This window comes from Ruegeria sp. CE9, assembly GCF_056537425.1.
This window is the reverse complement of sequence record NZ_JBQFRO010000002.1, coordinates 220,636-276,732: the sequence shown is the minus strand read 5'-3', so window position 1 is coordinate 276,732 and position 56,097 is coordinate 220,636. Positions and strand designations below refer to the sequence as shown.

General features: G+C 55.2%; 55 protein-coding genes and 2 tRNA genes (2 of these 57 cut by a window edge). 41 read left to right on the top strand and 16 right to left on the bottom strand.

Features of this window, described 5'->3' with window-relative positions; translation table 11 throughout:
- Nucleotides 1-903, bottom strand: the 5' portion of a protein-coding gene (locus ACR0B3_RS05925) for a Gfo/Idh/MocA family protein (RefSeq protein WP_480808255.1). Its footprint begins 129 nt before the window's first position; the window shows 903 of its 1,032 coding nt (coding positions 1-903); its start codon is at nt 901-903; its stop codon lies off the left edge, out of view.
- Nucleotides 900-1,988 carry an isocitrate/isopropylmalate dehydrogenase family protein gene (locus ACR0B3_RS05920; protein ID WP_480808254.1) on the bottom strand — a complete coding sequence of 363 codons (1,089 nt, stop codon included), beginning with the start codon at nt 1,986-1,988 and terminating at the stop codon, nt 900-902. The genes ACR0B3_RS05925 and ACR0B3_RS05920 overlap by 4 nt, the downstream gene beginning before the upstream one ends.
- A 135-nt stretch (nt 1,989-2,123) precedes the next feature.
- Here ACR0B3_RS05920 and ACR0B3_RS05915 point away from each other — a divergent pair, with 135 nt between their 5' ends.
- From ACR0B3_RS05915 to otnC, 7 genes are read left to right on the top strand one after another with little or no spacing between them, the layout of a single operon-like run.
- Entirely contained in the window at nt 2,124-3,131 is a 1,008-nt protein-coding gene (locus ACR0B3_RS05915) for a Bug family tripartite tricarboxylate transporter substrate binding protein (RefSeq protein WP_480808253.1), read from the top strand.
- A gap of 56 nt (nt 3,132-3,187) precedes the next feature.
- A complete protein-coding gene (locus ACR0B3_RS05910) occupies nt 3,188-3,937 on the top strand; it encodes a hypothetical protein (RefSeq protein ID WP_480808252.1) in 750 nt (249 codons plus the stop codon).
- Nucleotides 3,938-3,941: 4 nt separating this feature from the next.
- Nucleotides 3,942-5,453 carry a tripartite tricarboxylate transporter permease gene (locus ACR0B3_RS05905; RefSeq protein WP_480808251.1) on the top strand — a complete coding sequence of 504 codons (1,512 nt, stop codon included), beginning with the start codon at nt 3,942-3,944 and terminating at the stop codon, nt 5,451-5,453.
- Nucleotides 5,453-5,740, top strand: a complete 288-nt coding sequence (locus ACR0B3_RS05900) for a putative quinol monooxygenase (RefSeq protein WP_480808250.1) — start codon at nt 5,453-5,455, stop codon at nt 5,738-5,740. Before ACR0B3_RS05905 ends, ACR0B3_RS05900 begins: the two co-directional genes overlap by 1 nt.
- The gene (locus ACR0B3_RS05895) at nt 5,737-6,534 is read left to right on the top strand and encodes an N-acyl homoserine lactonase family protein (RefSeq protein WP_480808249.1); all 798 of its coding nucleotides are present in this window, start codon (nt 5,737-5,739) and stop codon (nt 6,532-6,534) included. The genes ACR0B3_RS05900 and ACR0B3_RS05895 overlap by 4 nt, the downstream gene beginning before the upstream one ends.
- Nucleotides 6,531-7,808 (top strand): 3-oxo-tetronate kinase, encoded by a 1,278-nt coding sequence (otnK, locus tag ACR0B3_RS05890; protein WP_480808248.1) that lies wholly within the window; start codon nt 6,531-6,533, stop codon nt 7,806-7,808. Before ACR0B3_RS05895 ends, otnK begins: the two co-directional genes overlap by 4 nt.
- The gene (gene otnC / locus ACR0B3_RS05885; protein ID WP_480808247.1) at nt 7,805-8,446 is read left to right on the top strand and encodes a 3-oxo-tetronate 4-phosphate decarboxylase; all 642 of its coding nucleotides are present in this window, start codon (nt 7,805-7,807) and stop codon (nt 8,444-8,446) included. Before otnK ends, otnC begins: the two co-directional genes overlap by 4 nt.
- Before the next feature lie 592 nt (nt 8,447-9,038).
- Here otnC and ACR0B3_RS05880 read toward each other — a convergent pair.
- Nucleotides 9,039-9,425 carry a hypothetical protein gene (locus ACR0B3_RS05880; protein ID WP_480808246.1) on the bottom strand — a complete coding sequence of 129 codons (387 nt, stop codon included), beginning with the start codon at nt 9,423-9,425 and terminating at the stop codon, nt 9,039-9,041.
- Between the two features lie 328 nt (nt 9,426-9,753).
- Between ACR0B3_RS05880 and ACR0B3_RS05875 the strand changes: the two genes are divergently transcribed.
- Nucleotides 9,754-9,942 (top strand): hypothetical protein, encoded by a 189-nt coding sequence (locus ACR0B3_RS05875; protein ID WP_170424798.1) that lies wholly within the window; start codon nt 9,754-9,756, stop codon nt 9,940-9,942.
- 254 nt (nt 9,943-10,196) lie between these two features.
- Here ACR0B3_RS05875 and ACR0B3_RS05870 read toward each other — a convergent pair whose 3' ends face one another.
- Nucleotides 10,197-11,318, bottom strand: a complete 1,122-nt coding sequence (locus tag ACR0B3_RS05870) for a hypothetical protein (RefSeq protein ID WP_480808245.1) — start codon at nt 11,316-11,318, stop codon at nt 10,197-10,199.
- Between the two features lie 197 nt (nt 11,319-11,515).
- On the opposite strand from ACR0B3_RS05870, the gene ACR0B3_RS05865 reads away from it, so the two are divergent.
- The 12 genes from ACR0B3_RS05865 (at nt 11,516) to ACR0B3_RS05810 (ending at nt 27,124) form a co-directional block, all read left to right on the top strand.
- Complete coding sequence (locus tag ACR0B3_RS05865) at nt 11,516-12,136, top strand: PepSY domain-containing protein (protein WP_480808244.1); 621 nt, start codon at nt 11,516-11,518, stop codon at nt 12,134-12,136.
- A gap of 38 nt (nt 12,137-12,174) precedes the next feature.
- On the top strand, nt 12,175-12,834 hold the full coding sequence (locus ACR0B3_RS05860; RefSeq protein ID WP_480808243.1) for a response regulator transcription factor: 660 nt from the start codon (nt 12,175-12,177) through the stop codon (nt 12,832-12,834).
- Nucleotides 12,834-14,162 carry an ATP-binding protein gene (locus ACR0B3_RS05855; RefSeq protein ID WP_480808242.1) on the top strand — a complete coding sequence of 443 codons (1,329 nt, stop codon included), beginning with the start codon at nt 12,834-12,836 and terminating at the stop codon, nt 14,160-14,162. The genes ACR0B3_RS05860 and ACR0B3_RS05855 overlap by 1 nt, the downstream gene beginning before the upstream one ends.
- A gap of 121 nt (nt 14,163-14,283) precedes the next feature.
- Complete coding sequence (locus ACR0B3_RS05850; protein WP_480808241.1) at nt 14,284-14,589, top strand: DUF6862 domain-containing protein; 306 nt, start codon at nt 14,284-14,286, stop codon at nt 14,587-14,589.
- A 427-nt stretch (nt 14,590-15,016) separates the two neighbouring features.
- A complete protein-coding gene (locus ACR0B3_RS05845; RefSeq protein ID WP_480808240.1) occupies nt 15,017-15,349 on the top strand; it encodes a hypothetical protein in 333 nt (110 codons plus the stop codon).
- 435 nt (nt 15,350-15,784) lie between these two features.
- On the top strand, nt 15,785-16,198 hold the full coding sequence (locus ACR0B3_RS05840; protein ID WP_480808239.1) for an Imm63 family immunity protein: 414 nt from the start codon (nt 15,785-15,787) through the stop codon (nt 16,196-16,198).
- A 610-nt stretch (nt 16,199-16,808) separates the two neighbouring features.
- Entirely contained in the window at nt 16,809-17,621 is an 813-nt protein-coding gene (locus ACR0B3_RS05835; protein WP_480808238.1) for a tetratricopeptide repeat protein, read from the top strand.
- A 52-nt stretch (nt 17,622-17,673) separates the two neighbouring features.
- Nucleotides 17,674-18,039, top strand: a complete 366-nt coding sequence (locus ACR0B3_RS05830) for a hypothetical protein (RefSeq protein WP_480808237.1) — start codon at nt 17,674-17,676, stop codon at nt 18,037-18,039.
- Complete coding sequence (locus ACR0B3_RS05825) at nt 18,036-18,557, top strand: invasion associated locus B family protein (protein ID WP_480808236.1); 522 nt, start codon at nt 18,036-18,038, stop codon at nt 18,555-18,557. Before ACR0B3_RS05830 ends, ACR0B3_RS05825 begins: the two co-directional genes overlap by 4 nt.
- Entirely contained in the window at nt 18,557-20,281 is a 1,725-nt protein-coding gene (locus tag ACR0B3_RS05820) for a ShlB/FhaC/HecB family hemolysin secretion/activation protein (protein ID WP_480808235.1), read from the top strand. Before ACR0B3_RS05825 ends, ACR0B3_RS05820 begins: the two co-directional genes overlap by 1 nt.
- Nucleotides 20,282-20,323: 42 nt before the next feature.
- Entirely contained in the window at nt 20,324-26,668 is a 6,345-nt protein-coding gene (locus ACR0B3_RS05815) for a two-partner secretion domain-containing protein (RefSeq protein ID WP_480808234.1), read from the top strand.
- Between the two features lie 12 nt (nt 26,669-26,680).
- Entirely contained in the window at nt 26,681-27,124 is a 444-nt protein-coding gene (locus tag ACR0B3_RS05810; protein ID WP_480808233.1) for an SMI1/KNR4 family protein, read from the top strand.
- A 562-nt stretch (nt 27,125-27,686) separates the two neighbouring features.
- Here the strand turns inward: ACR0B3_RS05810 and ACR0B3_RS05805 are convergent.
- Nucleotides 27,687-28,577 (bottom strand): AraC family transcriptional regulator, encoded by an 891-nt coding sequence (locus tag ACR0B3_RS05805; RefSeq protein ID WP_480808232.1) that lies wholly within the window; start codon nt 28,575-28,577, stop codon nt 27,687-27,689.
- A gap of 160 nt (nt 28,578-28,737) precedes the next feature.
- Here ACR0B3_RS05805 and ACR0B3_RS05800 point away from each other — a divergent pair, with 160 nt between their 5' ends.
- The gene (locus ACR0B3_RS05800) at nt 28,738-28,896 is read left to right on the top strand and encodes a hypothetical protein (protein WP_480808231.1); all 159 of its coding nucleotides are present in this window, start codon (nt 28,738-28,740) and stop codon (nt 28,894-28,896) included.
- 202 nt (nt 28,897-29,098) lie between these two features.
- On the opposite strand, the gene ACR0B3_RS05795 is transcribed toward ACR0B3_RS05800, so the two are convergent.
- Both ACR0B3_RS05795 and ACR0B3_RS05790 read right to left on the bottom strand, forming a co-directional pair.
- A tRNA-Ala gene (locus tag ACR0B3_RS05795) sits at nt 29,099-29,174 on the bottom strand.
- A 138-nt stretch (nt 29,175-29,312) separates the two neighbouring features.
- On the bottom strand, nt 29,313-29,636 hold the full coding sequence (locus ACR0B3_RS05790) for a TIGR02300 family protein (protein WP_170722370.1): 324 nt from the start codon (nt 29,634-29,636) through the stop codon (nt 29,313-29,315).
- Between the two features lie 100 nt (nt 29,637-29,736).
- Between ACR0B3_RS05790 and ACR0B3_RS05785 the strand changes: the two genes are divergently transcribed.
- From ACR0B3_RS05785 to ACR0B3_RS05775, 3 genes are all read left to right on the top strand, one after another.
- On the top strand, nt 29,737-30,426 hold the full coding sequence (locus tag ACR0B3_RS05785; RefSeq protein WP_480808230.1) for a M48 family metallopeptidase: 690 nt from the start codon (nt 29,737-29,739) through the stop codon (nt 30,424-30,426).
- Between the two features lie 30 nt (nt 30,427-30,456).
- Nucleotides 30,457-31,104 (top strand): GntR family transcriptional regulator, encoded by a 648-nt coding sequence (locus ACR0B3_RS05780; protein WP_170685172.1) that lies wholly within the window; start codon nt 30,457-30,459, stop codon nt 31,102-31,104.
- A 111-nt stretch (nt 31,105-31,215) separates the two neighbouring features.
- A complete protein-coding gene (locus ACR0B3_RS05775) occupies nt 31,216-32,346 on the top strand; it encodes a lytic murein transglycosylase (RefSeq protein WP_480808229.1) in 1,131 nt (376 codons plus the stop codon).
- A gap of 4 nt (nt 32,347-32,350) precedes the next feature.
- Here ACR0B3_RS05775 and ACR0B3_RS05770 read toward each other — a convergent pair whose 3' ends face one another.
- On the bottom strand, nt 32,351-33,313 hold the full coding sequence (locus tag ACR0B3_RS05770; protein WP_480808228.1) for an acetyl-CoA carboxylase carboxyltransferase subunit alpha: 963 nt from the start codon (nt 33,311-33,313) through the stop codon (nt 32,351-32,353).
- A gap of 121 nt (nt 33,314-33,434) precedes the next feature.
- Between ACR0B3_RS05770 and ACR0B3_RS05765 the strand changes: the two genes are divergently transcribed.
- A complete protein-coding gene (locus tag ACR0B3_RS05765) occupies nt 33,435-34,268 on the top strand; it encodes an AraC family transcriptional regulator (protein WP_480808227.1) in 834 nt (277 codons plus the stop codon).
- Between the two features lies 1 nt (nt 34,269).
- Here ACR0B3_RS05765 and ACR0B3_RS05760 read toward each other — a convergent pair whose 3' ends face one another.
- Nucleotides 34,270-34,866, bottom strand: coding sequence for a LysE family translocator (locus ACR0B3_RS05760; protein WP_480808226.1), 597 nt, complete (start codon nt 34,864-34,866; stop codon nt 34,270-34,272).
- 72 nt (nt 34,867-34,938) lie between these two features.
- On the opposite strand from ACR0B3_RS05760, the gene ACR0B3_RS05755 reads away from it, so the two are divergent.
- Nucleotides 34,939-35,391 (top strand): Lrp/AsnC family transcriptional regulator, encoded by a 453-nt coding sequence (locus tag ACR0B3_RS05755; RefSeq protein ID WP_480808225.1) that lies wholly within the window; start codon nt 34,939-34,941, stop codon nt 35,389-35,391.
- A 120-nt stretch (nt 35,392-35,511) separates the two neighbouring features.
- The gene (locus ACR0B3_RS05750; RefSeq protein ID WP_480808224.1) at nt 35,512-36,090 is read left to right on the top strand and encodes a PA14 domain-containing protein; all 579 of its coding nucleotides are present in this window, start codon (nt 35,512-35,514) and stop codon (nt 36,088-36,090) included.
- 40 nt (nt 36,091-36,130) lie between these two features.
- On the opposite strand, the gene ACR0B3_RS05745 is transcribed toward ACR0B3_RS05750, so the two are convergent.
- Nucleotides 36,131-37,093, bottom strand: coding sequence for an L-malyl-CoA/beta-methylmalyl-CoA lyase (locus ACR0B3_RS05745; RefSeq protein WP_480808223.1), 963 nt, complete (start codon nt 37,091-37,093; stop codon nt 36,131-36,133).
- A 296-nt stretch (nt 37,094-37,389) separates the two neighbouring features.
- Here ACR0B3_RS05745 and dgcN point away from each other — a divergent pair, with 296 nt between their 5' ends.
- The 3 genes from dgcN to ACR0B3_RS05730 all read left to right on the top strand — a co-directional run bounded on the left by dgcN (nt 37,390) and on the right by ACR0B3_RS05730 (nt 40,295).
- Nucleotides 37,390-38,391 carry an N-acetyltransferase DgcN gene (gene dgcN, locus ACR0B3_RS05740; RefSeq protein ID WP_170760152.1) on the top strand — a complete coding sequence of 334 codons (1,002 nt, stop codon included), beginning with the start codon at nt 37,390-37,392 and terminating at the stop codon, nt 38,389-38,391.
- A 67-nt stretch (nt 38,392-38,458) separates the two neighbouring features.
- Nucleotides 38,459-39,424 carry an N-acetyl-D-Glu racemase DgcA gene (gene dgcA, locus ACR0B3_RS05735; protein ID WP_480808222.1) on the top strand — a complete coding sequence of 322 codons (966 nt, stop codon included), beginning with the start codon at nt 38,459-38,461 and terminating at the stop codon, nt 39,422-39,424.
- 10 nt (nt 39,425-39,434) lie between these two features.
- On the top strand, nt 39,435-40,295 hold the full coding sequence (locus ACR0B3_RS05730; protein ID WP_480808221.1) for a D-amino-acid transaminase: 861 nt from the start codon (nt 39,435-39,437) through the stop codon (nt 40,293-40,295).
- Between the two features lie 45 nt (nt 40,296-40,340).
- Here ACR0B3_RS05730 and ACR0B3_RS05725 read toward each other — a convergent pair whose 3' ends face one another.
- The 3 genes from ACR0B3_RS05725 to ACR0B3_RS05715 all read right to left on the bottom strand — a co-directional run bounded on the left by ACR0B3_RS05725 (nt 40,341) and on the right by ACR0B3_RS05715 (nt 41,799).
- Complete coding sequence (locus ACR0B3_RS05725; protein ID WP_480808220.1) at nt 40,341-40,655, bottom strand: DUF1244 domain-containing protein; 315 nt, start codon at nt 40,653-40,655, stop codon at nt 40,341-40,343.
- Nucleotides 40,656-40,745: 90 nt separating this feature from the next.
- A complete protein-coding gene (locus ACR0B3_RS05720) occupies nt 40,746-40,985 on the bottom strand; it encodes a DUF6868 family protein (RefSeq protein WP_480808219.1) in 240 nt (79 codons plus the stop codon).
- A 76-nt stretch (nt 40,986-41,061) separates the two neighbouring features.
- On the bottom strand, nt 41,062-41,799 hold the full coding sequence (locus tag ACR0B3_RS05715; protein ID WP_480808218.1) for an N-formylglutamate amidohydrolase: 738 nt from the start codon (nt 41,797-41,799) through the stop codon (nt 41,062-41,064).
- Nucleotides 41,800-41,917: 118 nt separating this feature from the next.
- Between ACR0B3_RS05715 and pyk the strand changes: the two genes are divergently transcribed.
- The 5 genes from pyk to rplT all read left to right on the top strand — a co-directional run bounded on the left by pyk (nt 41,918) and on the right by rplT (nt 46,374).
- Entirely contained in the window at nt 41,918-43,363 is a 1,446-nt protein-coding gene (pyk, locus tag ACR0B3_RS05710) for a pyruvate kinase (RefSeq protein WP_170722349.1), read from the top strand.
- Nucleotides 43,364-43,607: 244 nt separating this feature from the next.
- On the top strand, nt 43,608-44,045 hold the full coding sequence (locus ACR0B3_RS05705; protein ID WP_170722347.1) for a universal stress protein: 438 nt from the start codon (nt 43,608-43,610) through the stop codon (nt 44,043-44,045).
- A 14-nt stretch (nt 44,046-44,059) separates the two neighbouring features.
- Nucleotides 44,060-45,610, top strand: coding sequence for an alanine/glycine:cation symporter family protein (locus tag ACR0B3_RS05700; protein ID WP_480808217.1), 1,551 nt, complete (start codon nt 44,060-44,062; stop codon nt 45,608-45,610).
- 183 nt (nt 45,611-45,793) lie between these two features.
- The gene (gene rpmI, locus ACR0B3_RS05695; protein ID WP_010443552.1) at nt 45,794-45,994 is read left to right on the top strand and encodes a 50S ribosomal protein L35; all 201 of its coding nucleotides are present in this window, start codon (nt 45,794-45,796) and stop codon (nt 45,992-45,994) included.
- 14 nt (nt 45,995-46,008) lie between these two features.
- Nucleotides 46,009-46,374, top strand: a complete 366-nt coding sequence (rplT, locus tag ACR0B3_RS05690) for a 50S ribosomal protein L20 (RefSeq protein ID WP_008756009.1) — start codon at nt 46,009-46,011, stop codon at nt 46,372-46,374.
- A gap of 230 nt (nt 46,375-46,604) precedes the next feature.
- On the opposite strand, the gene ACR0B3_RS05685 is transcribed toward rplT, so the two are convergent.
- A tRNA-Ser gene (locus tag ACR0B3_RS05685) sits at nt 46,605-46,694 on the bottom strand.
- 388 nt (nt 46,695-47,082) lie between these two features.
- On the opposite strand from ACR0B3_RS05685, the gene ACR0B3_RS05680 reads away from it, so the two are divergent.
- Nucleotides 47,083-47,955 carry a FecR family protein gene (locus tag ACR0B3_RS05680; RefSeq protein WP_480808216.1) on the top strand — a complete coding sequence of 291 codons (873 nt, stop codon included), beginning with the start codon at nt 47,083-47,085 and terminating at the stop codon, nt 47,953-47,955.
- Nucleotides 47,956-48,005: 50 nt separating this feature from the next.
- Nucleotides 48,006-50,237, top strand: coding sequence for a CHASE2 domain-containing protein (locus ACR0B3_RS05675; protein ID WP_480808215.1), 2,232 nt, complete (start codon nt 48,006-48,008; stop codon nt 50,235-50,237).
- Nucleotides 50,238-50,459: 222 nt separating this feature from the next.
- Here the strand turns inward: ACR0B3_RS05675 and hemC are convergent, their stop codons facing one another.
- Nucleotides 50,460-51,428: a hydroxymethylbilane synthase gene (gene hemC, locus ACR0B3_RS05670; RefSeq protein WP_480808214.1), complete on the bottom strand. Its 969-nt coding sequence runs from the start codon at nt 51,426-51,428 to the stop codon at nt 50,460-50,462.
- A 107-nt stretch (nt 51,429-51,535) separates the two neighbouring features.
- Between hemC and hemE the strand changes: the two genes are divergently transcribed.
- Nucleotides 51,536-52,570 (top strand): uroporphyrinogen decarboxylase, encoded by a 1,035-nt coding sequence (gene hemE, locus ACR0B3_RS05665; RefSeq protein ID WP_480808213.1) that lies wholly within the window; start codon nt 51,536-51,538, stop codon nt 52,568-52,570.
- A 57-nt stretch (nt 52,571-52,627) separates the two neighbouring features.
- Here the strand turns inward: hemE and ACR0B3_RS05660 are convergent, their stop codons facing one another.
- Complete coding sequence (locus ACR0B3_RS05660) at nt 52,628-53,722, bottom strand: CaiB/BaiF CoA transferase family protein (protein WP_480808212.1); 1,095 nt, start codon at nt 53,720-53,722, stop codon at nt 52,628-52,630.
- Between the two features lie 134 nt (nt 53,723-53,856).
- On the opposite strand from ACR0B3_RS05660, the gene ACR0B3_RS05655 reads away from it, so the two are divergent.
- From ACR0B3_RS05655 to ACR0B3_RS05645, 3 genes are all read left to right on the top strand, one after another.
- Nucleotides 53,857-54,372, top strand: a complete 516-nt coding sequence (locus tag ACR0B3_RS05655) for an SRPBCC family protein (RefSeq protein ID WP_480808211.1) — start codon at nt 53,857-53,859, stop codon at nt 54,370-54,372.
- A gap of 91 nt (nt 54,373-54,463) precedes the next feature.
- Nucleotides 54,464-55,393 carry an ABC transporter ATP-binding protein gene (locus ACR0B3_RS05650; RefSeq protein ID WP_170685198.1) on the top strand — a complete coding sequence of 310 codons (930 nt, stop codon included), beginning with the start codon at nt 54,464-54,466 and terminating at the stop codon, nt 55,391-55,393.
- Nucleotides 55,390-56,097, top strand: partial view of an ABC transporter permease gene (locus tag ACR0B3_RS05645; protein ID WP_170685199.1) — the 5' portion only. 54 nt of this gene lie beyond the right edge of the window; the window shows 708 of its 762 coding nt (coding positions 1-708); the start codon lies at nt 55,390-55,392; its stop codon lies beyond the right edge, outside the window. Before ACR0B3_RS05650 ends, ACR0B3_RS05645 begins: the two co-directional genes overlap by 4 nt.

Sequence of the window (56,097 nt, the reverse complement as noted above, 5' to 3'; positions counted from 1 at the left end):
GACGTGACTTTGCAAGGCGTGTACGCAGTCTCCTCCAAACCCATCATGATCGCTTGGAGGTAGAATCTGCTGTCGCTCCTGTTTTCCAAAACCGCGGAGTTCTACTGAGCCGTCGCCGTAAAGAACCAGTGATCCTTCTGTTCCTTCGATGAGAGCTTCGCCCATGGTCTGACGCGGGTTTTTGGCGCTGTGGTCAAGGCACCTGTTCCCATCGAACAGAGCTTTCAAACCGTTGGGGTGGTCAAACAGTATGAAACCCGCATCCTCGCCCGCGATAACGGGGTTAACTTGGCGCAGGTCCGCATAAACTGCGCTGGGCGCACCGAACAAAAATCGGAATGTGTCTACCCAGTGAACCGCTGTTTCATGCACTAGAAAACGTGGCATGTCCTGAAAGTACGGCTGCCGGTCAAGGTAGGCGTGCGGTCCCTGTCCGTCGCCGGGCCGAAGCCGGAAAGTTGCTTGTAGAGGTGTTCCAATTCGACCCCCGGTCATCGCTACCTTGATCGCACGATACCAGGGCTGGAAGCGAAAATTCTCATGCACGACAATGGTTGCGCCTACTGCTTCAGCCTCGGAGACGATCTTCTTAGCTTCATCCAATGACATGCAGAAAGGTTTTTGGCAGATCAGCCATTTTATTCCAGAGCGCAGTGCCGTTCGAATGACGTCGGCCTGTGCCACAGGTGGAAGGATGATGTCCACTAGATCTGGTTTTTCCGCCTCCAGCATTTTTGACAGATCATCGTAAGCGGCCAGTCCTGTTTCTTTCGCCTTGTTGATATCACGGTTGCAGGATGCAATCGGAACCGCTCCGGGCATTCGGGACCAGCTTTCGTAATGGAACCTGCTAAAGTACCCCGCACCCGCACAAGCGACTCTGATGGTTTGCTGAGTATTCATGCCCGCAATGCTTCCAATACCGATGAGGCTGCGTCCTGCGTTCCGGCGGTGCCACCTAGGTCACGTGTCAGGTTCTGTCCGTCCGCAGTCACCTTTTCCACGGCTTCACGCAATCGTTGGCCGTCGTTGGACAGGCCTGGGTGATCATGGGTCAAACCCAACCATTCAAGCATCATTGCTGCGGACAGGATCATCGCAAAAGGGTTAGCAATACCCTGTGCTGCAATGTCTGGAGCGGAACCATGGCAGGGTTGGAATACAGCGTGATTCAACCCAATATCCGCTGACGGAGCCAGTCCAAGACCGCCCATGAGACCTGCACCAAGGTCGGAGAGGATGTCTCCGAACATGTTCTCGGTCACCAAGACATCGAACTCCCAAGGTTTTTGGACCATCCACAGTGCGGTGGCATCAACATAAGCATGGTCTGCCTGCAAATCGGGATGGAGGGCGGCTTCTGCATCAAACATCGATCTGAAGAATGCAAAGGCGCGGAATACATTGGCTTTGTCGACACATGTAACCCGTCCCCGACCACGCCTAGAATCCTTTCGGTTCTGGGCGAGTTCAAACGCGAAACGGAACAGTTTTTCGGACACCTCACGAGTGATTAGCAGGGTCTCACGCGCATCGTGTTCGGTGACTTCTCCAGCACCTTGGGTGAAGAACAGCCCTTCTGTGCTTTCGCGTATCAAGACAAAGTCGATCTCCTTTCCGGGAGGCAGCGCCAAGGGGGTCAATTGTCCACTGCTTACCTTTACTGGCCGCACCCCAGCGAAAAGTCCCAGCTGCTTTCGCAGATCAATCTGCGGTGAAATCTCAGTTCCGTCCGAGTAGCGAACATCCGGCAAACCCATTGCAGACAGCAGAATTGCGTCGGCGTTGCGAGCCGTTTCTAGTGATCCCGCTGGAAACGATTCTCCAGTTTCTGCGTAGTGGGAGGCGCCTGCCGGCGCGTCCGAAAACGCCAACTCGTAGCTGGGATTTTTGCCTGAGAGCTGGCGTAGAATTTCAAGCGTAGGGGCCATGATTTCAGGGCCGATTCCGTCGCCGTGGAACACTGCCACATCATAATTCTTTTTCATCTTAGCCCGCTTCCTTCCCGTTTCGCATTCATAGCGCGATAGCAGCTTTCACTACAGTCCGTTGACAATGCATTCTTTAATGTATACGCAAATAAATGCAATAATAAACGCAAAGCTGTTTGGGAGGACTTGGAAATGAAACTAAAGCTAGGGCGATTGGCGGCTGCAGCCGTGATTGCGACCGGGATTGCAGGGGCAGCTGCTGCGCAGGATTACCCTTATCGGGATATCACCACAGCTGTGGTCTGGGGGGCCGGAGGCGGCACGGACACGATCAACCGGATGATCATGGCCGAGATGGAAAAGCACCTTCCGGTCTCGATCAATGTGATCAATCAAACAGGTGGTGTCGCAGGTTCCAACGGCATGGTCTACGTCATGAACCAACCAGACGATGGTTATACACTAGTTGGTCTGTCTGAATCGAACGTCACCGCCGCTGTGCAGGGTGGTTGGGATAAGAAATTTGATTTTTGGTATCCGTTCATTGTTGGCGGATCGCCTGATTTGATCTCAGTTCCGGCGGACAGCCCTTACAATACACTGCAAGATCTGGTTGACGCCGCAAAAGCTGCGCCTGGCACTATTCCCGCTGCGGCTTCCGGCGCGGGTTCGATCCATCACCTAAACCTTCTCGCAATCGAAAAGGGGTCCGGTGCAGAGTTCAAGTTTGTTCCATATAAAGGCTCAGCGCCCGGGCAGGAGGCAGCGATAGCGGGTGAAGTTGCTTTGGTTGTGACGTCACTGGCCGAACAGGCTCCGTTGATCGAAGGCGGTCAACTTAAACCGCTCGCGATGCTGACGCCCGAAGATGCGCAGATTGCAGGGGCAACAGTGCCTTCTGCCTTTGGCATCTATGACGGTCTCGATCAGTATCTGCCGCTTAAACAGGCCATCGGGTTTGCAGTTCACAGTTCAGCCGGGGACGACGTAAAGGCCGCGCTTGGTGATGCCTTCGAGCAAGCGATTGCCTCCGATACCGTCGCTGAATGGGCTGCGGCAAACAATTACGATGTCGGTGGTCAGCACGGTAAAGACGCTCAAGAGCTGTTTGCGAACCTCGAGGCTACTTTTGCTTACACCTTGCAAGATTTGGGAGCTGCCACAGTTGATCCGGCCTCACTGGGTATCAAAAAGCCTTAAGTCGACCAATTTGAAAGGGCGCGTTTGATCACGCCCTTTCCCACAAGAGGTAGGTAATGGACAATCCCGACGAAACTCTGGTCATGCGAGCGCGTGATTTTTGGGCCTCGATTGTGCTTATCGCAGTATCAGTCTTTTTCCTTTGGAAGACGTTGGATATTCCACTTTGGGGCGAAAACCGCGCAGGTGTTAGTGGATCGGATTGGTACAACTCGGCCGCTATTGTACCTCTGTTCATATTCGGTGGACTGCTTGTTTTGTCCATTGTCTTGCTGGTGATTTCGATCCGCTCAGGTGGGGCCCAAAACGCGCTCACGGCTCTGGGGATCGGATGGGACAAATCGGAAGCCTATCGAGCAATAACAATAGGCCTAATCCTTCTTGCATATGTCGTCGGGCTCGTTCCCAGAGTGGATTTCATACTGTGCTCTGGATTGCTGATTACGGCTTTGACTTACGGCTATTACGGCGGTCACGCGCGCCGTGCGTTGGTGGCCTGCATCGCCGTTGTTGCTGCTGGACTGTATGCCTTGGTCCGCTTTCCGGCGCAGGCAGATTGGAACGCTCAAAGCGATGATTGGTTTACACTGGCGATCTGGGTTGCCTTGACGTTTTGGGTGCTGACCAAAGCGACCTCAGAACGCGTTTTGCGGGTCGTGCCATTCATCGCGATATTGGCTCCGTTGGTTCTTGTTTGCGCGATGGCCTTTGTTTTCCGGCAGAACGTGCCCGCGCGCGGTGGGTTGGTCTTCAAGCAAATCGAATACCACTACTACGTGACGCTTCGTCCGTTATGGAAAGACTGACTGAATGGACTTTATCGTTTCGCAACTGGCTGGATTTGGAACCGCGTTCGTTGGTCTGGCAGTGGACCCGCTGACCTACCTATATTTGGTCGCATCCGTATTTCTGGGCATCACATTCGGCGCTTTGCCCGGCCTTACGGCAACCCTGGCAGTGACGATCCTGACGGGTTTCTTTGGCAACAAAATCCCGTTGGACTATTCGCTCATCGCATTGCTCGGGGCCTATGTTGGCGCGATCTATGGTGGCTCTTACCCGTCAATACTGCTGAACATTCCCGGCACAGCAGCCAGCGCGGCGACGGCCATGGATGGCTATCCCTTGGCCAAAGCCGGTCGAGGGGGCGAAGCGCTAGGATTGACCACAACAGCCAGCTTCATAGGCACAGTTATCGGGACGATCACGCTTTTGATTTTTGTCTGGGCACTGCTCTTGGTTTCGAAGAACATCGCGAGTCCGGAAAAAGCGCTGTTGGCTTTGTTTGGCATCCTTCTCTCTGGCACACTTATGAGCGAGGATCTGGTGATCAAGGGATGGATCGCCGGTCTGATCGGGCTTGCGATGTCCATGGTGGGGCTCGACCCTCTGTTGTCTGAGCCGCGTTATACCTTCGGCTGGTCTTACCTGTTGAGCGGGTTTCAGGTTGTGCCCGTTTTGATGGGGGCCTTTGCGATACCTCAAATTATCGATGGTCTAAGGCATGTGGAGGCCGGGAAAGTGCTGGCACTTAAGGGGCGCATCCTTCCAAACCTTCGCTCTATTCGACGCTACCTGCCGACCATTGGCCGGTCGGGAGTAATCGGAACTGGAGTGGGCGCGCTTCCCGGCGTCGGCGAAGATGTGGCGGGATGGGTCAGCTACGGTGTTGGCAAAACCGTTTCAACGGAAGGTGACAAATTTGGAAAAGGCTCTCTGGAGGGCCTGTTGAGTTCTGAGACCGCAAACAACGCCTGTATCGGTGGCGCGCTGATCCCGCTATTGGTGCTAGGTATCCCCGGTTCACCACCTGCCGCCGCATTGATGGGCGCTTTCAAGATCAACAATGTGATCCCGGGGCCGACGATAGACCCCGAGATCATTCTGCGCGTGGTTGCAATTCTGGTGTTGGCCTCCCTGACGATGTTCTTGATGGGTCTGTTCACCGCGCGCGTTTTCATAAAGATACTTGCCATCCCGCAGACCTTTTTCTTGCCGGTCGTGATGGTCCTGACAACAATCGGATCATTCAGCGTTGGTGGAGGTATCAATGACCTCTACCTGATGCTTGGCGTCGGCGCGGTTGCCTATTTCATGAACCTCATGAAGTATCCAATCGCCCCACTGGTTATCGGGGTAATTCTAGGCAACCTGTTTGACGAAACCTTCCGCCGGTCGCTGTTCTTGTCGGACGGGGATCTTTCGGTCTTCTTTTCAAGACCCGGTGCGGCCATTCTGCTGATGCTCAACATTGGTCTGATCCTCAGCCAATTGCCCATAGCCAAGCGCGCTTTCGCACGCCTCAAAGGATTATCTGTCTGATGTTTGTGGTTACTGTAACCTTCACACTGAAACCCGATACGAGAGACACTTTTTTACCGCTGATGGTCGAAAACGCTTCAACCTCTTTGCGTGAAGAAATCGGATGCCGCCAGTTTGACGTTTGTCTCGGCGACGAACCCGAGACAGTTTTTCTCTATGAGGTTTATGATGACAGCGCGGCGTTCTCTGCCCACCTAGAAAGCGCGCATTTTCAGTCCTTCGATACGGCAGTGGCTGATATGATCGCCACCAAGGTAGTTCACCATTATTCCGAGGTCGTCCGATGAACGATTGGGAGATCCATGCCGTGAAATACGCGGATCGCAACGCCCGGACGCGAGCTGACAGCTTCATCATTGATGACAATCATGACGCGCCCCATGCGATGGATTATTTCGTTTGGGTCTTGAAGCGTGGCAGCGAAGTCATTTTGGTCGATACCGGATACGACTCCGATGAGGCTTCTGCCCGTGGTCGTCCGATCGCGATGGATTCGCGCGATGCCCTACGCCCCTTGGGCGTCACGCCGGATGCGGTGACTGAGGTCATCGTGACCCACCTTCATTATGACCACGCGGGAGGGCTGCATATGTTCCCTAACGCGAAGTTGCATATGCAATCAGCGGAAATGGCCTTCGCTACAGGTCCCTGCATGTGCCACGATCACCTGCGCGCACCTTTCACGGCTGACCATGTCTGCGAGGTAGTAAAGCGCCTCTATTCAGGCCAGGTCGTCTTCTACGACGGCGAAGCCCAGATTGCAGATGGGGTCACGGTGCACTGTATCGGTGGGCATTCGCGCGGGTTGCAATGCGTTCGCGTAAGAACGGCAGCCGGGTGGGTGGTTCTGGCCTCGGACGCCTCCCACTACTATGAGAACTTCATGGCGCGAAAGGCCTTTCCCATCGTTGTCGACTTGCAGGACATGATGGATGGTTTCGAGACACTCGAGAGGTTGGCCTCGCATCCTCGACTGATAGTGCCTGGCCATGATCCATTGGTGCGAGAGTTTTTCCCAGTTGGCGCTGCGCCTCATATCCATCGTCTTGACCTTGGGCCCATGAGGGACATTGAAGTATGAAAATCGGTGTCATAGCGGACGATTTTACCGGTGCGAGCGATATTGCGAACATCTTGGCGAAGGGCGTTGAACCGGAAGGTGGGTTACGAACGGCTCAGTTCCCGGGTATCCCGAATACCCCGGCCGACGAGGAGATCGAAGCGGGTGTGATCTCACTCAAGAGCCGCACCGCACCGACTGAGGAAGCTGTTGCGGACAGTCTGCGGGCCCTGCGGTGGCTTAAAGACCAAGGATGCCAGCAGTTCATCTTCAAGTATTGTTCGACCTTCGATTCCACGACTAAGGGAAACATCGGCCCCGTTGCTGAAGCGTTGGCCAATGAACTGAGTGCGCAAAAGGTGGTTTTCTGTCCGGCCTTTCCCACCACGGGGCGTACGGTTTATCAGGGCCATCTTTTTGTGCTCGGCAAGCCGCTACCCGAGTCTGGGATGGAAAATCACCCTCTTACTCCGATGACGGATGCGAACATCAGGCGGTGGTTGCAGCATCAGACCGAAGAAGAAGTTGGGTTGGTGCCAGTTGACACCGTGAAGCAAGGACCGGAGGCGATTTCTGATGCGTTGCAGAACGCAAACGAACGCTTTGTGATTGGTGATGCGATTTCGGACGAGGATTTGCTGGCTTGGGGTGAGGCTCTAATGGATGCCAAGCTCGTTACTGGCGGGTCGGGGATAGCATTGGGTCTACCCAGAAACTTCGTCAGAAGAGCTTCGTCCAAAAGAGGTGGCAGTGTGTTCACAGGTATCGCTGGGCCCGCCGCCATCCTTGCAGGATCATGTTCAGGTGCGACACGCGGGCAGATCGATGTTCATGCGGAATCCAATCCGACGTTCGCCATCGATGTTCCGGGTGTCATGTCCGGGGATGTGACGACGCAAACGCTTCTGGATTTCTTTGAAAAGCATTCAGGTCAGGCACCGCTCGCGTATTCATCGGGAAGCCCGGATGATGTGCGCGCGATCCAAAACAAATTCGGTCAGGAGGCTGTGGCGGAAAAGCTGGACAATCTCTTTGCAGATACAGCACGAGAACTTGTCGATGCTGGGTACAAGCGCCTTGCGGTGGCAGGAGGGGAGACTTCGGGAGCTGTTGCCAAGGTCATCTCTGAGGCACTGGGGTCTCCGGCCATGTCAATTGGGCCAGAGATCGACCCGGGCGTGCCAGTCCTGAGCGTTGGAAAAACTGAACCTATTGCGTTGGCCCTAAAATCTGGAAACTTTGGCGCTCCGGACTTTTTTGCGAAAGCCCTCAGAATGATGGAGGCCGGCAAATGAGATCTGAAGAATTGGCTTTACGGCAGCAGATGTCGGAACTGTGTGCTTCGCTGTTTGCGCGTGGCTTTTCCGTCGGCACAGCGGGCAATGTCTCCGCGCGCCTTGATGACGGAATCCTCATGACGCCAACCAATTCCACCTTGGGTGATATCGACCCAGAGCGCATTGCCAAGATTGATTTGGATGGAAACCACGTTTCAGGAGACAAGCCGACCAAGGAAGTTTTTCTGCATCAAGCCTTCTATGAGACGAGGCCACAAGCTGGTGCAGTGGTGCATCTACATTCGACCTGGGCCACCGCACTGTCGTGTCTGGAAGACACCGATCCCAATGACTGTATTCCACCGCTTACACCATACGTGGTCATGCGCGTCGGCACGGTCAAACTTGTTCCATACGTTAAGCCGGGTGATCCGAAGTCCGGTGATTTGATCCGCGAACTGAGCGGCCAGTATAGTGCGGTTCTATTGGCTAATCACGGCCCCGTCGTGTCTGGAAAGGATCTGTTCTCAGCGGTCTGTGCAGCAGAAGAGCTGGAAGAAACGGCCAAGCTGCTAGTGGCTTTGCGCGGCCTGCCAACGCGCCTACTGGATGCTGAAAATGTCGCAGAACTCAAAGAGACTTTCGGAAGTATGTAATCGGTCACCCTGGGGTAGTGTGCAAACTTTTGGGAAAGTCGTGCAAAATTATGTGCAAGCGTCGCGCAAAGTTATGGGCGAGCACACTTGAACTTTATGAATGAAATCAATTATTTGGACGCAGCGTTATGCGCAGGTTTACAATTTTGTGTAGTGCGCCCGAATATCATGCATCAATTGCATTTTCGAACATTAGCTCGAAGTGGGACCAAAGTCTGCTGAGCGGACAAACCGGCCGTTCGCGTTCTTAACCGCGGAGTCCGTATCTCAGCCCAAAGCAGACATCTATGATCAAGCTTTGCAACTCAAACGTTGCGAACCTATCAGTGCAGTAACTTACGAGCAAGATGACGTCAGCGACAAATCATTAGCCCAAAGTCGACCTTCATAATTGATTTCTGCAAATCCCGAATTGTACAACAATAAAGTCCGTAGCGAAGGCCATGCCAAATTTTAGTTCGGGTTGGCGATAGACGCTGTTTAGACGAATTACTGGATATGATTAAAGTCTGGAGCAGGCGTTTGTTTCAATTTTGGCAAGCGGCCCTGATGGCTTCGAACTTAGTATTAGTGCGAGAAGCTGTCGAAGCACTTAATTCAGAATATCGGCGATTGCCCCTATCAGGTTCAGCACTTCATGCGTTTCACGGTTTACTTCGTAAACATAATCTCCGGCACGCACGTAGTATCCATTGCGCCGTAGTCCCCATCGGCCGGGATCATCGATGCGGACATACCCATCATAGATGTAGTCCCCTCGACGGTATTTCTTTGCCTGCCCAGGCGGTACACAGGGGATCGCCTTTTTTGCCAAGCCCGGCGGACAATGTCCGGATTTGGATTTCACATGGATCGGCGCGGTCGCGTTGGCTCCGCTAACTTGCCCCATACTGTGACTCCACAAGCTTTGATTTGCGTCTGCAGATAACGTGCCTTGCACGGTCAGTGCCACCGCCAGAACTCCAACAATGTTTTTCATTCGCATCGCCTTTTTTGGTTCTTAGCCCAGATATGATCTTGAACGGGTCTTGGCGAGTTTATCAGCGAAGAGTCGCTTTCCGATGCAGCTGTTTGTTCACGAATTGAAACCATGTGCTGCGACTGTCATCGCATTACCCAACTGCAGCAACAAGAATGGGTGTTCTTCGTCCACCCAGCCACCCGCTTATTCTTTTGTCTTTATTTCGCGAACAACATTAACCGAACGTGAACAATGTATTCTCAGAGTGTTCAACCAGACTGATGCATAGTGAACTTGTTGGATCGAACGAGTGGTGTTTTGTTCGATCGCTGACAAGGGGAAACGCATGATTAAGTCTGCCTTTGTGACTGAAGAGTCCAGCACAACAGCTGTGATGCAAACCTCCGGCAAAATCGCCGAAGAACGTTTGCCAACCACGACCAAATCGAGCAGTGGTCGCTTCCCTCCTATCGAAAATGCATTAACACAGATCGTCAAAAACAAGCGGCTTTCCGAGGCACATAACAACGTCTGAAGGCAGTTCAGCAGACCCCCAAACAATTCCCGATATCTGTCCTAAATATTGGAATTGAAAACTGAATCCCGCTCCGTCTTGGGGCGGGATTTCTTTTTTTCGTCTTTGGAAAAAATGGGCGTTGCAATTGATATACAAAAGTATCGGGCCAGCCGCTTCCCATCCTGTGAAGCATTTGGCTGACCCGAGTTTCAGTACTTCCGTGAGTGGTCAATACTGAAGGTTGATTGACGCGGCGAGGCTGTTGTTTTTCTTTACAGACCCAACAACGCCTTAACTTCTTGTTCAACGGCGCCGGTCACGGGTTTGTTGGCGGCGGCTTCCAGGGCTTCCCGCTCGGTCAACTCCTGTTCCTCGACCTGGTCTGCCAGTTCTTGCACCTGTTCAGTCGCTTCTTCGTATTCGACGGCAGTCTGACGTTCATCGTTCAGGTCCTGCGCTGCTTCGATCGACGCGTCCAAATCAGCGCGGGCTTCATCCAATTGCTCCTCAATCTCAGGGTTCGTTCCGCCTGCGTCTTCCAGTGCTTGTTCGAGATCCTCGACGCGTTCCTGGTTTTCCTGGACTTCACTCAACGCGACTTCCAGGTCTTCTTCAATCTCAGGAACGGTCCGCTCCGGTGGCTCCAAGCCAGCAAGCTCTTCCAATTGTTCCGCAAGCTCTTCGCGCAAGGGTTCCCCGGCCAACACGGTATCTCGATAATTGGCAATTCGGCCTACGCGGGAATTGGGCGCCGCATTTTCTAATGCAGTTGCGCTGGCGTTGGCCGCATTGAGCGCCCCTAACTCAGACGGGTGGGCACCAAGAAGTTCTGCCATCTTGTTCCCCTTTGCCCGGACCGCTGGGCGAATGGACTCTTCGACAATTACTGTTTTCGAAGGCTTCTTGTACGTCCTAGGCTTTTGTTTGCCACCGCTGGTGGTCGAGCGCTTTCCAGATGCGGCAACCGTTCTCGACTTGCCTTTGCCGCTAAAGATATCCTTCAAGGAAAAACGACCTCCCTTGCCCAAAGCAGAGCGCGATGATTTTGTCTTGGATTTCGCGGCAGAGGATTTCCCGGCACTTCGACCACCACGGCTTTTGTCAGCACCTTTCTTTCCACCTTTGTTTCCGGCGGAACTGTGGTCACCACGATCTCCGCTGGCGGAGTTCCCTTTGCCACCGCTATTGCCCTTTCCGCCGCCGTTGCCTCCACCGTTTCCGTTATCGCCGCCTTTGCCGTTGCCTCCACCGTTACCCTTTCCACCGCCATTGCCTTTGCCCTCCTTTGCAAAGGCAACATCCGGCACCGCAACGGTGGCTACGATCGCTGTAGATCCCAACAACGCAATTGCCAGGGTCGATGCTTTTAGCAGTCTCAAACTGGTGATTTTCATATCAACCTCCTCGGTCGGCAGTAGCGGACATCGGTCTTTGAACCGACCCGCTGTGTTCTATCGTCTCTATTCGCGCTCGAATCTTCAAAGTTCGCTGCCATTTAACTTGAGGGTGCTTGAACGCAGAGCTAACTGTTTGTTCATCATCGGTTCATGTCGAAAGACGTAGTCTCTGGGCGCGAAATACGAGGACTTTTATGCGCGCGAAGGTGATCTTGGTAGTTGCAAGCTTGCTTGTTGCTTTGCCCGGTGGCGAAGCGGCCGCGCAGACGCGTGAACTCAAGCAAGGTGAGCTGCGCAAGGCGACCCTGACTGGCGGCACAATCCGTTTGAAGCGGGTCATCAAAGGTGTCGAGAAAGCCTATGGCGGGACGCCAGTCGATGCGCGCGCGTTTCAGGCTGATCAAATTTACTATCGTATTCTTGTCAAAAGGCCCGATGGAAAAATTGTCAGTGTCATTGTGAATGCCCAGACCGGTACAGTCGTTTCCAATCGATCCAGCGTTGGGCGTCAAATATCAAAAGCAGCCCGTTCGAACCCCGCCAACGCCAATAACAGCCGCAACACCAACAGCAATCGTGGAGCTTCTGCGAGCCTTGGAAACAACGGCAACAGCGGTGGCAATGGCAATGCTGGTGGAAACGGTGGCGGCAACGGCGGCGGCAATGGCAACGGCGGCGGCAATGGAGGTGGAAATGGTGGTGGAAACAGCGGTGGTAACGGCGGCGGAAACAGCGGTGGTAACGGCGGCGGAAACAGCGGTGGTAACGGTGGCGGCAATTCTGGCGGGAACGGCAAAGGCAACGGCAAAAAATAAGGCTTAAAACAAAGCCGTTGTGCCTGTAGTTTTTGAATATGAGAGTACTTCTGGCCGAAGATGAACCGCAGCTTTGTGAGCAGATTAAGAAGCTTCTGAGTGCAGAAGGCCGCGTGGTAGATGTGGCCAATAATGGTACTGACGCCCTGCACCTGGGTGCGACCGAACCTTACGACATGATCATCCTCGACATCGGGTTGCCAGAACGCGACGGTATCTCTGTCCTTCGTGAATGGCGCGGTGCGGGCGTTAAGACGCCAGTGTTGATACTAACGGCGCGCGATGGGTGGAGCGAACGCGTGGACGGCCTTGATGCCGGCGCCGATGACTATATGACCAAACCGTTTCATATGCCGGAATTGGCCGCACGTGTGCGCGCAATCCTGCGCAGACAAAGCGGTCAGCTGAACCCCGTTATTGAAATGGGAGACGTTACGCTTGATACGCGAAACGGGAGGGTCAGCGTGGGCGGAATCCCGGTCGACCTGACCGCGCAAGAGATTGCTGTTCTGACATACCTTGCTCACAACATGGGACGCATGGTGTCGCGCACCGAGTTGTCCGAGCACATCTACGAATACGACGGTGACCGGGACTCGAACACCATCGCTGTTTTCATAACCCGGCTGCGTAAGAAACTAGGTCCTGAACTAATAACAACGGTCAGAGGTCGCGGCTATATGATCGATACCGCCTGATGTTATCGCTGCGCCAACGTGCTTTGCTTGGCGGCCTTGCAACAGGCGCGCTTTCCGTCGGGGTTGGAACGCTGGTCGTATTTTCGTACATCAACACCCGTGTCCTGGAACAATTCGACCAGACGCTACGCGACCGGCACACCCAACTCGTTGTCGGATTGAGCGCAACGACTCACGACCCTGAAGCACTGCGCGAACTGATGTTCGACCCGGCCTATGGAACGCCGTTTTCAGGCAGATACTGGCAGGTGACCGATGCAAACGGGGTTACATTCACATCGGCCTCGCTCTTTGACGAAACTATTTCTGAACCTGCGCGTGTGAGCGATGAGACAGTCGTTTGGAACACCACAGGTCCGGACAACGAGGCCGTTCGCAGCGCTTATCAGAAAATCACCTTCGAAGACGGAACCGAATGGGGCGTGACGGTCGCCGAAAGCAGGCTTGAACTGATCAGTGAACGTCGCGCCGCGCAGAACAACTTGCTTCCGGTGTTTGGGTTGGTCGGTCTGATTGGAGTTGCGGGTTCGCTGCTGTTGATGTCAGCAATTGTCGGTCCCCTCAGGAAATTACGTGCAGATGTGGCGCATCGTTGGGACAGGGGAGATGATCTTAGGCCGAAAGACTATCCGGAAGAGGTTTCCCCTCTTGTTGAAGACCTCAATCAACTTCTGCACAGAAACCGCGAGATTGTCTCCGGCTCGCGGCGGCAAGCGGCAGACCTGGCGCATGCACTGAAAACGCCGACCGCAATCCTGAGAAATGAGCTGACAAGCTTGTCTGAAACCGGAGCCGATACCACTCAGGCAGAAGAGGCTTTGGGTCGGATCGATGCCCAGCTTGGCCGTTCCCTCGCGCGAATGCGTGCAACCAATACTGGAGAACTGACACATTCCAAAACCGATCTTTCGAACTCAGTCGAGAGATTGTCCAGACTGTTTTCGGTCATGGCAGATCGCGAAGGGAGATCACTTACATCAGATCACGAGGCCGGCCTCTGGGTTCGAATGGACACTCAGGACATAGAAGAAGTGATTGGTAACCTTCTCGACAACGCTCTCAAATGGTGCCAATCGACAGTTCAGATCGCTGCAAAGCGTCTTGAAGACGGCATTCAGATCTGCATCGAAGATGACGGGCCTGGAATTCCTGAGAATGCACGTGAAGGAGTGCTTCGTTCGGGAGGTCGTTTAGACACTTCTGTCAGCGGAACCGGTTTGGGTTTGGCAATAGCCGTTGATCTGCTGAATGCATATGGCTGCAAACTGACACTCGGTACATCCCAAAAACTCGGCGGCTTGGCTTGCTGGATTCTGATCTCAGAATAGACACAATTGCGTAAAGGCTCACAACGGCCCTCGAATTCATTCAATCAAATGGCAGCTTTTTTTGTTCAGACTATAAGTTCGGACAGTCTTCTGCTCTGCCCGTGCTGGGAATAGCATCAGCATGGACGCCGACCGCGATATGGCAGCTCGATGTAGATTAGACCAGCAACGAGACGAACAGCTGCGTGATGCATGTACCGCAAACCAATCCAGCCCAGCCTGCGTTTCTGCCGTTAAAGATGCATACGTGAAACTTGGTTTGGTAAATCCATCTACTACCAATCCGTTTGCTGCACTAGAAGGGCCAAATCTTTATCAAAGACTTCAAATGCAGTTCAAAAGTACGGCTAGGAAGGGCTTGCCGAAGCGCCCAATGGCAAACAAAAGCTGGAAGTATGGGCAGAGTTCACCGGCACTGCGGAACTGATTGCAGAATACCCTGAAGCATATGAAGCGGCGCTTGCAAAGTTTGTAACAGATCGTGCCATTGACGCGACCCTAGCAGTCGTCGGTGAGTTCATTGATGCCGGAATTGGTCGAGGGAAGGCAAACTCTGGTATCAACAACAGGCAGGACACCGTTCAGCTAATACCGGGCAGGCCAATCGAATTTGATGGTCAGTTCTACACGGCAGATGGTTTCAAGTTTTCGAAATCGTACTTTGAGTACCTCTACAATAACGGTCGTCCTGCGCCATTCTTGCAGGCTCGTGAACTCTTGAACAGCAATCCAAAGGTAATGCCGGATCCACAAGGAGCGAAAGGATACTTCCGCTATGAGGGGGCAGGGCTAGAAATGATCTACAACCCGACCACTGGTCAAGTCGGCCATATTCAGCCGCTGAGGTAGTTAAAATGAACATTAAAGATGTGAATGCAACAATGGATGCAGGTTTGGAGGAGCTCGCACGGGCGAAAGAGAAGGTGAACCATTGTCTTGTAGCCTATGAGAGCGAGTGCCAACGGCTAATTGATGAGATTGGTGCTGGTTCCCGCTCAGATGCGGAGCAACGCTTCGATACGCTCTTCGATGTCGCAGGCAGATTATCGAAAGCGTGGTTTCTTCTCGATATCGAAATAGGGGCTACTTTAAAGGCAGTTGTGCGTGCATTCGAACGCCTTCATGAATCTCATTCCCGCGACTATTGGTACAAACGGTTTCAAGCTGGTGAGCGCTGGCCCAATTAACATCGTTGCCGTCCGTTGTTGGGAAAGGCGGCAGATGGTGGTACTGCCTTCCAACCTAAAGATTGGAACGATTATGTTTCTTAACTGCCAACTAGAAGGGAGCCATATTAGTAACCAACGACGTGCTTCTTGAAGCAATTAAGCGAGCCTTAACGGAGTTGGAAGAACAAGGAGAAATCGTGCTTTGTTCAGAAACGCCTGACGCTCCCGCTAAACATATTCTTCACACAATGAGTGATTTGGTATCCAGAGAAGAATTGAACATATCCGAACTTTCAGGCCTGAGGTCTCTGATCTTTCAGGCTCTCAATGATGAACGTTTCTTCGATTGGGAGATGCCGATACTAACCGGGCTTAGTTCTGAGGATTTCAAGAGAATCGCAGAAAAACTCCCGAAAGGGTGAACGAAACAAGAAACTGTAGAGGTAAACTAGGGTGGGCGTTTCGATCAATTTCATTCAGCAAAAGGTATGGGATCTGGCCTCAAAAATTGACGCACCTAAGTCGTGCACTACGGTTTTTTCTACGTCGCCGCAGGACGGCCGGCCCCATATAGAAATCCAGGGAAGTCAATTTCGGCTTGTCTACGAAGAGCGAGGGATTGTGTTTGCTGAGATAACTACTCAGAGCCTCGATCAACTTCTGTATTGGATATTTTGCTCGATCACATCGCAATTGGCACAAGAATATGAACTGCGACATCGTGACGGCTGCCAAGACACCCGTAGGATTCTGTTCTGCAAGCAGTTGGAGTTGATGAAAAAGCTCTCGTCAGCTTGGTATAGCCTTCTAAAGGATGAAATCGAAAACATCCTCGCTGAACATCCTTTCAATGACGAGAGAACTTAATTCCTCCTTCGAAGAAATACACCCAAACAGCCCGTGTCGGGGGCTAGTCGGATGGTGTCGACGATACGTTCTCTCTCTCTAGTTCGGTGTAGGGGCCAAGTTCATCCCTACGCGTCATTGCCTTCTCTAGTACTTCCGCAAAGTACTTATGCACCTGTGTGCGCAGCTCGCCGTGGTTCATGCCCGATGCTTCTATGTGCTTTGTTATTGTGTTGCCGAACACTGCAAGACGCCGTGCCAGAGTACCAGCCTCTTTAGGGCATCGAGTACGTAAAGACACCCGAAGGGTCCTACGTGTGGTGCTTGGTCTAGTGTGGGGTTTTGGTCTTGTGTTTTCGGAAACCGATTCGTCGTTTAGCAGCTCTGAAGCTGGATCACCTGTCTCTCGGGTCAGTTCGATAAAGTTAAAAAGCTTAGACATTTTGTTTTCATGGATACAAATGTGGCGCCAAACAGGCCATGCACCTCTCCAATCGACGCGAATTGCCACATTGCGGTCACAGACCAAAGGTGCATAACTTTTTAGTGAAATTCGATATGATCTTCCCCCTTAACGTGTGCTGTGAGCTTTGTTAGCGAGAAGCTAATAAAATAAACAAAAGGTTACGGAATGGGTATTTTGAGAACCGCTTTTGGCGGAGCAGTTTTTGCATCTATCGCGTGTGCCGCATATGCCGACGTTCCTGCGGGCATTGCTGCCCTTGAAGCTGGTAATGTTTCGGGCGCAGTCGAGGAGTTTCAGGCCGGTTTTGACGATGGTGATGCAGATGGTGCGTTCTTCATCGGGCGCCTGTTTGAGATGGGTCTGGGAACTGAGCGCGACCTGCGCCGCGCTGTCGAGCTCTATAGCGCGGCAGCTGATCAGGGCAGTGCGTTAGCGCAGAACCGGCTCGGTTTGATGTACCTGAACGGTGAACTTGTCTTGCAGGATTATCAACGCGCTGCGGAGTTGATTTGTGCGGCAGCTGAGTCTGGAGATGCCAACAGCGCATTCAATTGCGGCTTACTATTCGCGGATGGACAGGGCGTAGATCAGGATGCGGCAAGCGCAGTGGCATTCTGGCAGCAAGCCGCAGAGCAGAACCACGTAGCAGCCATCAACTATCTGGGTCAGGCCTACCGCGATGGCGCAGGTGTAACGCAGAATTATGAGACCGCTTTTGAGGTTTTCTCGCGCACCGGGGGAGCTGGCAATCCTCTGGGGCTCTTTGAGTTGGCCAAAGCCTATCAGTCAGGCAACGGCGTGGATCAAGATCTTATCAAAGCGCATGGCTATGCCAATTTGGCGTCCGCGCGGGGCATGGAAGAAGCTCGCACCCTGCGAGACACTCTGAACACACAACTGAACCGTGATGATCTGGAGGCAGCACAGAGCTTTGCCCGCGAATGGGAAGCAACTCCACTGCATCAGGCTTCGCAGTAGTCCCCGTTTTCAGGTCCTCGAGTTTTTGTTGGTTCAGATTGGTTCATCTGTTATGAAAAATCTGCTTTTTCTCACGGTTGCTGTTCTGTGTCTCCTGAGCGGGTGTTCAGGTGCATCGCCTGAGCGCCTGAAAGAAATCTATAGCGTCTCTCCGTCGAGCAATGGCGGCTTTACGGCCTCCATAGAAGTGCGCGCAAACCATGCCGATCAGCAGGATAAGTTCAGCCAGAACGCATTCAACGAGATTTGCGCGGGACAAGCGACCATCATGTCCCAAACCGTCTCGGCCCCGTTCGACAAACAGACCACATACACACAAAAGACGTGGAACCCGGCCATTGGCCAATTGGTCCAAACAGCAAGTTTTCCGGTGAACACACCTCATGTTCGTATGACCTACAGGTTTGAGTGCACATGAGGAGCAGTTTTCTATACCCGCTGGCCATGAGCATAGGTATCGCTCTCTTCCAGTCAGCGGCTTTGGCGCAAGAGGCTGAGCCCCCGTCTGCGGACGAGGTGTTTTCGGACTGGCGGGTATTGTGCCAACCGGTGGAACAGGATGTCGCCTGCCAGATGATACAGAGCGTTGCCGCCGAAGAAAATGGCCCGCCAGTATTTCTGCTGAGCGTGTCTGACGATGAAGACACGGACCAAAGCTATGCAGTCATAACGGTTCCTGTTGGCGTCTATCTGGCTCCGGGCATCGAATTGCACGTGGACAAACGCCGTCCCTTCAAAGTCTTGTACGAGGTCTGCGATCAGCTTGGCTGCCACGCGGGGTTTCGGATGAACGGCGATGTCCTGGCGGCATTCCGGAGGGGACTGGAAGTCAAAGCCCGGGTCTGGACGGCGCGCGACAAGGCCATTGATTTCCCGGTGTCGCTGCGCGGGTTCACTGCTGCATACAATCGATTCAGAACGCCGGGGGACAACTGATGGGTTTGCGGTCTCTCTCCCTAACCACAGCACTTGGTCTCTGCGCGATCCTGCCGACGGCAGCAGCCGTTTCAGCGCAAGGCGTATCGCCTGGTGACTTGCAGCGCATTGGCAACGAAATTCTTCAGCAGCAAACTCAGCAGACGGAAGAACAGGAACAACGCCGCCGGGAGTTCGAAGAACGTGAGGATGTGGTACAGGACCAAGCCGCTGGAGAGGAGCTCTATGTTCCTCCCCTGGGTGGCCCCTGCTTTGAGATCCGCAGTATTGATCTCGAAGGTTTTGAGGCATTCAAACGTGAGCCCGAAGGCTATCGCGATCTGATTGGCACCTGTGCGACAGCAGCCGACATCGCGCAGACATTGAACCTGATCAACACATTCTATCAGGAGCTGGGGTTCATCACGACCCGTGCATACGTGCCGGAACAGGACATCGCAGACGGATCTCTGGCGATCACCATCGTGCCGGGCCGGATCGAAGGCTATGTCTATGGAACCGGCCAGCCAGCGGATGCGCGTCTGGGTACGGCCTTCCCTACTGCACGTGGTGACCTTCTGAACCTGCGCGATCTGGAACAGGGGTTAGAGAATATCAACGCACCCCGGTCGGCCAGCGGCCAGTTCCAGCTCGTGCCCGGAGAAACACCTGGCGGGTCCTTCATTCAGGTTGACGTTCAAGACCGACGCCCATGGTACTTGGATTTCCAATTCGACAATTCCGGTTTTGAGTCCACCGGCCGGATCAAAGGCACCAGCACATTTGGACTCGATAACGGGTTAAACCTCAATGACCAGCTGCGGATCGGAATCACCACCACTCCATTTGAGGAGCGCGGGGAGCGCTATTCGGATTCTGTTTCTGTCAACTGGGGCTTGCCGGTAGGCAACTGGCTGATCAATGCGGATTTTGGAGCGAGCGACTATCGCTTCATCACCCAAGGCATCAACCAGTCCTTTGTCACAGAAGGACGCAGCCAATACCTGATCCTACTGACTGAGCGACTGTTGATGCGGAACCAGACATCGAAGGTCTATGCCTACGGTGATCTGAAGCTGAACAGAACCAAAACCTCGATCAACGATATCGAGATCACCGGTCAGCGCCAGCGCCTCACAGTTGCCTCGCTTGGCCTTCGGGGCGAAAGCACCATCGGGCAGGGTCGGCTGTTCTGGAACATAGGCGTGAAAGCCGGGCTTGATGCGCTAGGGGCAGACATTCCTGAACTCAGCGTCATCGATCAGGAATTCCGTCTTTTGAAGATCCGCGCTGATTTCTCTGCTCCGCTTGCAAAAAGCAGGCTTACCTATCGGGGTACACTGGCCGGGCAATACTCGGAAGATATCTTACCTGGCATTGAGCAGTTCGGCATCGGTGGGTGGAGTACAGTTCGGGGCTTTCACGACAACAGCCTCTATGGCGACACCGGGATTTATTTGCGTAACACTGTTGAATGGAGTGCCTACAAGGCGACCAGATTTGAGGTCCGCATGAACGCGGGTCTGGATTTTGGGTATGTCAAACCCTCAGCTCTGCGCCGCTGGTCTCAGGATCATCTGGCAGGTGTCAGCCTTGGGGCGGATATCATCATGAACAATCAAGTCACCTTACAGATGCAGGTGGCGCACGCTTTGAGCCGACCTGACGAGTCCCCACCCAACACCAATCCAGCCTTCGAATCCGACAAGACCGTTGGGTATCTCAGTCTGAGGTTGCAGTTCTGATGAAGCGTTTTGTTGAGCAAAGTAATTTGGGAAGCCGTAACCATGCGTAGTCGTGTTTTTGAGAAAGTTGTTTCTTCGGTCCTGACGCTTGCGTTGACGATACAACCTGCTTTGCTTCATGCGCAGAACATCCAGCCTGTCGGCCCGAACACAGGTCCGCGCCCACATGTCGACCAGTCGCTAAACGGCACAACGGTCATTAACATCTCGACTCCAAATGGCGCAGGCGTCAGTCACGATGTCTACACCGACTTTCAGGCGGATGACCTGATCCTGAACAACTCGGCCGCAATCACCAACACGCAACTGGGCGGCGTGATCGAAGGCAATGGCAACCTGAGACCGGGGCAAGAGGCCGATCTTTGGATTGGCGAGGTTGTCGGGGGTAATCAGACCCAACTGAACGGCATTCTCGAAGTGGCCGGTAAGCGCATGGATGTAGTGGTCACCAACGAGTTTGGCATCACCTGCAACGGCTGCGGTTTCATCAATACCGAGCGCGCGACCCTTACAACCGGCAAGCCGCAGTTTGGCAGCAATGGTGCCCTCACCGGATTCGACGTTCGACGTGGCACAGTGACCATCGGTGCTGAAGGGCTGAACCCGGAAAATCGGATAGGTCTGACCGACACCAGCCGCGTCGATGTGATTGCCCGTACCGCAGCGATCTACGGCAAGATGCGTGCGCACCAGCTCAATGTCGTCGCCGGCGCCAACCAGGCGGACTATAACTGGTCTTACGATCCAGAAACGGGCGCGGTGACCGGGATCACCGAGCAGGCCGGTGAAGGTGCGGCCCCGGCATTGGCTGTGGACGTCGCCGCTCTTGGTGGCATGTATGCCAACGCAATCCGTTTGATTGCCACCGAAAATGGCGTGGGCGTGCGTCTGAATGGGGATATGGCGTCCTCAACCAACATTGCGCTGCGGGCTGATGGGCAGCTTACGCTGGGCGCTCCTGCTGGTGGTCATACACCGCAGATCCGTGCGGGCGGGCGCGTCCAGGTCCACAACCAGGGTCCGATCCTTCTGGAAGGTGCGATCACCTCCGAGAGCGGTGATTTGATCGACATCAGAACCAGCAATGGCGATCTGACCTTCAACGGTCAGGCAGCGGGCGGTGCAATCCGTCTGGAAAGCGCGGGGATGCTGAACATTTCCGGCGCGATTGTGGCGCGCAACGCGTTTGCGGCTGCATCAACTGGCAGCTCTGTGGGGCTGGACGGCAACTCCGAAGTCTTCGCTCAGTCCATTGATGTGAATGCGCTGACACAGCTGACATTCGACGGCAAAGCCGCCGCCCTGGAAGCGGCTTCGCTGACGGCCGGAACTGAGCTTGTAACGGGTGCGGATTCTGAACTGGTTGCGGAGTCTGTGGCTCTCAACGGTGATGACGTCCGGATTGAAGGTCAGGCCCAAGCGCTTGAGACATTGTCTGTCGCAGCGACTGACGGGTCGGTTACTCAAACGGGTTCGTCACGCGGGCAATCTGTAACCATAGCGGGTGATGAGGTCCAAACAAGCGCCGGATCGCAGATCGCTGCCGTCGAATCCCTGTCCGTGACAGCTCAGGATCAGGCGATCATCGATGGTGATCTGGTCGCAGGGCAGCAGGCAAATTTGTCAGTGTCAGCGGGGGAACTCGACCTCCAAGGGCAGATCAATGCGCTCAACACCGATGTCGCTGTATCCGGACAAACCAGCCTTGGTGCCGATGCGCTGTTGGCGGGGCAATCCGTTTTGGAGTTTCAGTCGGGTTCATTTAACTGCGGGCTCAATTCATCTCATTTCAACCAGCTGCGCGCAGGCGATGGCCTTGCAGTCACGTTGGCCTCGGGTGGGTTGTCTGTAGGCGCATCAGAACAGGTGTTGTTTAATGGAGACCTTCTGCTTGATCTTGGTGGGGACATAGAAAACCGCGGCACGATCAAAGCCAGCGGTGACCTTCAACTGCGCAGCGGCTCGGATCTGAATAACCTCGGTGGTCTGCTGAAATCCGGCGAGACAATGCAGTTGGTGGCCCGCAATGGAACCGTCTTCAACCAATCCGGGCGCATCGAGGCAGATGGTGGTCTGGCCATCGAAGCAGATACCGTTGACAACCGTTTCGACAGTATTGTGACTCAGCCCTCACAGTCGGGTGTGGAGATATTTGCGGGGACTCCGGACAATAAGACAGCCAGCCGAAGAGTTTCAACCAATCCAGCTGATCTCGAACTAGAAAGCTGTTTCACCAGTAGCCGGTCGAATGGCGGTGCGGACAGAGCGAGCAGCTGCGCAACCATTTATAGCTTTGACGGCGTGTTCTCGAACCGGGGCGGTGTTACCTGGAGCACAGGCACGTCTGTTGCGGCTTCCGGGGCTAAGCCGGAAATTCTGTCGGGCGCAGGCATTGCAATTCAGGCAGATACTGTGCGCAACGACGCTGGTCTGATCTCTGCTGAAGGTGGCATCGACGTTGAAAGTTCGAGTTTTTCTAACAACGGGTATCAGGACACCAAGGTCAAGCACGCTGCGACATACACGAGAAACCTGACCATCGAGATCAACGAGGGCAGCGGTGGAAGTGACGCGGCCTTCACCACACGCACAGAAAGAGTGAGCTATTCGCCGGTCTCGCGTGAGACTTCCAACGGAGCTACTTCGGAGATTGGCCAAATACTTGCGGGTGGTTCTGTCAACATCAGCAGCACATCAGTCGTGGCGAATGGCGACATTAGATCCGGAACCTCGAACGTTATTGCGCCGCGTGATAGTTCCGCCGTGACAAGCGCGCCGCTACCTGAACTGGTTGTCCCTGGATCGTTTCTCTCACCGGTTCAACCAGAGCTTCAGGAACTAGCCAACCTGGATACCTTGATTGGAGAGGGTCGGACAAACTTCGGGACAACTCCGGTTTCCTACGAAGACTTCATCTCTTCCGACTATTTTCTGGATCGCCTGCAAATCCAGGATGAGCTGTTCCAGAACATCAATCGACCCGCTGAATGGAATGGATATCCGAGCGACGGCACCTCCTATGAAGGCGGGGACGCAGTTCAGGGTCCTGGGACAGGATTCAAAGGTTTTGGTGACCGGTTCGGCTTGTCAGATACAGGCTTGCTCGCTTCCCTGGACAAAGCCAACACCTCAGAAACTGGTGATCTGACAATCGTTGCGGGCCGGATTACCGGTTCGGGTGGGTCGCTGATTTCTGAGAACGGCTCATTGTCCCTGACATCCTTCGGGAACATTACATTCGAGGACACCGAACTTGGTGGTGATCTGGTTGACATCATCACGGGTGGAGATTTCTCAGGCAAGGCACTGGTGATCAGATCAAGCTCTGACACCTCAATATTTGCGGCTGGCAACGTTACAATCGAAGGTCTGGCGCAGACAGAAGAATATTACACCAACACAAGCGTCACCAAGATCACCGAGAATCTTGCCTCGCGCTTTGACGTGGGTGGTGACCTGTCGATCATCTCCTCTGCTGATATGACGTTAGCCGGTGTTCAGGCTCAGGTCACAGGGGACACGCGTTTGACGGCAGGTGGCAGTCTCTACCTGCTCGCCGAGCAGTCTGGTGTTCAATACAGCGAAGGCGATGCGAAGAACGGGACGGATCGCCTGACCCTGACCGCTCAGGTTGCCCAATTGTTCACTGGCGGCGACTTCATCGCCAACGCGGGCGGAGACGCGGTCCTGGTCGGTACACAGATCGATGCCGGCGGAAAGGCCCATCTGGCAGCATCTGGTGATGTGGTTCTTGCGGCTGCGCAAGACATCTACCAGTCAGAAACCCGCAAAACCAGCAGCGGCTTCCTGTCGAAGAAGAAGGAAACGCGATCCACACTTGCCGTCACCAATCGAGGTGTCGGGATCACCGCTGGTAGTGACTTAGATGTTATCGCTGAGACAGGTGACCTGACCACGGCTGGGACAGAACTTGCCAGCGTCACAGGTGATATCAACCTCACTGCGACTGAGGGCAATATCCTCGTTGGCACCAACACCGACGTGTTCGAAGAGACGCATGTCAAAGAAAAGAGCTACCTTGGTGGGTTGCTGAGCAAATCCAGCCAACTGCATACGGTCGATCACATCAACACCGGCACAGATGCGTTGGCGGCCCTGGATCTAAGCATCGTGTCCGGCACTGACACAACGCTTGTCGGCGCAACGCTGTCTGCTGGTCAGAACCTGAACATCACAACAGGTGGTGATTTCTCGGTTCAGCCCGCCATCGACAGTCACCGCTCCGAGTTCTTCGAGACCGACATGGGTCTGGTCACCATGACCACAATCACCGAGACCAGCTTTACGGAAACGGCCGTGTTGACTGAATTGCTGGCCGGACAAGGAATGAATTTCGACATCGGTGGCGATGCTGAGTTGGTGCTGTATCAAACTGCAGGTGTTGATGCGCCCAACCTACAAGATCTTTACCCGGAGGAACTTCTGGCCATCCACGGTCTAGAGCTGATCAGCCAGGAACTGGCGGATGAGTATTTCTATGAAGAGAAAACTCAGCTCTCGCCTGCGTTCAAAGCGCTCGTTGCGATTGCGGTTGCAGCATATGTTGCGCCGACACTCGTTGGAAATGTGCTGCCGGAACTTGCAGGTGCAGCAGCAGCCGAGGGTGCCACGGCGCTAACGACGGGTCTCTACAACGGAGCGACCGCCTTCACCTCAACGGCGCTCGTTGAAACGCTGGATGGCGTTGTTGCCGGAGATCTCGATCTGGGAGCGATCCTGGAGGCCGCCACGTTCTCTGGTGCCACGGCGGGAATTACATCTGGCATCAATCTGAACATCCCCGAAAGCAGTCCTCTGAATGATGCGCTGATCAATGGGTTCGGAAATGGTGACGTTGCCCAATTGACCATTGGTGGCATTCTAGAGGGTGCCTTGGATGGTGCGATCTCTTCTGGTCTGAGTTCGACTGTCTATGGAACAGACTTTGCAGACGGGTTCTCAGCAAGCCTTGTTCAAACCGTTACCAATCTGGCGCTGGCAGATGTTCAGTTCGAGATTGGTGGGTTGTTCACTGACGCGAACGGCAACGCTATCAACGGCGGTGAAGGCTCGGCAGGTCATATGCTCCTTCATGCGCTCGCGGGTTGTGCCGCCGCCGAAGCCACAGGTGCGGACTGTGCGGCAGGCGCGGCAGGTGGAATTGCGGCCAGTATCTATTCCGGAATCGCCGGGAGTAGTTCCCTCAGCATTGAAGAGCAAAATCGATTGGCTTCTGTCGTTGGAGCCGTTGCCGGATATCTAGTTTCAGGTGGAGAAGCGGATAACGTCAGTACAGGATCATTCGTTGGTCAATCTGCAATCCTCAACAACTACCTGAATCATACAGATCTGGCGAATATGCAAGCCGCTCTTGAAGCATGCCATGCTCAGGACAGTGGATGCTCAGAGGCAGATCAGCGCGATATTGCAGTTCATTTTGCCAATGTTAGTCTTCAGAATGACCGAGAGCTTGCAAACACGTGCTTTACCAACGAGTGCGTTGAGCGCTTCATGGCCGAAGCCGCCAGCTACGACGAAGTGATTACGGCACTGCGCGATGAAAGCCCAATAGCCGCTCAAGTGCTGAGTCGTTCGGGCGCACTGTTTGTCTCCGGTCCTGCGCAGCAGCAACTCGATCAAAACATCGACTTCCTGAACGGCTATGAGGACTATCAGGAAACCCGCTGCGGAGGCGTGTCCGATGGTGCTTGTGCCGAAGCCTACACTGAGGCTTACGCCGACTACCTAGGCGATGTCGAAACAGTTGAGGCGACGAAGCAGTTTTTAGCGGTGGTAACCGGTGTTGTTGCGCTCGGCCCCTCTGTCTGTGCGGCTACTCCTAGAACGTGCGTTGCGCTGGGTGTTTCTGACGTAATTGAATGCGCCTCTGGCAACATTACATCGTGCTCTCCTGGACCAAACCTTCCGGGCACCGGGATCAAGGTAGAAGGTAGCGTACCCAATAGTGGGCGATTTAGCGGAATTCAGGCACAGAACGCCGATGAAGCTCAATTTCTTCGAAATGCAGAGGCCACATTCGGAAGAAGCGAAACTTGGACAACGGTAACTCGACATCGCGGAGAGTTGGTGGTACAGCGTTCGGATATAGAGTTAAGCCCTCAAAACATCACTAGGATAAAAAATGGCCAAGCCCCTTTTGTTCAAAATGCAAACGGTGCTTGGGAGCCTTTGCAGCTTCACCATGTCGGACGTGAAACGGGGCAGATGATCGAAGTAACTCGTTCCCAGAACCAATACAATCCGACTTCAGGCGGCCCACTTCACATTCCCGGTCCGGGTTCCCCGGTAAGACAACCAAATTATTCCAAATCCTATTGGCAAGAACGATATCAAGATTTTGTTAAATCAGGGCAAATAACTGAGTGAGAGTGCACGACAATGGATGCCAAAACAGAGTTTGATCAGATGTGTGCGACTGGAGAAGTTGCCGGTCCATGCTCAGACAAAAAAATCCATGATGCGGAAGCTGAACTTATGGTTGTTTTTCCAGTTCAGTATCGCGATTTTTTGTCAGAATACGGTGCCGTAGTACTTGATGGTGTTGAAATCTATGGTCTGCCAAATGTTAATGATAGCGAGATGCCGCTCTGGCAAGACGTTGTTAAGGTTTCTCGGCAGCTTAAGGAGTGGCGGCAAGCCGGCAGTGAAATCCCTGCTTACGTTCCTATCGCGGATGATGGCACGGGAGTTTATTTCTATCTGGACACAAATGCGGGGCCTAAAACGAGGATCATTGCGATAGGTCCAGGCATCGAGCAGGTAGTATCATCTGACTTGTTTGAGTTTGCGCTAAGTATTTCTAATGGTGAACTAACTTTTTGATTTTCCCTACCCTGATGAAAAGGCGGGCTGCTAACCGAACTAAACCGTCAAGACCAGCGACGGCGGCAGGAATTAAGCATGATACCTTCAAGTTCACTACGCCAAACGGGGGGCAAGACATCGTGGTCAAGGGACACTAAGAATATGAATGACATCAAATCTAGCGCGGACTTCGCTGAACCGATCTGAGTGATGCGCTCAACCACAGATCGCTTCACATAACACCCATTCAGCGATGTTCCCGTGAAGTCGCAAAGTTAAAATGTCCCACATCAGCAAAGTAGAAGTGTCACACTTCTCTGTCGAGCAGGCAGGATTGGAGTGTGACGGTGGGATTGGTTGTCATGAGCGAACGCGAGCTTAATCGTATAAGCCGACATTACCGTTCAGCATGGGCGCTGCGGTTGCATTCGGCAGCTTTCGGTCGTGTTGCAGACCATGTCTTTTAGGGTGACGAAAACGCACACTGCGGGACAAACCCGTCATTCGGTACAACGCACCTATTGACCGTAGCACCACCTCAACCGGACATTCGTCTCAAACGTAAGCTCACTGTTGCACCCTAGGCCATTCGTTCGGGCCCCTGCGCCGCATGGCTCCATTGCCGGGGCGACTGGCCGTACATCCGTTTGAACTCCCGGCTGAACTGAGACGCGCTTTGATAGCCTACGTCCCATGCCGCTTCCGACACGGTCTTTCCTTCGGCAATCTTCATGGCGGCGTTGTTCAGCCGCATAGATTTCACGAACTGTATTGGAGACATTGTCGTGGCTTCTTTGAAACGCCGATGGAAGACCGCCCGGCTCATGCCGACGTGGTCGGCCATATCGTCGATGGTGACCTGTTCATTCAAGTGGTTTGAGACGTAGTCGATGGTGCGCGCGATTTCGTTGCCGACGCCAAAGGCTCGTCTTGCGGAGGCCCCGGCCTCGCCCATGAGCACCGCGTAACACAACTCGCGCATTCGCCCCTGCCCGAGCACCTCCAGATCAACCGGATTGTCGAGCAGATCGAGAAGCCGCAGCAGTGCCTGCGTGAAACCACTATCCCAGGACGCCAATGCCAAAGCCGATGGCGCGCCATCCCGCAATTGTTTGTTGCCGCCAGCGGCGGCCTCGATTTCCATGGTGAGCTCGCGCATCATCCGTGGCTCCAGCGTAATCACCACGCCGAGCAGAGGATCATCCTTGGACGCCAATGGCGTGCCCGCCTCCACCGGTAAAGTCATGGGGCACAGCAGGTATTTGTCGCTGCCATAGACGTGGTGCTCACCCTCCAGAACAGCTTCCTTGCTGCCACTGAGAATAGCCACCACCGTGGGCTCGTAGACAGCAGGCACGCAGGGCATGGCCTCGGTCACCCGGAAAAGCTGGACGCCTTTCAACGCGGTATCGACGAGGCCTGCCTTTGGCAGACGTCGCTCGATAAGGTCTTTGATCTGGTCTTTGCTCATGCGCTCTAGCTGGCATAGGGCTTTCATCTTTGCAATGGGGTTGAGACGATTGGGCAAGTGATCGAGAGAATATCGCCTGTTTATGGGCCCAGCCAAGTATTATTTGTGCCTTCAAGCAATAACACCTCAAACCGCCAGTTTGGGCTGGAAGGAGACACAAATGGTAGATACGACATTCGGACCCAAAGGCTGGACACCCGAGCGCCTCGGCGACCAGACAGGCAAGACCTACATCATTACTGGCGCCAACGCTGGCGCAGGCTTTCAAGCCGCGCGCATTCTTCTGAAGAAGTCCGGCGAGGCTTCCAGCGTTGAATAGCGTATTGTCCAATGCCAGGGCCAATCCTCTGGCTTCCATCGCAAGGCCTAGTAGATCGTCGCGGCTTTCTTGGGATTCGGTATTTCGCATCATTTTTCCTTTCCAAAGGGTTTTGAGAAACCAAGTGGTGGGAAAGATGGCGGGACAGAACATTCGAATTTCGAACTTCTTCCTTTAATTCAGTATATTAAGGCTTGGGATTTGGTGGAGCCTAGGGGAGTCGAACCCCTGACCTCTTGCATGCCATGCAAGCGCTCTCCCAACTGAGCTAAGGCCCCATGCAGGTACCGCCGCAGCGTTGGACGGACGTTTATGAGACGCCGCGTGCAAGTGCAAGTCCAAAAATCGGATTCAGTGAAAAAGTTCGGACTCGCTGGCAAGGCAGGGTGAGGCGGCCTCGGCCGCCTCGGAACCCTTTAGTTTTCGTCTTCCGACGACATGTCTTTGATATCGTCCAGCGAAACGTTGTCGCCTTCGTCATCATCGTCCAGCAGATCATCGTCCAGCTCGACATCGACGTTGTCATCATCATCAAGAACGATGTCTTCGTCCGATGTGGCCTCGCGTGCTTTGACCGATGCGGCGTCTTCGGCGTCAGCGGCAATCATCCGGCTTTTGCCGGTATCCAGTTCCACGATCTCGCCGGTATAGGGGCTTACGATCGGGTCTTTGTTCAGGTCATAAAACCGTTTGCCAGTTGTCGGGCAAACACGCTTTACGCCCCATTCTTCCTTGGGCATATCAAATCCCCTTGATATCAGGTGAATCTCATCAATGATTCAGGTCACCTGCCACATGCGGCAGGCACTGTCAAAGCCTTTGCGCAAAGGAGTACGGCCCATGGGGCGACATGCACTGCCTGGAACGCCCCCGGTGCCGTTGACATTGCGAAAATCGGCGCGGGCGCGACGTATCAGTTTGCGGATTTCTCAATTGGATGGACGGGTTACGTTAACATATCCGAATGGGGTGGCCGAGACCGAAGCCTTAGATTTCGCGCATCAGAAGGCTGGGTGGATACGCGGGCACCTGCAGGACCGGCCGAGTCTTGAAACGGTTGGCACAGGGCAGGTCATTCCGATTGAAGGAACCGAGCGGCGAATCGTTTCGGTATCGGGTCGGCGCGTGCTGCTGCGCGGTGATGAGATCGGTGTGCCCGCTGGCGCCGAAGCGCGGAGGTTGGCCCGGTTTCTAAAGGAACTTGCACGTGACCGGCTGACAGGCGCGTGCGACGATTACGCCGCTATGCTGGGCCGTCCATATAGCAGCCTTACCCTGCGCGACACACGCTCGCGTTGGGGCTCGTGCACATCTTCGGGTGGGCTAATGTTCTCATGGCGGCTGATCCTGGCCCCGCCGGAGATCCTGCACTATGTGGCGGCGCATGAAGTGGCACATCTGGCCGAGATGAATCACTCACCCGCCTTCTGGGCACAGGTCGAGCGTATCTTTGGCCCGTATAAGGAACCCCGCCGCTGGTTGCGGGAAAACGGGGCCGAGCTGCATCGTTATCGTTTTGACGCAGCTTGACGTGGTTGGAATTTGTGATCACATAAACTGATGTTGACCACACGCCCTGCCGAGTCCCAGACCGCCACCCATGATCGCGTTTACCGCGCGCTCAGGTCGCGCATCATGCATGGTGAAATCGCGCCGGGACAGGCACTGACCCTGCGCGGCATCGGCAAGGAATTCGGCGTATCGATGACCCCTGCACGTGAAGCAGTGCGAAGGCTTGCGGCAGAGGGGGCGCTGTTTCTGTCTACGTCGGGTCGTGTGTCGACACCGGAACTAACCCGCGATCGGATCGAAGAGCTGGCGGCGTTGCGCGCCTTGCTTGAGGTCGAGCTGGCCAGCCGCGCCCTGCCGCGCGCGCATATGGCGCTGATCGATCGATTGCAGAGTATCAATATGGCAGTGGCTGAGATGGTCACGAAGCGCGATGCAGTAGGTTACATCCGTGCGAACTTGGAGTTTCATCGTACACTGTACCTACGTGCGCAGGCCCCAGCGATGCTTGCCATGGCCGAGACTGTGTGGTTGCAATTGGGCCCCACGATGCGCGCGCTTTATGGCCGGTTAAGGCGTACCGAGCCGCCGCACTACCACCGCCTGATCATCGCGGCGCTCAAGGCCGGGGATGAGCCCGGGCTGCGCCTTGCGGTGCGGTCGGATGTGACCCAAGGTTTGCGCCTGCTGGTGACCTGAGCGGCTTGTTGCCCATCTCTCTGACCCAATGATTTCGGGCATTGCTTTGCTGGTCTGAACGCCCGTGCTGCGCTATCGTGATGGCAAATCACAACAAGAGCAGATTTCACAATGATCAATCGAAGAACATTTTTTATCGGGCTTGGGTCGACCCTGTTGGCGGCCTGCTCAACGGGCGGCGTGCCCAATAGTGCCCCCGCGTCGCGCATGCGTCCTGTTCCGAATGCGGGTTGGGATAACTGGGTGGCCAGTTTCAGAAACCGTGCGGCCTCTCAGGGCATCTCTGAATCCACCCTAAATCGCGCCTTTCAGGGGGCAGGGTATCTACCCGAAGTGATAGAGCGTGATCGTAATCAGGTGGAATTCAAGCGCTCGCTTGAAGACTATCTGGCGATTGCCGCTTCGGATGAACGGATCGACACTGGAAAACAGATGCTTGTGCGGCATGCAGGAACCTTGTCGCAGATTGAAGCCCAATATGGGGTAGACAAAGAGGTTGTTGTGGCCGTTTGGGGGCTGGAAAGCCGCTATGGTGCAAGACGAGGCGATGTGCCGGTGATTTCGGCGACGTCTACACTGGCCTATGACGGGCGGCGTGGTGCGTTCTTTGAAAAGCAACTGGTGGCGGCGCTAAAGATCATCCAAGAGGGCGATACGTCCCCCGCCAATATGACCGGCAGCTGGGCTGGGGCGATGGGGCATACGCAGTTCATTCCGACCTCTTATCTGGCATATGCCGTTGATTTCACCGGCGATGGACGCCGCGATATCTGGTCCGAGGACCCTGCGGATTCGCTGGCCTCGACTGCCGCCTACCTGTCGCGCGCCGGTTGGGTGCGCGGGCAGCTTTGGGGGGGTGAGGTTGGTTCGGTTTCGGGCACGCCGGTGGCAGTGCTGCAGCCGCAGACACCCGGTCCGCGTATTGCCGTATTCCGCAATTTTCAGGTTATCAAGCGCTACAACAATTCCGACAGCTACGCGATTGGTGTCGGTCACCTGTCAGACCGGATCGCGGGCGGCGCGCCGTTCCAGGCGTCATTCGGGCCGGACGCCACCGGATTAACACTTGAGGATCGCAAAGAGCTGCAGCGCCGTCTGACATCAGCGGGCTATGACACGCAGGGCGCGGATGGTGTGATCGGCAAGAATACCGAGGCCGCTATCAGCGCCTATCAGCGTGCCAACGGGCTGTCCGTTACAGGACAACCCTCGGTGGCGTTGTTGCGGCAGTTGGGTGGCTGATGGGTTAAGCCGCCAGCCCTTTTGTACCGATATCCAGGAACTTTTGGCGGCGGTCTTTGATCAGGGCCGCCGCATCTTTTCCGCCAAGCTCATCAAGCATCGCAGCAATCGCAGACCGCACGGCCTCGACTGCGGCAGCGCGATCGCGATGGGCGCCGCCCTTGGGCTCGGTAATGATACGGTCACACACGCCTAGCTTGTAAAGATCCTGCGCCGTCAAGCGCAGCGCCTCAGCAGCTTCACGCATTTTCTCGGCATCCTTCCACAGGATGGAGGCACAGCCTTCGGGCGAGATCACCGAGTAGACCGAATGTTCCAACATCGCGACACGGTTCGCGGTTGCAAAGGCGACCGCGCCGCCCGAGCCACCTTCGCCGATGATCACTGATACCAGCGGCACGCCAATCTTCAGGCACATCTCGGTCGAGCGTGCGATCGCCTCAGACTGGCCGCGTTCTTCGGCACCTTTGCCTGGATAGGCCCCGGCCGTATCGATCAGAGTGATCACCGGCAGGCCAAAGCGCCCTGCCATCTCCATCAATCGCACGGCCTTGCGGTACCCTTCGGGGCGGGCCATGCCGAAATTACGCTCGATCCGTGATTTGGTGTCGCTGCCTTTTTCGTGACCGATCACCATGACTGGCTGATCATTGAAACGGGCCAGACCGCCAATCACCGCCAGATCGTCGGCAAAGTTCCGGTCACCGGCCAAGGGCGTAAACTCGGTAAACAGCGCATCCACGTAATCGTTGCAGTGCGGGCGTTCGGGGTGCCGCGCAACCTGACATTTCCGCCATGGGGTCAGATCGGCATAAAGCTCGTCCAGTAGTTTGGCGGCCTTGGCATCCAGCGCGGCGGCCTCTTCGGTCACATCCATTTCTTCATTGGCGCGGGCCAGCGCGCGCAGCTCTTCAGCTTTGCCTTCGATCTCGGCCAGCGGTTTTTCGAAATCCAGATACTGGGTCATGACGCCTCTCAACGCGGAAGTTCCCTGCTATATGACTAATGCTTGTCCCGGATGCAACTCAGCAAGATTTGTGGTCGCGCAATATGCGAGCACGGATGGGCAAAGAAAAGGAAGGATGCTGATGGCTGCCAGCTATGAAGATCGCGTTTTGCGCGTGTTGGCCTACATTCATGACAACCCCGCCGGAGACCTATCTCTGGATGCTTTGGCGGATGTCGCTGCGATGTCGCGATTTCACTGGCACCGCGTGTTTCGCGCGATTACCGGCGAGACCTGCGCGCAAGCCACCCGGCGGATACGGTTGCACCGCGCTGCCTGCTGGTTGGTACAATCGGACAAACCGGTTGCGCGTATCGCGACGGACATCGGGTATCCGAACCTCAAATCCTTTGCGCGGGCCTTTTCCGAGGCCTATGGCAGCAGCCCCGCCGCGTTTCGCAAAACAGGGCAGATTCTGCCAGCTCATCCAAATTTCAAAACCGGAGGATATCCCATGCATCCCATTACAACCCGAACCGAACCATCCCGCCGTGTCGTGGCGCTGCCGCACAAGGGGGCCTATGCCGAGATTGGCCGCAGCTTTGAGGCCTTTGGCACCCTATGCGAATCCCGGAAACTGTGGCCGCAGGTCGGCCCGATGATCGGGCTTTATTTCGATAGCCCCGAGGATGTGCCCGAGGATGAGTTGCGCAGCTTTGCCGGAGCGCAATTTTGCGGCGAAGATACCCCGGACGGGATGGAAGACCTAAACATTCCGGGCGGAAAAACAGCGGTTTTGACCTACAAAGGCCCGTATTCCGGGATTCACAGCGCCTACCAGACTCTGTTCGGCAACTGGCTGCCCGATTCGGGCGAAGAGCCTGCAGACCAACCCTGCTACGAAATCTACCTCAACGATCCGCGTGAAACCGCGCCCGAAGATTTACTGACCGAAATCTGTTTGCCGTTGAAATGATCTAGTTGGGCCAAAGCACCGGATAAAGCGAGGCTACAAGCAGCGCCGCCATGGTCCAATTGAAAACAAGCAAACGGCGCGGGTTCGTCAGGACTCGCGCCATTTGCTGTCCAAGCACAGTCCACGTGCTGACCGAGGGCAGATTGATGGCCCCAAACACCAGCGCAACGAGTAAAATGGCATTGAGCGTCTGTTCAGGCGCATAGGCTGCAGTAGCGGTCAGCGCCATAGCCCATGCTTTTGGGTTGACCCATTGAAACGCCGCCGCCTGAAAGAACGTCATCGGGGTGCCTGCCGCATCCTCGCCTTCGACTGGCGCGGCATGGGCGATTTTCCAGGCCAGATACAGCAGATATAGCACCGACAGGATCTTCAGTACGGTATAGCTGATCGGGAATTGATCGAAGATTTGCACAAGGCCTGCCCCGACCAAAAGCACCATAAAGGTAAAGCCTAATCCGATCCCCAGCATATGCGGAATAGTGCGGCGAAACCCGAAATTCGCACCCGAGGCCATGAGCATCAGATTATTGGGCCCCGGCGTGATTGATGAGACAAATGCAAATGTGATCAGAGCCATCAGGATATCGTAAGTCATGGCCGCACTTTCTCGCGGATTGCGACAAATGAAATTGCGTATTTGTGCGCGGATAAGGTACTCTCGCAATAAATGACGAAGATTGACCCAATAAATCACCATATATTGCGCGAGCTTTCTCGGGACGGCCGCATCAGCAACCTCGATCTGGCCGAACGCGTGGGTCTTTCTCCCTCGGCCTGCCTCCGACGGGTGCAAGAGCTTGAGCGCGCGGGTGTCATATCGGGCTATCGTGCGGTGTTGAATCCAACTGCGCTGGGCGTGGGGTTTGTGGCTTATATCGGCGTGGGCTTGGGCGAGCACACAAAAGCGGCACAGGAAGGGTTCGAAAGGGCCTTGCAGCAAGCACCTGAAGTGGTCGAGTGCCACAACATTACTGGCACAATCGAATACCTGCTGCGGGTCGAATGTGCAGACCTACCTTCGTACAAAACCTTCCATACCGAAGTGCTGGGGACCCTGCCGCATGTAACCTCGATCACCTCTTATGTCGTGATGGGATCGCCCAAGGATATGCGGGCGTAACCTCTGAAATGTGATTTTTAACCATCTTGCGAGGTGAAAGTTCAGGGCCTAGTGTCATTAAAAAATGCTGTGGAAGCTCGGAGGCAATTCGAGCGCCGCATACACACAGGGAGAAATCTAATGAAGCTTGCCCAAACCGGCGCCCTAGCAATAGCCCTTGCGATGTTGGCGGGAGCGGCGCTTGCTGCCCCACTGAAGTTGCAGCCCGCCAGTCCACAACCTTCTCCGAAGGCTGGGTTGAATGTGAAATATTTCGGCACCGGCAATCAACACAAGAAGATACGCGATCTGAGTCAGGCAAAAAGCCTGTTGAAAAAAGCACAGCCCGGAAAACCACTGCAGGGATTGGATTACAGAGATACTTACAAGGGTGAGGATGTCATGACGTTCGATCAGGCATACAATGTTGCCGCCGAGGTCACGGGATATATGCGCTTTGACTCACCGGGTACCTACGAGCTTGAAACCTGGTCGAATGATGGAATTGAAGCTTGGGTTGGTGGCCAGCAGATCGGTCGTTCAGATGGCATTCAGGGCTGCGAGGCCAATCAACGAACTGAAGTAGAAGTGCCCAAAGCAGGCTGGTATCCACTGAAGATTGTCTATTTCCAAAAGCTGGGAACATCCTGCTTGATGATGAAATCGGGCAAGCAGGGTGGCGACTTTACTTGGACACCGAACAACGTATTCGGTCGCTGACAAGACCAGAAAGGGCGCTCAGTTGAGCGCCCTTTGTCATTTAGCTGCCCGCTGCGATCAATTCCGCCTGTGCCACGATAACTTCGGCCTGCTTGATTGACGCAATGTCGACCAAACGCCCTTTGTAGACAGTCGCGCCTTCGCCATTGGCTTTGGCCTGTTCCATGGCAGCCAGAATCTCGCGCGCTTCGGACACTGCTTCATCCGACGGGGTGAAGACCTGATTGGCCAATGCGATTTGTTTGGGGTGGATGGCCCATTTGCCGACCATGCCGAGTGTGGCCGAGCGTTTGGCTTGCGCGATATAGCCTTCGTCATCCGAGAAATCGCCAAACGGACCGTCCACAGGCAGCACGCCATAGGTGCGGCAGGCGGCGACAATAGCGGCCTGTGCCCAGTGCCATGGGTCGGACCAGTGTTTCTCGCCCTCGCGCAGCATGTAGTAGTTTTCCTGCGTGCCGCCGATGCCGGTTGTCTGCATGCCCATCGACGCCGCAAAATCCGCGGCACCAAGGCTCATAGCTTGCAGGCGCGGGGAAGAGGCCGCGATTTCTTCAACATGCGCCAAGCCAGCGGCGGATTCGATGATCACTTCGAAAGAAATGGGTTTGGTTCGGCCCTTGGCGCGCTCGATCGCAGTGACCAGGGCGTCGACGGCATAGACATCCGCCGCGCAGCCTACCTTGGGGATCATGATCTGATCCAGACGATCGCCTGCTTGCTCCAGAACATCAACCACGTCGCGATACCAATAGGGCGTGTCTAACCCGTTGATCCGGACAGACATGTATTTGTTGCCCCAATCGACCGTATTCAGCGCTTCGATCACATTGGCGCGGGCCGTATCTTTGTCAGACGGGGCCACCGAGTCTTCCAGATCCAGATTTATGACATCTGCAGCCGACGCAGCCATCTTGGGAAACAGCTTGGTGTTCGAGCCCGGGCCAAACAATTGACAGCGATTGGGACGCGCCGGAGCGGCGGGTTGGATGCGGAAACTCATCGGGGCCTCGTTCGAGTAATGAAGTTGCGTGCTTTCGTGAAAATTGGATATTAAATTGCGCTGCGTTGCGCAAGTGTGATTGTGCAGGCGCGGCAATGCGGGCGCAGCAAGGACTGGAACTGCCGCTAACTGGCAGTGCTTAAAGTTTGATCGGTTTGAAAACTTCGAATAATTTTGCAAGCCTGCGTGAAAATACGCAAATTCGTCCCACTGCACGGCGGGTTGCAAGAAGAATTCGAGAAACCCTCGTCAAAACGGTTATCTAGCTTATGCCAGAATCAAAGGAGTGCACCGCAATGATCGAGACACCGTACCTGCTGTTTTTGGGCGATGCGCCCGACCTGTTGGCGGCCAAAGTGGCAATTGGCATCCGGGACTGGCGTCCCGAGAATGCTGTGGGCCAAATCAGGCTAGAAGGGTGCAAGACCGATTTGGGTTTGACGGAAATGACGCTGGCCGAAGGTAAGGCCGCCGGTGCCAAGACGCTTGTGATCGGCGTTGCCAACCGTGGTGGCGTCATCAGCGAAGCTTGGAAAGAGGTCCTGATTGAAGCGCTGGAAATGGGCTATGATCTGGCATCAGGGCTGCACAATCTGCTGCGCGATGAAGGTGATCTGGTCGCGGCGGCGCAGACCCACGGGTGCACCTTGCATGATGTCAGGGTGCCGACCGTAGGGTATCCGATTGCAAACGGTAAGAAACGCACAGGCAAACGGTGCCTGGCTGTCGGGACCGACTGCTCGGCTGGTAAAATGTATACCGCAATGTCGATGGACGCCGAGATGCGCAATCGCGGCATGAAATCGACGTTCCGTGCAACAGGCCAGACCGGCATTCTGGTCACCGGTCAGGGCGTGCCGTTGGATGCCGTCATTGCGGACTTCATGGCTGGATCCGTGGAATATCTGACACCGGACAATGATCCGGATCATTGGGATCACATCGAAGGGCAGGGCTCTTTGTTCCACGTATCCTATTCGGGTGTGACCATGGCGCTGATCCATGGCGGGCAGCCCGACGCGCTGATCCTGTGTCACGAACCGACCCGCACCCATATGCGTGGCTTGCCCGAGTATTCGCTTCCAACGCTAGAGCAACTGCGCGATACAGCGCTGCCGTTGGCGCGAGTGGCGAACCCGGAATGTCAGGTGGCGGGCGTGTCGATCAATACCCAACATCTAGGTGAAGACGAAGCGAAGGAATACATAGCCAAGGTCGAGGCTGAAATGGGCATCCCGGCAACCGATCCCTATCGGTTTGGCGCTGGAAAACTGGTGGATGCACTGGCAGCACTGTGATCTAAGCACGTTGCTGATGGCTAAGCGCGATCGGCAACAAAACCGCTTTATATGAAAGGTGAAACGCGTGCAGATTGAAGTTTCCCGCGATGTGTTTCGGCTGGCGCAGGTATTCACCATCTCGCGTGGCTCGCGGACTGAGGCCAAGGTTCTGACGGTCCGACTCTCGGACGGCGTGCATCACGGCTGGGGCGAATGCGTGCCCTATGCTCGTTACAATGAGACGTTGGAGTCAGTCGAGGCCGAGATTGCCGGGCTGCCTGAGACCTTCACGCAACAGTCGCTGATGGACCTGCTGCCCGCAGGTGCCGCGCGGAACGCGGTTGATTGTGCGTTGTGGGACCTTGAAGCCAAACGCGCAGGCAAGCGCGCATGGGAATTGGCCGGGCTTTCGGCTCCGGGGCCGGAGATCACCGCCTACACGCTGTCTTTGGCCACGCCTGAAGCCATGCAGGCGCAGGCCGCCGAGAACGCCTTTCGCCCATTGCTGAAGATCAAACTGGGTACGCCGGATGATATGCCCCGGCTCGAAGCGGTGCGGGCGGGCGCGCCGAATTCAAAGATCATCATTGATGCCAATGAAGGCTGGTCCGCCGAGGTTTATGCCGATCTCGCGCCGCATCTGGTGCGTCTGAGCGTGGCGCTGGTGGAACAACCTCTGCCTGCGGGCGATGACGACGCGCTGATCGGTATGGAGCGGCCCGTGCCCGTCTGTGCCGACGAATCCTGCCATGACCGGGCCAGCCTGCCCAATCTCAAGGGCAAATATGATGTGATCAACATCAAGGTCGACAAAACCGGTGGCCTGACCGAGGCACTGGCCTTGCGCGAGGCCGCGCTGGCCGAAGGCTATCAGATTATGGTCGGCTGCATGGTCGGAAGCTCACTGGCGATGGCACCCGCGACTCTGGTGGCGCAAGGGGCGATGGTCACAGACCTTGACGGGCCTTTGCTTCTGGCAGAAGACCGCGACACACCACTTATTTTTGACGATGCCGGAGTACACCCGCCCAAAGCGGCGCTCTGGGGCTGAGGAGAAGAACATGACCCGCACCGTTTATGTGAATGGCGAATACCTGCCCGAGACCGAGGCCAAAGTGTCCATCTTTGACCGGGGCTTCTTGTTTGCAGATGCCGTTTACGAAGTCACCAGTGTGCTGGACGGCAAGTTGATCGATTTTGAAGGTCACGCCGTACGTTTGAAACGGTCGCTGGATGAGCTTGAGATGGCCGAGCCCTGCACCAAGGACGAGTTGTTGGACATCCACCGCAAACTGGTCGAGCTGAATGGCATCGAAGAAGGCCTAGTATATCTGCAGGTCAGCCGTGGGTCAGATGGAGATCGGGATTTCGTCTTCCCGCCTGCCGATACAAAGCCCAGTCTTGTGCTCTTTACCCAGAACAAACCTGGCCTCGCTGACAGTCCGGCGGCGCAGAAGGGTGCCAAGATCATTTCGATCGAAGATATCCGTTGGGGCCGCCGCGATATCAAAACCGTTCAGCTGTTGTACCCCTCGATGGGTAAAATGATGGCGAAGAAAGCAGGCTGCGATGACGCGTGGCTGGTTGAAGATGGCTATGTGACCGAAGGCACCAGCAACAACGCATATTTCGTCAAAGACGGCAAGATCGTCACCCGGCCTTTGTCCAATGACATTCTGCACGGCATCACCCGCAAAGCGGTTCTGCGCATGGCGGCCGAGGCACAGATGGAAATCGAAGAGCGTTTGTTTGCCATCGACGAAGCAAAAGAGGCCGATGAGGCCTTTACCACGTCGGCCAGCGCGTTCGTGATGCCCGTGGTTGAGATCGATGGTGTGGCATTGGGCGACGGGACTCCAGGTCCGATTGCCAAGCGCTTGCGCGAAATTTATCTGGATGAAAGCCGCAAAGCAGCGATTTAAATCAAAGGCCCGCCAATCCGGCGGGCCTTTTTCGTATCCGGCGTGTCACCCCTTTTTAGTGACATTCTCTTCAAACGCGACCTTGAATGCGGCCTGCTTTTCGGTGCTGGCATCGGTTTGATAATTGGCCTTCCACTCATCCATGGTCATACCATAGAATATCTCGCGCGCCTCTTCCTTGCCCATCTCGAGGCCTTTGGCGTTGGCGGCTTCCTGATACCAGCGCGACAGGCAATTGCGGCAGAAACCGGCCAGATTCATCATGTCGATGTTCTGAACATCGGTGCGATCCTGCATCAGATGTTGTTGCAACCGGCGGAAGGCGGCTGCCTGAAGTTCGATTTCGGTTTGCTTGTCCATACTCTGGCTCCGAATAATTTCTTGCGTCTTGGAACTGACCTAACAATCCACGGGATCTGTTACAATGAGCACTAAGGTTCTGCCCACGTGCTATGCCAGTTTCAGAGCCAGCCAAGGTATCAGACAAAGTATGAGCGTCAGAATCTTGTAGTTTGCAAGATATCGGAAATAGGCACGTTTAATGTCGGCCCGTTCCATCTGAAACAGCCTGCCATGTAGATCTGCGATCCAGTCCTGCAAGGCCAAGATCATCAAGGTACTAAATAGCAAAACAGCGATGTTCAAAACCGTCATCCAACCGAAGACAGTCGCCAGGAATTCCTGATTCATGGTCGTCTCCTTTCCTTGGATATATGGGTGTTTGTTTATCGGCTCGCAATATCACTGGGTTTGGGCTGGCCTTATGTTACAGCCCGCTGTCGCTTAGGGAATCCTGCAAGATGATGGCCAGCCGTTCTGCCCATGCACGCTGTCCTTCATGATCGGCGATCAGGTCATTGCGTAGTTCAATCAACGCGTTGGGGCGACCAAAGGCTGTACAATGCTTGTCGATCGCATCGCCGGGCAAGACACCGGTATAGGGTTCGTTGACGCCTACGCACAGATCACCCTCGGCCTTCAGACGGTTGATCAGCGGGCGCGAGAATCGCTCGTCCGGGGTGTTCAGGACACCGATATGCCAGGGCCGAGGGTCGCGGCCTCGTAATTGACGCGTAAATGAATGCATCGAGATGATGACAGCATGGGGCAGAGCCGCAAGCTGCGCCAAAGCGTTGTGATAGGGGCGGTAGCACATGTTCAAACGCCGCTCACGTTCAGCCGCATCGGCGTTGCGATTGCCCGGGATGATCGAGCCATCATAGAGTTTCATCAGCAGGGTCGGATCATCCTCGCCCCGGTTAGGGTCAATCACCAGGCGCGAGAAATTGGCCGCAATAACAGGCGCGTTCAGAACCTCACCCAGATGTTTGGATACCTCGTAGGCCCCAACATCATAGGCGATGTGACGCTCCATATCTTCGCGGGGCAAACCAAGGTCTCCGCTGTTGATATCGGGCGGGACCATGTTGGTGGCATGGTCGCAAGTTATCAGCCAGCGCGATGGGCGATCTGCGCCGTGAACAAAAAACGGAGAGTATGTCATGAGCCTGTCATCTTGTTTGTCGCAGGTGTAGGACAGTTGCGTTGGAAAGGGAATTGCGCAATAAGCAGCCCAAGCAATGTTTGCGGTAACATTCGTGCGTTTAAGGAGAGCCTGATCAATGCGACGCCTGAGAAATGTAAAGATCGTGGCGACGCTGGGGCCGTCGTCCAACGACTATGATACGATCCGTGCGCTGCACGAGGCCGGGGCAGATGTGTTTCGCCTGAATATGAGCCATGGCAGCCACGACGAAATTCGTGAGCGGCATCGCATCATTCGGCAGGTCGAAAAGGATCTGGACAGCCCGATCGCCATTCTGGCTGATCTTCAAGGGCCAAAGCTGCGCGTCGGCGTATTTGCGAATGACGCCGAAGAACTGGAAGAGGGCGCAGCCTTCCGTCTGGATCTTGATCCCGCAGCCGGGGATATCAGCCGGGTCTGTCTGCCGCATCCCGAGATTTTTGCCGCACTTGAGCCGGGTGCGCGTTTGCTGGTCAATGACGGCAAGATCCGTCTGGTCGTTAAGGATTGCGGTCAGGATTTTGCACACTGCACTGTTGAGGTCGGCGGGACGATCTCGAACCGCAAAGGCGTAAACGTTCCAGATGTGGTCCTGCCTTTGGCGGCGCTGTCGGCCAAAGACCGCGACGATTTGGAATTCGTCTGCCAACTGGGTGTGGACTGGCTGGCGCTGAGCTTCGTGCAGCGGGCCAAGGACGTGTTCGAGGCGCGGGCCCTGGCGGATGGGCGTGCGTCGATCCTTTCCAAGATTGAAAAGCCCGCCGCTGTCGAGGCGTTTGACGATATCCTTGATGCCTCGGACGGGATCATGGTCGCACGTGGCGATCTGGGCGTTGAGCTTCCGGTGTCTGCGGTTCCCCCGATCCAGAAGCGACTGGTGCGTAAATGCCGTTCGGCGGCAAAACCGGTCATTGTCGCAACGCAGATGCTGGAAAGCATGATCGAAAGCCCGATGCCCACACGGGCCGAGGTGTCGGATGTGGCCACCGCCATTTATGAAGGCACCGATGCGATCATGCTCAGTGCGGAATCTGCTGCCGGTTCCTATCCGATCGAAGCGGTTCAGACGATGAACAAGGTTGCCATCGAGGTCGAGGCCGACCCAACCTATCATCAGATCATTGCTGCATCGCGCACGGCCAAGGGTACAACCGTTGCGGATGGCATCGTCGCCGCCGCGCGCGAGATTGCAGAGAAGACCGAGGTCAAAGCGATCTGCTGCTTCACTCAAAGTGGCACAACTGCATTGCTTACTGCGCGCGAACGTCCCGGCGTACCGATCATCGCGATGACACCTGCAACGGGCACGGCTCGTAGGCTATGCCTGACCTGGGGTTGCCATTGCGTACTAACGCCCGAGCAAGAACGTTTCAAAGGGGCAGTTGTAAGTGCAGCGCGTGCGGCTCGATCCGGTGGATTTGCATCCGAGACGGATCAGATCGTGGTCACCGCCGGGGTGCCTTTCAATGTCCCGGGAACCACCAACATCTTGCGGATCGCGCCCTGCGACGAACGGCTGATCTATAACACTGATCCGGGCTAAGCCCGGGTCATTCCGTTAAATTTCAGTTTGACACTCGAGGATTTGCCTAAAATTTGGGCAAATAAAGCCATTTATTTTCAATGAGATATGCTTTTGTCGGTTGTATCCGACAATAAACTCTCTGTTTTTCCGTGTTTTTTCGGGATACTTGCCTTTAGGGCAGTCTACTCAAACAAGTTCCAGGTTCCGGCTGCCCTGCCGGGGGCGAGGGTCCCGGCCAAACCAACAAAAACGGAGGAACGGCATGACAACGAAAATTGTCATTGGGCTGGACGGGACAGAAACCGGAGAACGCGCGATCGCCTTTGCCAAAGACCTGGCCGGGCGCATCGGTGCATGCGAACTGCTGGTGGTATATGTCATCGAATGGTCTCCTTTTACATTCCAGACACCTGAAGAGAACGCTCTGCGACACAAACGGCGCGAGGAAGAGGTCGCACTGGCCACATCTCGGATTATTGAGCCCGCTATAGCAGCGCTGAAAGCAGCGGGGTTCGAGGCGCAAGGCATTGTCCGTCACGGGGATGTCGCGGAAACGCTGAACAAAATCACGGTCGAGAACGGAGGCTCGCAGATCGTTGTGGGCCGGGCATCGGCCGATGGCTTCAAAAAGCGCTTGTTTGGCAGTTCGACCCAGAACTTGGTCATGGATGCCGAAGTTCCGGTCACAGTCGTGAACTGAGGGGAGAGACGATTATGAATTTGCAGAAAAAACTTGGTCTCGCTGCTTTTGCCGCTCTGTTCGCCGCACCAGCCGCCGCGCAGGAAGCGGTTGGGTTGGATGAAAAGATAAATCAGGCCTTTGCCGATTTCACCGGACCTTTTGTCAGCTTTATCTTCGCCCCGTTTCCGGGCACCGGCTTTCCGTGGATCGTCGGCTGGCTGGTGGTCGCTGCGACTGTATTCACGCTGTACTTTGCCTTTGTGCAGCTGCGCTTTTTCAGCCATGCGATCAGTCTTGTCAAAGGCGATTACTCGGATCCCAATGACGCGGGCGAAGTCAGCCACTTTCAGGCGCTGGCGACGGCCCTGTCCGGTACGGTTGGCCTTGGTAACATCGCCGGTGTTGCGGTTGCCGTTGGAATTGGTGGCCCCGGCGCGACCTTTTGGATGATCGTAGCGGGCCTTCTCGGCATGGCGTCGAAATTCACCGAATGTACGCTGGGCGTAAAATACCGCAACGAATATGACGACGGCACTGTATCGGGTGGTCCGATGTACTACATGTCCAAAGGGTTCAACGAGCTGGGCCTGCCCGGCGGTAAGATATTGGCCGTACTGTTCTCGATCTTCTGTATCCTTGGTGCGCTGGGCGGGGGCAATATGTTCCAGGCCAACCAGGCGCACCAGCAAATTGCGGGCATTACCGGCGATTATCCCGGTTGGATCACCGGCCTAGTCTTTGCAGGGATCGTATTTGCAGTGATCGTAGGCGGCTTGAAGTCCATCGCGCGCGTGACCGAAAAGGTCGTTCCGTTCATGGGTGTGATGTATGTGGCTGCTGCGCTGGTCATCATACTCATGCACGCGGATCAGATCGGCTGGGCCTTCGGCCAAATCTTTGCAGGTGCCTTTACTGGCCTTGGTGTGGCTGGCGGCATGGTTGGCGCGCTGATCCAGGGCTTCCGACGGGCGGCGTTCTCGAACGAAGCAGGCGTGGGTTCGGCGGCGATTGCACACTCGGCGGTGCGGACAAAAGAACCGATCACCGAAGGGTTCGTTTCCCTGCTGGAACCGTTCATCGATACAGTCGTGATCTGTACCATGACCGCGCTGGTGATCATCATCACCCAGCAGCTGATTGTTGATCCGGAAACCGGCAACTACATGCTGAACGAAGCGGGTAATGCGATTGCAACCGTTGATGGCAACTCGGGCGTTAGCCTGACCTCTGCCGCCTTCGGCAGCGCGTTCAGCTGGTTCCCCTATGTGCTGGCGATTGCGGTGGTCCTGTTTGCCTTCTCGACCATGATCAGTTGGTCCTACTATGGCCTCAAGGCCTGGACCTATCTGTTCGGCGAGGGCCAGACCAAAGAGCTGGTGTTCAAGGTCATCTTCTGCATTTTCGTTGTGATCGGTGCCGCGGCCAATCTTGGCCCGGTCATCGACTTCTCGGATGCGGCGATCTTTGCGATGGCGGTTGTGAACGTCTTTGCGCTCTACTTCCTGATGAAAGTGGTGCGGCAGGAGCTTGCTTCTTATGCAGAGCGGCTGAAGAGCGGTGAGATCCGCAAATTCGGCCACTAATCCATTCCATCGGGGCGGCGCGTGTCGCCCCGTTGCCCGACCCGCTGCGAAAGACGCAGAATCTGGTCCAACCCCCCTTGCCAGTATGATCAAACTTGCGTAAACGGCGCTTCTGATCGCGTGACCGGCCGAGATGGCATGCCGAGTCGCGTCTGAAACCGAACCCGAGAATAGGAGACGGAAATGCCTAAGATGAAGACAAAGTCGAGCGCCAAAAAGCGCTTTAAGGTGACTGCGACCGGTAAGGTCCTTGCTGGCCAGGCCGGCAAACGGCACGGCATGATCAAGCGGACCAAGAAATTCATCCGCGACGCCCGTGGCAACACCACCCTGTCCGCCCCCGACGCCAAGATCGTCAAGGGCTACATGCCCTACGACCGCTAAGAGGAGATTAAGAGATGTCCCGCGTTAAAGGTGGAACCGTAACTCACGCCCGTCACAAGAAGGTCATCAAGGCCGCCAAAGGTTACTATGGCCGCCGCAAGAGCACCTTCAAGGTTGCCCGTCAAGCCGTCGACAAGGCCAACCAGTACGCAACCCGCGACCGCAAGAACCGCAAGCGCAACTTCCGCGCGCTGTGGATCCAGCGCATCAACGCTGCTGTCCGTTCGCATGACGAAGCACTGACATATTCCCGCTTCATCAACGGCCTGAACTTAGCCGGTATTGAAGTGGACCGCAAAGTTCTGGCCGACCTGGCCGTGCACGAACCGGAAGCGTTCGGCGCGATCGTCGCCAAAGCTCAGGCTGCTCTGGCCGCCTAATTCTCTATTCAGAGAGACAGTGATTGAAAGGCTGTTCCGAAAGGAGCAGCCTTTTTCGATTCCGATGTTCTAACGCTGCGCACAGCAGCCATGGATGACTGGGCGTACCGGTCTGAACTGCAGCAAATTTGATCTTACAACGGCGGTTCGGTGCGTATCACTAAAGAGTATCTTTCGAGTTTGGAAAACATCACATTTTCCAATCACCGCACATAGATACTTGTGTCGAATGGCGGAGACGAAGGGATTCGAACCCTCGAGACGGTTTCCCGCCTACTCCCTTAGCAGGGGAGCGCCTTCGACCACTCGGCCACGTCTCCGCTGGCGGGTATATCCTTGCCTGTCATCCAGATACAAGGCGATTTTCTGATTAAGGAAAAATTTTCTGAGAACCGACGAATGCTTGCATGAGTTTGAGCATTCAGAAGGTTCGAAACGAAGTGTTCGGCCCTGCCAGATCTAGTCCAAATTTCCAAAACCTTGCCAAATCCACTCGATTCAGCGCATATTTGTCTAGTTTATTGGCTTTAATAACTAAAACAGAATTAGCTTTCTGAGGCGACAGATATCGGGCGTGGGGTGTCTCAACATCCCAGAGGTTACCTTTTGGGGGAAGGGGACTTGGGTTTGGCCTGGTTAAAATTGTTTATTGTTTTCTTTGTATTGGCCGCGCTGCCAACATCGGCGACAGCTTCAATCGGAAAGGTATTGAGCGCCAAACCGGGTGCAGAGGTTATTCGGGACGGTCAAAAGATACGTTTGCGTGACGGGATGGCGGTTGCCTCTGGCGATACCATATCGACCGATAAATCCGGTGTGGTTCAGTTGGTGTTTGTCGATGAAACCAAGATCGCGATTGGTCCAAATGCGCGCATGGTTCTGGATGTCTCGATGTTGCGCGGAAACCGTAAGGCGAAAAACTTTACTGTTCAGGCGCTGGGCGGAAGCTTTCGCTTTATTTCCGGCAAAAGCCGTAAGCGTGCTTATACGATCAAAACGCCCAATGCGACGATGGCGGTGCGTGGGACAACTTTTGACATGTGGATCACATCCGGCAACCAAAGCGCGATGCTTGTGATTGAAGGCACTGTCCAGATGTGCGGTCTTCGCGGATCGTGTCGGTCAGCAAGCCGTCAATGCAGCCTGTTTGCGACCAGCTCGAACGGGCAGGTGGGACGCCCAGTGGATCAGGAACAGTATGACAAAGCCCTTAAGGGCGGTTTCCCATTCATACGGTCGCAGGTCGGTCTGCTGCCTCCGTTTCGCGTAAGTGCCGAAGGATGTTCTGGCGCGCAGGCGCAGCTGCCTAAGATCAAATCTGAACGCCCCGAGCGCACTGAACCCCCGAGCGCCAGAGAGACAAGGCAAGCTGAAGCGCCAAGTCGCGAACGCGGGCGATCTGAATCTCCGGACCGGGCCTCGGCCAGCGCTGAAAGCAGTTCCCGAAATTCGGCACGTGCCGGTGTGAGTGCGTCGGGAGATGTAAGTGCATCCGTAAGCGCGTCCAGTGGCAACAGTGGCGGGTCCGGTGTCAGAGCAACCGCGACTGCTGGCAACGCATCAGCAACGGCTGGTTGGTAACCGCATTTTGCGCGCATTTTCATTCCCCCTACGCTTCGGAGGTGAACGTGGTGGGTAAGTTAAAAGACAAAATTGGTCATCGGTGGATCTTCCGGCTGGTCGGGCTGGGGTTGATCATGTTGGGCTGCTTTGTTCGGGTTGCAGATCCATATCCCGTGCAGATGTCCCGATTGATCTACTTTGATATCCTTCAACGGATTTCGCCTCGGGCTTATGATCCAGATTTGCCCGTTCGGGTTGTGGATATTGATGAGAGGTCTTTGGAGGCATGGGGCCAATGGCCCTGGCCTCGTACCTTATTGGGCCAGATGGTTGAGAATTTGGGTGAATACGGCGCTGCGGCGATCGCCTTTGATATGCTTTTTGCTGAATCGGACCGATATTCGCCGTCGCGGCTTTTGCAGGACCCGACGCTGTCGGGTCTGTTGCAGATCGATCAAACCGCTGCCGGCTTGGATAACGATGTAAGGTTCGGAGACACAATCGCACACTGGCCAGTCGTTTTGGGCGTGGCGGCCCGGCAAACCGATAGTGGGGCGGCCATTATGCCAAAGGCGGGGCTGATTGAAATTGGCGAGAACCCGGCGGCAGGCCTTGTCAGCGTCGCGCATTGGACCTCGCTAGCTCCGCCGTTGGGCGAGGATACTGCGGGGATCGGGGGGGTCAATGTATCGCCCCTGGGTGGGCTTGGTGTCGTGAGGCGTGTCCCTGTGCTGTGGTCTGGTCCAAACGGCGTTTTACCCGCATTGGGGGTTGAGGCCTTGCGAGTCGCTTTGGGCGAGCCTGTTTATTTTGCCGAAGGTTCGCAGGATGAAACGGGCATCATGCTTGAGGTTGGGATCGGGGACTTTCTGTTGCCAACAACCGAAAATGGCGAGATCTGGGTGCGTTACAGGCGGGACAATCCCGGCCTTTACCTGTCGGCCGACGATGTTATGCGCAGCGGTGATGATCCGGCGCTGCGGGCAGAGATTGAAGGGCGGATCATCCTGGTGGGGACCTCTGCGGCGGGTCTTTTTGATATGCGCGAAACGGCGTTGGGTGAGTCCGTTCCAGGTGTATCGATCCATGCCCAAATCATTGAACAGATCATTCTGGGCGATGTGCTCAGCAGATCGGATGTTACTGCTGCGCTGGAATTGCTGGCCTTTGTGATTCTTGGCATCGTGGTCACTGTGGTCATGTCCAATTATGGGGCGGTTGCCTCTTTTGTTGCGGGTGGAGTGGCAGCAACGGTTGTGATTGCGATCAGCTGGCTTGCCTTTCAGAACCAATCGGTTCTGTTCGACGCAACATTCCCTCTGGCCGGAGGAATGGCAAATTTTGGTCTTTTGGCCGGGTATCTCTTTGTTTCGACCGAGCGTGAGAAGCGGGTGATCCGCCAGACATTCTCGCACTATGTTGCGCCTGAGATCCTCGATGAGATGGAGGCCAATGGGCATCAGCTGCAATTGGGTGGAGAATCCCAAGAGATCACAGTGATGTTCTCGGATATCCGGGGTTTCACACCATTGTCCGAGTCGGTGTCAGCGACCGATCTGGTCACATTGTTGAACGCATTATTTTCAGAAATAGGAGATCAGATTCTGGTTGAACGCGGGACGATCGACAAGTTCATTGGTGATGCAGTCATGGCGTTCTGGAACGCTCCGATGCCAGTTGAAGATCACCCGTGCCGAGCATCACTGGCCGCGTTGAAGATGCGTGAAGCATTGAAGAAGTTCAACGCGCTGCCCATGATGCGCGATCGTCCTCCGATCGCACTGGCGACCGGGTGTGCGACCGGTGCGGCTTGTGTTGGAAACATTGGTTCGCGGCGGCGGTTCAACTACACAGTAATTGGTGATGTCGTGAATGTCGCGGCGCGGATTGAGCAAAATTGCCGCCATGTGGATTACGACATTCTGGTCTCGCATTCGATACAGCGGATCACAAAATCTGATTTGGCGCTGCTTGAGGCAGGTTTCGTGGACCTGAAGGGCAAAAAGGAGCCTGAGCCAGTTTACATATTGGTGGGGGATCGAGATCTCGCAGATAGCGTTGAGTTTCGCGCGTTGCAGGCCGCACATGCCCGTTTGTTGGAGGCGATACGTGCGCGAGCTGCCTTGCCTATTGTTGACGAATTGTGCCGGGAATCTGCTGCTATGGGGGTTATGGTGGAGCCGGGATTGGCGTCATTCTATCGGGCGTTACCGGGGCGCACTGCTGATTTTCGATCAGAGGTGCAGTATTCGCGACCGATCTTCAGTCATCATAATGGACTGCGCGAAAGCGCTGAGTAGGAATTTCGAAACTGTCAATTGAAACCAAAACGGGGCGCGGTTGAATATCAACTGCGCCCCGCCGGAAGTGTCAGTCTCGCCCCCTCGAATACCATCTAAAACAATACGGGCTAAAACTTTCGATATATTCGAGACTGACCTTCTATCCTCATCGGAATAAACTCATATTTAACGAATGCTGGGAAGGAAACAGTGAAGAAGTTCACATTGAATTGAAATTATTTAAATTTTTTCTGGGCGCCAATCGAAGAAACCCGGCCCGGCTTGCCTTAGCAACGCTTTAGCCATGGACCGACCCAGTTCGGCCCCGTCATCGATCGCACCAACCGCCTGTTCGCTAATAGCCTCGGTACCATCCGGGCGCAGCACTTCGCCGCGCAGATGCAACTGGCCATCCCGAACTTGAGCCAGCCCTGCAATCGGAGTTTCACAAGAGCCATCCAGCCCAGCTAGCAGGCTACGCTCAGCCGCAAGGCGTTGACTGGTTTCGACATGATGAATTGCAGCGAGCATTTCAGCAGCGCGCGTATCGTCGCTGCGGCGTTCAATGCCGATGGTGCCTTGCGCGATGGCAGGTAGCATATCATCAGGCGAAATCGCGGTTGCGGGGACGTCTTTCATATCCAATCGGCGCAAACCGGCCATCGCCAAAAACGTGCAATCGGCGACGCCATCGGCCAATTTCTTCAGCCGGGTCTGCACATTGCCGCGGAACTCGACCACGTTCAGATCAGGACGCCGGTTGAGCAATTGTGCACGGCGACGCAGCGAAGATGTCCCGACCACCGCGCCTTTGGGCAAGTCATGAATCGATTTCAGGTTGGGTGAGACCAACGCATCGCGCACATCTTCACGCGGCAGGAAAGTGTCAAGCACCAACCCCTTTGGCTGCTCGACCGGCATGTCTTTGGTCGAGTGCACAGCGATGTCGATTTCGCCGTTCAGCAGCGCCTCTTCGATTTCCTTGGTGAAAAGACCCTTGTTGCCTATTTCTTTTAGCGGTCGGTCTGCGTCGATCATGGCACGGTTGTCACCGGTGGTCTTGATCACCACGATCTCAAACGCATCCTCGGGCAGATCGAAAGCGGCGCTCAATCGCTGCCGAGTTTCATGGGCCTGCGCCAGCGCCAGCGGCGATCCACGGGTGCCGATTTTCAGAGGCGATGCGGGGGTGGGCAATGTAAGATTCATGCTCACAGCTTTAGTCGCGTCACATTGCCCTGACAATGGGGGCAGAGCTTGACAAATTGCCACTGAGGGCCGACCCGTTGCACCAAACCGGAAGATTGGGGACACGAATGGTCGAGACAAAGAAATTGCTGTGCGCGCTGGTGGGTGAAGTGCAGGATGTGCCGCCGATCTGGATGATGCGCCAGGCCGGGCGGTATCTGCCCGAGTATCGTGCCACACGGGCGCAGGCCGGGGATTTCCTGTCCTTATGCTATAACCCCGAGCTGGCCGCTGAGGTTACTCTGCAACCTATCCGCCGCTATGGGTTTGATGCCGCTATCCTGTTTGCCGACATCCTGCTTGTGCCACAGGCGCTGGGCGCAGATTTGTGGTTTGTCACCGGTGAGGGGCCTCGACTGTCGACGATCACCCAGCAATCGGATTTTGATGCTTTGAAACCGGTTGATGCGATCCACGAAACACTTTCGCCGGTGTATGAAACCGTGCGCATTCTTTCGCGTGAGCTTCCCTCTGAAACCACACTTATCGGTTTTGCAGGCGCGCCCTGGACCGTCGCTACCTATATGATCGCAGGCCGGGGAACTCCGGATCAGGGGCCAGCCCACAAGCTGCGCGAAGAGAACACAGTACTGTTTGAGGCGCTGTTGGATCGGATTACCGCGGCCACGATCGAATACCTGTCGGCTCAGATCGACGCTGGGGCCGAAGTCGTCAAGATATTCGACAGCTGGGCGGGATCGTTGAAAGGCGAGGCGTTTCAGAAATATGCCCTTGAGCCCTGCCGTGTGATCACCGAAGCGATCAAGGCGCGCCATCCGGGCGTTCCCGTCATCGGTTTCCCGCGCGAAGCAGATCAAGGCTATGTCGGGTTTGCCAAAGCCACCGGCGTGGATTGTGTTGCGCTGGACAATTCCGTTTCGCCGGAATGGGCTGCCAAGAATGTGCAGGTGGATGGATGCGTGCAGGGAAATTTGGCCTCATCTCATATGGTCACGGGCGGTCAGGCGCTGGTGGATGAGACCAGGCGGATTGTCGAGGCGTTCTCGAAAGGGCCGCATATTTTTAATCTGGGGCATGGCATTACACCAGATGCGGATCCAGAGAATGTGCAGCTTATGATTGATACGGTGCGTGGGCGGTAAACGGGGCAGGGGGCCAGCCCCCTCTTGGCCTGCGGCCAATTCACCCCCGGGATATTTTTAGCCAGATGAAGCGGGCGGGAGTTCGCTGAGAATTTCGTCGGTGTGTTCTCCGCGTTTGGGGCTGGGTCGAGGTAGCCACTTGTAGGTGGAAAATCTCGGTGCGGCTGCGGCTTGGCGTGTTTCGTCGTGGTCGATCCATGTTTGGCGGGCGGTGTTCATGGGATGATCCAGCGCTTCTTGCGGGCTTAGGACTGGCGCAACGCAGGCGTCCGTCCCCTGAAATAGAGCGGCCCATTCGTCGCGTGATTTCCTGATAAAGATTTTGCTCAGCCGCTCTGTTAATTCGGGCCAAGCGGCGCTGTCATATTGCTGCGCGAATTCCGCGTCATCTCCGAGCCCGAGGACGTCCAGGAAACGGGCGTAAAATTTTGGTTCCAGACATTGAACCGAGATGTAGCCGCCATCGGCACAGCTATAGGTTCGGCTCCAATGTGGACCGTCCAGCAGGCTTTGACCTCGTGTGTCAGACAAGTTGCCGGTCTGGCGTAGGCTCATCAGCAGGTTCATCATATGGGCTGAGCCATCGTAGATCGCGGCGTCGATCACGGTGCCTTTGCCTGTCGCCTGAGCGTTCAAAAGACCGGCAAGCAGACCGGCAACCAGATACATTGCACCACCTCCGATATCGCCAACCAAAGTCGCCGGCGTCAGCGGTGGCTGGTCGGGCGCTGCGGCATACCACAGGGCACCCGACAGCGCGATGTAGTTGAGGTCATGGCCTGCAGTCTCGGACAATGGGCTTTGCTGCCCCCAGCCTGTCATGCGGCCATAAACAAGCTTTGGGTTCTGTCGTTGGCAGTCTTCCGGGCCCAGCCCCAGTTTCTCCATCACGCCGGGGCGAAAACCCTCGATCAGCGCATCGGCGTCAGAGATTAAGCGTCTTGCAACTGTGAGATCCCGTGGGTTCTTGAGATCAAGCACGATGGACCGTTTGCCCCGGTCCAGAAGCGAGCGTTCGGGCATTCCCGGCGTGACGGCAGGCCCTTTACGATGAATGGTAATGACGTCCGCCCCCAAATCTGCCAGCATCATGGCGGCGAATGGCGCGGGGCCTAACCCTTCGATTTCAACGATACGTATTCCTTGCAGCATGGTCCCTCCTGCGGCGCAGCGTTTCTGCATGGCGGTGTGAATGCAAGCGAAGAGTTCCCAAGCCCAGGCAATTGGGTTGCCTGCGTAGACAATTCAGGGCTAGGTCTGTCCTAGGTTTGAAAAGAGGTTCCCAGATGCAGCTAAGCGATACTCGTGAAATTCAGGCAGCACCTGCAGCTGTTTATTCTGCGCTGCTCGACCCAGAGGTGCTGAAGGCCTGCATCAGCGGCGCGCAAGAGATTACTGGCGATCCGACCGAAGGGTATCATGCAACTGTGGTGCAGAAGGTTGGGCCGGTGAAGGCGACGTTCAAAGGGACGGTGACCATGTCCGACATGGTTGAGGCCGAACGCCTGACCATCGCCGGTGAGGGTAAAGGCGGCGCTGCAGGCTTTGCCAAAGGCAGTGCAAATGTAACCTTCGCGCCCAGCGAGGCCGGTGGCACCCTGCTGACCTATGAGGTCGACGCCAAGGTGGGTGGCAAACTGGCGCAACTTGGCAGCCGTCTGATCGACGGATTTGCCAAGAAGATGGCCGATCAGTTCTTTACCAACTTGCAAGAGCATTTCGAAGGACCACCGCCGGAAGACGAAGGCGACGAGGAAGAAACCAAAAAGGGGTGGCTAGGCCGCCTGACTGGGCGAGAGTAAGCGTTACATAAATGCGCATGACATTGTGCGGAATTGGACTGTTCCATAATCGTCTACCGCGATAAGTTGCGGGGCCAGAACGAGGGAACGCATGACCACCATTTTGTCCATCCGCGATTTGCGGAAATCCTACGCCGATGGTTTTGAGGCGCTGAAAGGCGTGTCTCTGGACATTGAAGAAGGTGAGATTCTGGCGCTGCTGGGCCCCAACGGTGCTGGAAAAACAACCTTGATTTCGACCGTTTGCGGGATCACGACCCCAAGCGCTGGGTCGGTCACTGTTGGTGGTTATGACATCCAGACCGAATATCGCGCTGCGCGCAAGATGATCGGGCTAGTGCCGCAAGAGATCGCATTGGAGCCGTTTGAAAAGGTCTGGAATACCGTCCGTTTCTCACGCGGGCTGTTTGGTCACAGCGGTGACAACGCCCGGATCGAGGAAATTCTGCGAAAACTGTCCCTTTGGGACAAGCGCCGCAATTCGATCAAGGAATTGTCTGGCGGTATGAAACGCCGTGTGTTGATCGCCAAGGCCTTGGCGCATGAGCCCCGGGTGCTGTTTCTGGATGAACCCACCGCTGGCGTCGATGTCGAGCTTCGCAAGGACATGTGGGAGATCGTGGCAGAACTGAAACAGGCTGGCGTCACCATCATCCTGACAACCCATTATATCGAAGAGGCCGAAGCAATCGCTGACCGCGTAGGCGTGATCGACAAGGGTGAGCTTTTGCTGGTGCAAGACAAAGACACGCTGATGGCGCAGATGGGTAAGAAACAGATCGAGGTCATGCTGACCGAACCTGTTTCGGCCATTCCCGAAAGCTTGTCCGAGCATCAACTGACGCTGAATGGTGCGGGTGATGCACTGATCTATACTTATGATACCAATGCCGAACGCACCGGCATTACCACCTTGTTGAACGATGTCGCTCAGGCCGGGTTGATCTTGCGCGATGTGCAGACCCGACAGTCGAGCCTTGAAGAGATCTTCGTCAACCTCGTGTCCGGAGAACCCGCATGAACTGGTCCGCTATCATCGCCATCTACCGGTTCGAAATGGCCCGGTTCTTCCGCACTCTCGCGCAGAGCTTTCTGTCGCCGGTTTTGTCGACCTCACTCTATTTCGTGGTCTTCGGCACGGCCATCGGCAGCCGCATCCAAGAGATCGAAGGTGTGTCTTACGGGGCTTTCATCGTGCCGGGTCTGATCATGCTGTCCGTGGTGATGCTGTCGATCTCGAACGCGTCATTTGGGATATATTTCCCTAAGTTTTTGGGCACGATTTACGAACTGTTGTCTGCACCAATCAACTTCATTGAAATCGTGATCGGATATGTGGGCGCGGCGGCAACAAAGGCGCTGTTTGTTGGTCTCGTCATTTTGGCGACAGCGACATTCTTTGTCGACATACGCATAGAACACCCGTTTGCCATGGCGGCATTCCTTGTTTTGTCCTGCCTCAGCTTTTCGCTGCTGGGCTTCATTGTCGGTATCTGGGCCGGTAATTTTGAACAGATGTCGCTTGTTCCGCAACTGGTCGTAACGCCGCTGATCTTTCTGGGCGGGACATTTTATTCTATATCAATGCTGCCGCCGCTGTGGCAGACGATCACGCTGTTTAACCCCGTGGTCTATCTGATTTCTGGGTTCCGATGGTCGTTCTATGGGATCGCTGATGTGCCCATATTCTGGAGCCTTCTGGCCATCATTGCTTTCACCGGCATC

Excerpts from the sequence above, each read along its gene's own strand:
- ACR0B3_RS05920 (WP_480808254.1), bottom strand. The coding sequence starts at position 1,988 with ATGAAAAAGAATTATGATGTGGCAGTGTTCCACGGCGACGGAATCGGC.
- ACR0B3_RS05915 (WP_480808253.1), top strand. The coding sequence starts at position 2,124 with ATGAAACTAAAGCTAGGGCGATTGGCGGCTGCAGCCGTGATTGCGACC.
- ACR0B3_RS05910 (WP_480808252.1), top strand. The coding sequence starts at position 3,188 with ATGGACAATCCCGACGAAACTCTGGTCATGCGAGCGCGTGATTTTTGG.
- ACR0B3_RS05905 (WP_480808251.1), top strand. The coding sequence starts at position 3,942 with ATGGACTTTATCGTTTCGCAACTGGCTGGATTTGGAACCGCGTTCGTT.
- ACR0B3_RS05900 (WP_480808250.1), top strand. The coding sequence starts at position 5,453 with ATGTTTGTGGTTACTGTAACCTTCACACTGAAACCCGATACGAGAGAC.
- ACR0B3_RS05895 (WP_480808249.1), top strand. The coding sequence starts at position 5,737 with ATGAACGATTGGGAGATCCATGCCGTGAAATACGCGGATCGCAACGCC.
- otnK (WP_480808248.1), top strand. The coding sequence starts at position 6,531 with ATGAAAATCGGTGTCATAGCGGACGATTTTACCGGTGCGAGCGATATT.
- otnC (WP_480808247.1), top strand. The coding sequence starts at position 7,805 with ATGAGATCTGAAGAATTGGCTTTACGGCAGCAGATGTCGGAACTGTGT.
- ACR0B3_RS05880 (WP_480808246.1), bottom strand. The coding sequence starts at position 9,425 with ATGAAAAACATTGTTGGAGTTCTGGCGGTGGCACTGACCGTGCAAGGC.
- ACR0B3_RS05875 (WP_170424798.1), top strand. The coding sequence starts at position 9,754 with ATGATTAAGTCTGCCTTTGTGACTGAAGAGTCCAGCACAACAGCTGTG.
- ACR0B3_RS05870 (WP_480808245.1), bottom strand. The coding sequence starts at position 11,318 with ATGAAAATCACCAGTTTGAGACTGCTAAAAGCATCGACCCTGGCAATT.
- ACR0B3_RS05865 (WP_480808244.1), top strand. The coding sequence starts at position 11,516 with ATGCGCGCGAAGGTGATCTTGGTAGTTGCAAGCTTGCTTGTTGCTTTG.
- ACR0B3_RS05860 (WP_480808243.1), top strand. The coding sequence starts at position 12,175 with ATGAGAGTACTTCTGGCCGAAGATGAACCGCAGCTTTGTGAGCAGATT.
- ACR0B3_RS05855 (WP_480808242.1), top strand. The coding sequence starts at position 12,834 with ATGTTATCGCTGCGCCAACGTGCTTTGCTTGGCGGCCTTGCAACAGGC.
- ACR0B3_RS05850 (WP_480808241.1), top strand. The coding sequence starts at position 14,284 with ATGGACGCCGACCGCGATATGGCAGCTCGATGTAGATTAGACCAGCAA.
- ACR0B3_RS05845 (WP_480808240.1), top strand. The coding sequence starts at position 15,017 with ATGAACATTAAAGATGTGAATGCAACAATGGATGCAGGTTTGGAGGAG.
- ACR0B3_RS05835 (WP_480808238.1), top strand. The coding sequence starts at position 16,809 with ATGGGTATTTTGAGAACCGCTTTTGGCGGAGCAGTTTTTGCATCTATC.
- ACR0B3_RS05830 (WP_480808237.1), top strand. The coding sequence starts at position 17,674 with ATGAAAAATCTGCTTTTTCTCACGGTTGCTGTTCTGTGTCTCCTGAGC.
- ACR0B3_RS05825 (WP_480808236.1), top strand. The coding sequence starts at position 18,036 with ATGAGGAGCAGTTTTCTATACCCGCTGGCCATGAGCATAGGTATCGCT.
- ACR0B3_RS05820 (WP_480808235.1), top strand. The coding sequence starts at position 18,557 with ATGGGTTTGCGGTCTCTCTCCCTAACCACAGCACTTGGTCTCTGCGCG.
- ACR0B3_RS05815 (WP_480808234.1), top strand. The coding sequence starts at position 20,324 with ATGCGTAGTCGTGTTTTTGAGAAAGTTGTTTCTTCGGTCCTGACGCTT.
- ACR0B3_RS05810 (WP_480808233.1), top strand. The coding sequence starts at position 26,681 with ATGGATGCCAAAACAGAGTTTGATCAGATGTGTGCGACTGGAGAAGTT.
- ACR0B3_RS05805 (WP_480808232.1), bottom strand. The coding sequence starts at position 28,577 with ATGAGCAAAGACCAGATCAAAGACCTTATCGAGCGACGTCTGCCAAAG.
- ACR0B3_RS05800 (WP_480808231.1), top strand. The coding sequence starts at position 28,738 with ATGGTAGATACGACATTCGGACCCAAAGGCTGGACACCCGAGCGCCTC.
- ACR0B3_RS05790 (WP_170722370.1), bottom strand. The coding sequence starts at position 29,636 with ATGCCCAAGGAAGAATGGGGCGTAAAGCGTGTTTGCCCGACAACTGGC.
- ACR0B3_RS05785 (WP_480808230.1), top strand. The coding sequence starts at position 29,737 with ATGGGGCGACATGCACTGCCTGGAACGCCCCCGGTGCCGTTGACATTG.
- ACR0B3_RS05780 (WP_170685172.1), top strand. The coding sequence starts at position 30,457 with ATGTTGACCACACGCCCTGCCGAGTCCCAGACCGCCACCCATGATCGC.
- ACR0B3_RS05775 (WP_480808229.1), top strand. The coding sequence starts at position 31,216 with ATGATCAATCGAAGAACATTTTTTATCGGGCTTGGGTCGACCCTGTTG.
- ACR0B3_RS05770 (WP_480808228.1), bottom strand. The coding sequence starts at position 33,313 with ATGACCCAGTATCTGGATTTCGAAAAACCGCTGGCCGAGATCGAAGGC.
- ACR0B3_RS05765 (WP_480808227.1), top strand. The coding sequence starts at position 33,435 with ATGGCTGCCAGCTATGAAGATCGCGTTTTGCGCGTGTTGGCCTACATT.
- ACR0B3_RS05760 (WP_480808226.1), bottom strand. The coding sequence starts at position 34,866 with ATGACTTACGATATCCTGATGGCTCTGATCACATTTGCATTTGTCTCA.
- ACR0B3_RS05755 (WP_480808225.1), top strand. The coding sequence starts at position 34,939 with ATGACGAAGATTGACCCAATAAATCACCATATATTGCGCGAGCTTTCT.
- ACR0B3_RS05750 (WP_480808224.1), top strand. The coding sequence starts at position 35,512 with ATGAAGCTTGCCCAAACCGGCGCCCTAGCAATAGCCCTTGCGATGTTG.
- ACR0B3_RS05745 (WP_480808223.1), bottom strand. The coding sequence starts at position 37,093 with ATGAGTTTCCGCATCCAACCCGCCGCTCCGGCGCGTCCCAATCGCTGT.
- dgcN (WP_170760152.1), top strand. The coding sequence starts at position 37,390 with ATGATCGAGACACCGTACCTGCTGTTTTTGGGCGATGCGCCCGACCTG.
- ACR0B3_RS05730 (WP_480808221.1), top strand. The coding sequence starts at position 39,435 with ATGACCCGCACCGTTTATGTGAATGGCGAATACCTGCCCGAGACCGAG.
- ACR0B3_RS05725 (WP_480808220.1), bottom strand. The coding sequence starts at position 40,655 with ATGGACAAGCAAACCGAAATCGAACTTCAGGCAGCCGCCTTCCGCCGG.
- ACR0B3_RS05720 (WP_480808219.1), bottom strand. The coding sequence starts at position 40,985 with ATGAATCAGGAATTCCTGGCGACTGTCTTCGGTTGGATGACGGTTTTG.
- ACR0B3_RS05715 (WP_480808218.1), bottom strand. The coding sequence starts at position 41,799 with ATGACATACTCTCCGTTTTTTGTTCACGGCGCAGATCGCCCATCGCGC.
- pyk (WP_170722349.1), top strand. The coding sequence starts at position 41,918 with ATGCGACGCCTGAGAAATGTAAAGATCGTGGCGACGCTGGGGCCGTCG.
- ACR0B3_RS05705 (WP_170722347.1), top strand. The coding sequence starts at position 43,608 with ATGACAACGAAAATTGTCATTGGGCTGGACGGGACAGAAACCGGAGAA.
- ACR0B3_RS05700 (WP_480808217.1), top strand. The coding sequence starts at position 44,060 with ATGAATTTGCAGAAAAAACTTGGTCTCGCTGCTTTTGCCGCTCTGTTC.
- rpmI (WP_010443552.1), top strand. The coding sequence starts at position 45,794 with ATGCCTAAGATGAAGACAAAGTCGAGCGCCAAAAAGCGCTTTAAGGTG.
- rplT (WP_008756009.1), top strand. The coding sequence starts at position 46,009 with ATGTCCCGCGTTAAAGGTGGAACCGTAACTCACGCCCGTCACAAGAAG.
- hemC (WP_480808214.1), bottom strand. The coding sequence starts at position 51,428 with ATGAATCTTACATTGCCCACCCCCGCATCGCCTCTGAAAATCGGCACC.
- hemE (WP_480808213.1), top strand. The coding sequence starts at position 51,536 with ATGGTCGAGACAAAGAAATTGCTGTGCGCGCTGGTGGGTGAAGTGCAG.
- ACR0B3_RS05660 (WP_480808212.1), bottom strand. The coding sequence starts at position 53,722 with ATGCTGCAAGGAATACGTATCGTTGAAATCGAAGGGTTAGGCCCCGCG.
- ACR0B3_RS05655 (WP_480808211.1), top strand. The coding sequence starts at position 53,857 with ATGCAGCTAAGCGATACTCGTGAAATTCAGGCAGCACCTGCAGCTGTT.
- ACR0B3_RS05650 (WP_170685198.1), top strand. The coding sequence starts at position 54,464 with ATGACCACCATTTTGTCCATCCGCGATTTGCGGAAATCCTACGCCGAT.